Source organism: Phragmitibacter flavus (genome assembly GCF_005780165.1).
Lineage (GTDB): Bacteria > Verrucomicrobiota > Verrucomicrobiia > Verrucomicrobiales > Verrucomicrobiaceae > Phragmitibacter > Phragmitibacter flavus.
The window spans coordinates 115,344-173,014 of sequence record NZ_VAUV01000003.1; the positions used below are offsets into that span (position 1 = coordinate 115,344).

Below are 57,671 nucleotides of genomic sequence, written 5' to 3' on the forward strand. Positions count from 1 at the left end.
GGGTTTTACCACCGACCTTTTCCCCCAGCTTCATATCGCCTTTGAAGACTTCCTCAAGCAACACGGTGAAGACCCCAAATCCGAGAGCTACATTCCCAAAGTGGTCGACGCACTGATCCAATCCGGTCAAGCCGAAGTCGAAGTGCTTGAAACCACCAGTTCATGGTTTGGTATTACCTATCCCGAAGACAAAAACGTGGTGGTCGAGAGCATCAAACAGCTCACCGACAACGGCGAATATCCAAGTCCTCTCTGGGCCTAGTCGTCCATCCATGGATATTTTGAAGGCACGGTGGATATCCGCCGTGCCTTTTTTGTGTTCGCAGGTCGCAGTAACCTCCGACGGCGCTAAGACACTTTCTTCGCCGTCACAAAAGGCGCACTTAAATACACAGGCTCCAGCACCTGCGCCGTCAACCTCCCCTTCTCCCCCTCACCCAACTTCCGCCCCAGCCTCGCCAACGACAAAGCTGACGGTCTCGCCAACTCTACCCCCTCAAGACCGCCGGGCACCTTGCTTTCAAAACTGAACCAAGGCACCTCGCTCAACTCAGCCCGCTTCGCCCGAAACTCAGCCTCCGGCACCGACTCAATTTCGCCCACCATCGCTCCATCCACCACCCTCGCCCAGTAAAAGAGACCCCGCCGCGCATCGCCGCACATCACAAAACTTGCCTTGTCCGAGCCCGACACCGGGGCCAGCAAACTGGAAATCCCCACCACCGGCACCCCGCGCGACCAGGCCAATCCCTGCGCTGCCGCAATGCCAATTCGCACCCCCGTGTAAGAGCCGGGTCCCGTTCCCACCACGATCAACCCCAGATCATCGCCTGCCGCCTCCAACGCTTCTCTCAACGGCGAAAACATCTGCGCGTTGTGCGATCGCTCCGATTCAAAACCTGCCACCAGCAGCGTCTCACCACCGCGCACCACCGCCACTTCGCCACGCGCCGTGGAAGTATCCATCGCTAAAACACAAGATCCCATTCCCATAAAAAGTCCCCCTGCCATACCCCATTAACACTCCGGCGTCATCCCTCTTTCCTTGTGCCGACCACCACTTCGCGACTGCCATCTTCACGGATCGAAAACTCAAACCACTTTGTCCCCTCCGGCAGCAAATCCGCAAACCGGTCCGCCCACTCCACCACCACCACGCCGCCGGCATCCAGATAATCGTCCCAACCAATGCCGATCACCTCGCCTGGCTGATCCAGACGATAAAAATCAAAATGGAACACCGGCAGCCGCCCGTCATCATACTCATGCACCAAGGTAAAAGTCGGACTGCTCACCTGCGCCTTTGATCCCATCCCCGCCACGATCCCCTTCACGGCATGCGTTTTCCCCGCCCCCAAATTTCCCACCAGCGCCACCACCTCCCCCGCCACCAGCGAACCCGCCAGCGACTCGCCCCACGCAACCGTCTCTTCAACCGAACGAAAAATCATGAGCTGAAATGATCCCAACCTCCCGATGATTTCTCAAGCGGCATCTTGTCTGTCCCCTTAAAAAACTTGCCGATACAAGTCAGCTCCAATTCCGGAAACCGTTCCCGCCAGGCCTCCTCAAGCCGCATCTGCCTACGCGGCGACACTGCAAGCAGCAGCTCGTAGTCCTCCCCGTCATTCAATGCTTCGTCCACCGAACACCCTTCGTTCACCGGCAACCGCTCTTCGTCAAGCACACATCCCAATCCGCCCGATACCCGTCCCATCCTCGGCAAATCTTTCGCCAGCCCATCGCTCAAATCCATCATCGCATGCGGTTTGAAGTTCTCCGCCAGCCACCGACCCTGCTCCGCTCTCGGCTCAAAAGTCAAATGATGACCGCGAATCGATCCCCCCAGCCGACCCGTCACATAAATGGCATCCCCCGCCTTCGCTCCATCCCGGCGCACACAAAATCGCGGCCTCACCCGTCCGGTCAGCGCCACCGAAATCATCACTACCGGACCACTCGTCGTCTCGCCACCCACCACACTCACGCCAAAACGCTCCGCGCATCGCTTCAACCCCGCATAAAGCCCCTCGACATAAGCCACCTCGCAAGTCTTCGGCACCATCAGAGTCACCAACGCAAACAACGGTGCCCCTCCCATCGCTCCAATATCACTCACCACCCGCGCCATCGCCTTCCAGCCCACTTTTTCGGAATCCGTCTCCTGCAAAAAATGCACCCCCTCCACCACCGCGTCGGTCTTCAACAAGTTCCACCAATCACTCCCTGACGCCTTCACCACCGCGCAATCATCCCCCGGCCCGATCACCACTCCGTCACCTGTCCACAAACCGTCCGTCACGCGCCCTATCAACGCATCCTCACCAATTTCCATCACCGTCTCACTCGTCATACCTCAATTTCAAATCATAAATCATATATCATAAATCCAAAGCCCCTCATTCCCCTCCCATCATGATCATTCGCACCACATTGAACCCGTTAAAAATCATGTGCATGAAGATCGGCACCAGCAAACTTCCCGTCGCTTCATAAGCCACCGCAAACCCCACTCCCAACAAAAACAGCGGCAGCAAACTGCCCACATGATTGTGCACCGTCGCAAACAACAACGCCGTCAGCAACACCGCAAACCAGCGCTCCGTGAACCGCTTCGTCACCCCGTAAAGAAACCCCCGAAAAATCAATTCCTCCGTCAACGGTGCCACCAGAACTGCTGCAATCACCACCAACCCGCGCATCATCCAGCCGTCCATTTTGCGGAACATTTCCACCACCTCCTGCGGACTCTCATCCGGCAGCTGTCCCCCCAGTGCCACTGCATACACCGCCGCCACGATCAACGCCATCACCACCACCACGCCTACTATCCAAACCGCCGCCAGACCAAACGCCGACTTCACCGAAATCGACCGCAGCCCAAACATCTCCGTCGGATTCATCCCCCGCAACACCGACATGTAAGCCACCAGCATCAGCCCCAGCAGCAGGAAAAACATCGACCCCACAAACATCCCTATCGCAAACGATTCCATCTCCATCGTCTCTTCCGGCCCCCTCGCCGAAGCCGAAACCATCCAGCCAAACAACGCCACCAATCCCAGCGCCACCGCCGCATCCGGAATCCCATAAGGCCTCGCCAGCACATTGCCATCCCCGATCCAACTGATACCCGTGCGCACCCCGACCCACGTGTAGATCACCAGCGCCATCGACAGTGCCAGCGCCGCGATCAGCAGCACATCCAACAAAACAGCCTGGGTCAGTTCCGGCGACATAAGTCAGTCAACCCAGCAGTCTGGGACAATAAATTCAACTCAAACAGACAACACCACTCTCCACATTAAGGAGCCATGTGCGAAGGCAGCAGATACATCCGTCCTGCCTCCAACCTCGGCAACAGCCGTTCGCTCACATCCAGGGTGATGGTATTAGATTGTCCCCGCGCCTGCGCCGATCCCAACCCACCGAAAATCTGCAGGAACGACGGCGAACTCTCATACCTCACCACCATTGCATCAGGAGCCTGCCCCAGTTCCTTCGCCACCCGATACGCGTCCTCAATGTATCCCAGTTCATCCACCAGCTTGCTCTCCAGCGCCTCCTTGCCCGTCACCACCCGACCGTCCGCCACCGTGCTCTTCAATACATTCACATCCACCTTGCGCGCCTCCGCCACGATCCCCACAAACTTGTCATACATCTGCATCACCAGATTCTGCACATAGGCTTTTTCGTCATCGCGCATCGGCCTCGATCCACTCAGCGAATCCTTAAAATTGCCACTCACAAAAGTCAGACTCTCCAGCCCCACTTTTCCAAACGCCTGACTGTAGTTCAACGTCTGAATAATGACGCCAATGCTCCCCGTCAACGTCGTCTCATTCGCCACCACCCGCGTCGCTCCGCAGCTAAGGTAGTAACCGCCCGACGTCGCCATCGAATCCATATACACCACCACCGGCTTCACCTTTGCCGCCTCCTTCACCGCATGATAAATCGTATCGGAAGCCGTCACCTCACCCCCGGGCGTATTCACCTTCAACACGATCGCCTTCACCGAGACATCCGCCACCGCCTGATCCAGCGCCCGTCGCACCGCCCCTGGCGTCAATCCCGCGCTGCCAAACATCCCGTCCTCGCTGGAGCTGGTGATGATCCCATCCAGATCAAGCTGCACAATCTTGTCCTTGGTATTGAACTCCCCCTCCTTCTCCAACTTTTCGCTGAACTTCTCTTTTGGCATGACAAACCCAGGAGTCGATCCCCCCAATCCAGCCGCCGAAGCAAACTGCAAAAAGTTCACGCCCATACTCACCAGTAAAATAAATACCAGCAGCACCACCAGACATCCGAGGCCCTTGTTTTTCATGTTGGAACAAACCTTAAGCTGCACGCCTGAGAAACGCAATGGCAGTTCGTTCTACAACCACTTGCCCACCTTCTCCCTTTTGCCGCCACCCTCTCCCATCAATTCCTCCAACAAATCCACCGCCTCCACCGCCGTCGCCGCGACATTCATCAACGCCCGATGCTCCGGCAATAAAAGTCCGCCCTCCACCATCCGGTCCAGCATCACCAGCATCGGATCATAATAACCCTCCACATTCAAAAGGCACACCGGCTTCGTGTGAAACCCCAACTGCAGCCACGCCACCACCTCAAACAACTCCTCCAGCGTGCCATACCCGCCCGGCAACACCAAAAACCCATCCGCATGATCCATCATCAACCGCTTGCGCTCATGCATCGTCTCCACCTCGATCAGCTTCGTCAATCCACGATGCTCCTTCTCCAGTTCCACCAATTTGTGCGGAATCACTCCGATCACTTCCCCGTTACCTGCCAGCGTCGCATCCGCCACCGTCCCCATCAATCCCACACTGCCCCCTCCGTAAACCAGTCCCAGCCCACGACCCGCCAGCAAACCGCCCACCTCTTCCGCCACCTCACGAAACACCGGCTTCGATCCAAAATTTGACCCGCAATAAACACAGACTCGCATCGGCACCCCTATCCCAACCATCCCGCCGCCTCAACCCTCAGATTCAGAATCCCTGCGTCGAAAAAATTTCAAAGAAAGTCACAGCACGCGCGTCGTCCACATGATACGGTCAAGCAACGTCACGATTCCCACCAAAATCGTCCTTAAATCAACGTCGCGAGACATCCCGTCCGTCATGAAAGCGTCCCACCTCCTCATTGTCCCCTTGTGCCTCCTCTTCTTGGCGAGCCCCGCGCCCGCCGCCGAACTGATTCTCTCCACCGAAGAACTGCTGCCCACCAGCACCCTCGAACTGCGCTTCGACGAACCCATGATCCCCGAAGATCAGGTCGGTGAAACCGCCAAAACCTCCCCCCTCGCCATCGAGCCACCCGTCCCCGGCGAATTCAAATGGACCAGCACCCGCGGCGGTCAGTTCCATTTCACCAAAACCCCTGACATCGGCCTCATCTACCAATTCGCCCTCGCCCCCAAACTCAAGGACGCCACCGGCAAACCCGTCCCGGCCCTGGACCTCGGCGAACACGCCACCACCCCCTTCAAAATCGCCGACATCGAGCGCGACTACCCCTTCGTCTACGGCAACTCCGCCCGCCGCGATCCCTACTACCTCATCCAGTTCAACGACCCCGTCGACCCCACCAACCTCGCGAAATACTTCTACTTCGCCGACAAAACCGAAACCCAACGCGTCCCCGCCACCGTCCGCCCTGCCACCTTCAAGGACTTCCAAAAACACTACAATCCCACCCTCGTTCCCACCTGGGCCGAACTCGCCGCCGGAACCACCCCCGTCATCAACAAAGATAAGGCCAAGGACGCCCCTCAGCGTGACAACGCCATCGTCGTCACCGCCGCTGAACCTCTCCCCATCGGCGATACCTGGACTCTCCACATCGTTCCCGCGATCGCCAACGTCGACGGCAACGCCTCCATCACCCCTCACGACCCCCAACCCTGGGGCACCGTCCTTCCCCTCGCCATCAAGGAAATCACCACCGAGAACCACTTCGACAGCCCCCACGAAGTCATCGTCACCTTCACCAAAGCGCTCAACCGCAGCGACCTTACCACCGACGAAAACAGCGCCCGCCTTGCCAGCTTCGTCAACATCACGCCCGCCGTCGCCAACATGAGCGTCCGCGCCAATTACTCCCGTCTCGTCATCGCCGGCGACTTCCAACTCAACACCCCCTACGACGTCACCATCACCGAAGGCCTCCCCGGCTCCGATGACCTCACCCTCGAAGCGCCCACCAAGGAAACCGTCACCTTCAGCGCGAGCCCCGTTTTCCTCTCCACCACCGCCGAATCCAGCGCCCAGCAGGCCCACGGCAACGGCATTCTCGACATCTACGCCGCCAACTACCAGAACCTCAACATCCGCGTCAAAAAGCTCTCTCAAGGCGAACTCATCCAGGCCCGCGCCCTTTACAACGAAGCCTACAAACCCCACGCCAAACCCGAAGTCGCCACCGCCAGCATCAACGACACGCCGTTTGAAGAATTTCCCGGCACCACTGTCTACCAATCCGACCTCCCCAACCCCCAACCCCTCGAAAAAGCCACTCTCCATCACCTCAAATGGAGCGACATCCTCGGCGAAACCCCCGCCGCGCCCGTTTTCATCGAAATGACCGCCACCCCCCAGGATGGCGCTCCCGCAGGCACCATCGTCAGCCGTGCCATCGTCGAATTCACCGACATCGGCCTGCTTCTCAAAGACAACCACAAGGAAACCCTCGTCTACGCCTTCTCCTACAAAACCGGCCAGCCACTCCCCAATGTCCAGCTCACCTTCATGGACAGCGACCGCGCCTTCCTCAACCACATTTCCACCGACGCCAGCGGCATCGCCATCAGCCCCGGCAAAAACGCCGGCTGGGTGCTCGCTCGCAACGGCGATGACGCCACCGCGATCAACATCGATAACTACGAAACCCGCATCGGCCTCTGGGGTCATGGCATCAACGTTGGCTGGAACAATCCCTGGACCCCCACCCAGCAAACCGTGCTCTTTTCCGACCGACCCGTCTACAAACCCGGCGACACCGCCCACCTCAAGGCCATCACTCGTCAGCGCAGCGGCGACACGCTTTCCCTGAGCAAAAAACCGCTTACCGCCACCCTCGTCATCAACGATCCCCGCAACCGCGAGATCGTCCATCAACCCATCACCTTCAGCCCCAATGGCACCTGGTCCCACACCCTCACGCTGCCAGAATCCTCCGTCGGCTGGTATTCCGCCCGCATCGTCTTCCCCAAAGCTGAAGGAAGCGAAGACGAACCTTACTCCGCTTACCTCGACCTCCGCGTCGACGAATACAAACCCAACAGCTTCGAAGTCCTCGTCGACGGTGCCAATCACCAAGTTGAGCCCGACCGCATCACCATTCCCCTGAGCGCCAATTATTACATGGGCAAACCGCTCAGCAAAGCCACCGTCAACTGGAGCGCCAGCCTCGACAGCCACTACTCCCCTCCCGCCGCCTGGTCCGCCTACCACTTTGGCGACGTCGCCGAATTCTGGAATTACGGACAGGACACCGACGACGAAACTGCCACCGAAGAAGACAGCGAGAACTCCGAAGATCCCGAAAACTGGAGTGCTTACGGCGAAATCGTCATCAGCGACGAAGGCAAAGCCGACATCAACCTGCCCACCGTCCCCGACCACCGCGCCTCCCTTCCCCAAACCGTCAGCCTCTACGCCGAAGTCGTGGATGTGAACCAGCAGACCATCACCAAGGAAACCCAGTTCCAGCTTCCTGGTGCCGACTTCATCATCGGCTCCCGCACCTCCAGCTGGTATGCCACCGCCAACAAACCGTTTCAGTTCGACTTCGTCGCCATCACCCCCCAAGGCACCCCCTTTACTAACGCGGTGCCCGTCGAAATCAAAATCGAACGCCAGCAATGGAACACCGTCCGCGTCGAAGCCGCCGGCGGTGCCGTCACCACCAAAAACCAAAGCACCCTGATCGAGGAACACCAATCCACCATCACCCTCAACAGCGTCAATCAACAACCCGCCACCGCCGTCCTCGACTTCACCCCCAAATCCGGCGGCACCTACTTCCTCACCGCCACCGCCGTCGACCCCAAAGGCAAAACCGTGCTTAGCCGCATCGCCTTCTACACCCTCGGCGGCGACAGCTACCCATGGTCATGGGACGAAGGCACCCGCATCACCCTTCAGCCCGACAAAACCTCCGTCAAACCCGGCGAAGACATCACCATCGTCGTAAAAACTCCCCTCAGCGGCAAAGCCCTCGTCAGCGTTGAACGCAACCGCGTGCACCGCCACTTCCTCGCCGACATCTCACCGGCCAACCCCGTCATCACCATCAAAGCCGAAGAAATCGACGCCCCCAACGCCTTCGTTTCCGTCATCCTCATTCGCGGCGCCAACGCCAGTCCGCAAACCGATCCCATGCCCGAATACAAGGTCGGCTACTGCGAAATCAAGGTCGAATCCGTCCAGAAAAAACTCGTCATCGACCTCCAACCCTCCCAAAACCCCATCCTTCCCGCCGGCGAACTCACCATCGCCGCCACCATTAAAGACGCCGCGCAAAAACCCGTTTCCAATGCCGAAGTCACCCTCTACGCCGTCGATGAAGGCGTCCTCAGCCTGATGGGCTACACCACTCCCGATCCCTTCGCCGAATTCAATCCCGAAGTCCCCCTCGCGATCTCCAACCACACCACCATCGACGCCCTCATTCCCGAGTCCCTCAAATCCCGCTACCGTGGCAACAAGGGCATCATCATTGGCGGCGGCGGCGATGAAACCAGCGCCGACGACTTCCTTCGCAAAAACTTTGTCGCCACCGCCCTCTGGCAGGCCAATCTCATCACCGACGCCGAAGGCAAACTCACCCACACCTTCAAAGTCCCCGACAACCTCACCCGCTACCGCATCATGGCCGTCGCCGTGCATGGTGCCGACCGCTTTGGCTCCGCCGAATCCTCTTTCACCATCAACAAACCCCTCATGGTCGAACCCGCTGTTCCGCGCTTCGCCCATCGCGACGACGAACTCCTCGTCAAAGCCATCGTCCACAACACCACCCCGCATCGCGGTCAGGTCGAAGTTGAACTCAAGCTCAACGACACCACCGAACTCATCACTGAAGGCCGCCCCTTCATCCTGATCAGCCAGAAAACCGACCGTCAAATCGCCGCCGACCATCGCAGCGAACGTCGCCTCATCACCCTCGAACCCAACCAGACCACCGCCGTCTCCTTCCCCGTCCGCTTCACCAAAACCGGCACCGCCAGCTGGCAATGGTCCGCCAAAACCACCGAATGGAACGGCGACAAACCCCTTGCCGACTCGATGATGTCCACCTTCGAAGTCACTCATCCCGCTCCCGCCCTGCGTGAAGTCCACTACGTCACCCTCACCAGCAAAAACGGCGGCGACCTCACCAAAAAAATCAATCCCCAACTCCTCGAAGCCGAAGGCAAACTGCGCCTCAACCTCAGTCAGTCGCGCATCACCGAAGCCCGCGACGCCCTCGAATACGTGCTTCAATATCCTTACGGTTGCGTCGAGCAAACCACCAGCCGCGTCCTTCCCTGGCTGGCCCTCAGCAAATACGAACCCCTCTTCCCTGAGTTGCTGCAAAAAGACAAAGCCCGCACCGCCATCCAACGCGGCGTCGAACGTCTCCTGACCATGCAGACCGAAACCGGTGGCCTCGCCTACTGGCCCGGCGGTGAAACCCCCGAACTCTGGGCCAGCGCCTACGGTGGCTTCGCCCTCATCAAAGCCAAAGAATATGGCATCGTCATCCCCCAACAGAGCATCGACCAGCTCACCACCTGGCTGAGCGACCAGTTGCGCGACCTCGACCTCGCCAACACCCCCGAAGCCCAGCCTCTCAACGACGCCGCCCTCGCCCTCTACACATTGGCAAAAGCCGGCAAACCCCAGCCTGCCTATCAAACCACCCTCTACACCCGTCGCAACAAACTCCCCGACACCTCGCGTGCCTTCCTGGCCCTCGCCATGTGTCTGACCGATGCCCCCGCCGCACAAATCAGCGAACTCCTCAAACCCGCACCCAAACCGAAAAATCCCTGGGAACGCTATTGGCTCGGCGACCAAACCGTCAAAGGTCTGCAACTCATCGCCAGCGCCCACCTCGGCCTCACCAAACAAGCCGAACTCCTCACCGAGGACCTCTACAAATCCCGCAAAACCAATGGCCACTGGGGCACCACCTTCAGCAACGCCTGGATTCTCCTCGGCCTCTCCACCAACGAGCGCGTCCCCAAAGTCGACGAACCCCTCACCCTCGCCCTCACCTACAACGGCGAAAAGGCCGACCACACCCTGCCCGGCTACCTCAGCACCTTCAACCTTGATCGCGACCTGAGCAAAAAATCCCCCGCCCTCACCATCGCCATTCCCGAAGGCAAAACCCTTCGCGGCCGACTTGAAATCCAGTCCTGGCCCGAACCCAAAACCTTCCAGCCCGTCAGCAAAGGTTTCACCATCAGACGCAGCTATCAACGCCTCACCACCAGCGGCATCCTCGAACCTGCCGAGAACCTGCGCGTCGGCGACATGGTCGTCACCACCCTCGAAATCGACGTCCATCGTGCCAACCGTTACCTCGCCATCGAAGACAATCTCCCCAGCGTTTTCGAACCCATCAACCCCGAGTTTGAAACCCAAAACGCCAAAGGCGACGCCGAAGAAGTCGACAACGAATGGTATACGGACCACCGCGAACTGCGTCACGACAAAGCCCTGTTCTTCACCAACGACTGGAGCACCCTCGGCAAGTTCCAGCTCAAATACCTGGCCCGCGTGATTGCCGAAGGCGACGTCATCGCCCCTCCTGCCAAGATCGAAGCCATGTATGAGCCCGACCACTACGCCCTCAGCGCCATCAATCTCATCAGCACCCTCCCCTCCACCAAGGAAAACGTCGTCAAAAAGTAGTTTTCAGTGGGGAGCACACGCATCCTGCGTGTCGTTCTCGGCATCTTGCCGAGAACCTCAGTGACCATCGTCACCAACTCGCCCAATCTCATGCCCTCCCGCCCCGTCATCCCTAAACTGACACGCGCGAGGGCACTTTTCTTTATTGCCCTCCTCCTCCCCCTCGCCGCATGGTATCTCCTCCCCCTCGCCATCCCCCTCCCTAAAACCCTCCTTGCCCCCCAACCCCTCTCCCCCACCTACTTCGCCAGCGACGGCAAACCCCTCCGTCAACTGCTCGCCGCTGACGGACAGCGCATCACCACGCCCGTCACCTACACCGATCTCCCCGAGCCCCTCATTCACGCGCTCCTCGCCGCTGAAGATCAACGTTTCTTCTCCCACGGCGGCATCGACCTCCTCGCCATCCTTCGCGCCGCCAAAGACAACCTCTCCCAAAACCGCATCACCTCCGGTGCCTCCACGCTCACCCAGCAACTCATCAAAACCACCAGTCCCAAAGCCCCCCGCACCTACCTCCAAAAAATCCGCGAAGCCCTCCAGGCCCGTCATCTTGAACTCACCTGGAGCAAACAGGACATCCTCACCGCTTACTTCAACCGCGTCTCCTTCGGCAATCTCCTCACCGGCATCCATTCCGCCGCCGAAAGCTACCTCAACAAACCCCTGCGCGACCTCACCCCCGCCGAGTGCGCCTTCCTCGCCGCCCTCCCGCAATCGCCCACGCGACTCAATCCCCATCGCAACCTCCCCGCCGTCCAAGCCCGGCAGAAGCGCATCCTCTGCCTCATGCATCAACACGGTTGGCTCACCGAGGAAGCCCTGCACCTCGCCCAAAACGAACCTCTCACCCTCCATCGCCACAGCGCCCACTTCTCCGCCCCCCACGCCACCTCATTAATTTCAAATCTGAAATCTGAAATCTCCAATTCCATCCCCACCACCATCGACCGCTCCCTCCAGCAAAAAGTCGAAACCACCCTCACCCAACACCTCAACCGCCTCACCCACAAAAACGTCACCCAGGCCGCCGCCGTTATCATCGAAAACCAGACCGGCCATGTCCTCGCCCTCGCCGGTTCCCGCGACTTCTTCAATAGTCCCGACGGCCAGATCAACGGTGCCTGGTCCCCTCACTCGCCCGGCTCTGCCCTCAAACCTTTCACCTACCTCCTCGCCCTCGAAAACGGATTCACCCCCGCCACCATCATTCCCGATCTCCCGATTGAATACGCCACCGAAACCGGCCTCTACCGACCCGAAAACTACGACCGCAAGAACCACGGCCCCGTCACCCTCCGTCACGCCCTCGGCAATTCCCTCAACATCCCCGCCGTGCGCCTTCTTCAGCAAATCGGCGGCGAATCCATTCTATACACCACCCTCCAAAACCTCGGCCTCACCACCCTCACCGAAAAACCCAGCCACTACGGACTCGGCCTCACCATCGGCAATGCCCCCGTCCGGCTCCTCGAACTCACCAACGCCTACGCCACCCTCGCCCGCCTCGGCCAACACCAACCCTGGACCCTCACTCCAAACCCCAACTCAAATCTTAAATCTCAAATTTCGCTTCGCGGCTCCGCAGCAAATCCCGAAGCTTGTTTCTTGATCGCCGACATCCTCGCCGACAACAACGCCCGCCAGCAAACTTTCGGCCCTCGCTCCGTCATCCGCCTCCCCTTTCCCTGCGCCGTCAAAACCGGCACCAGCACCGACTACCGCGACAACTGGACCCTCGGCTTCACCCCCGAATACACCGTCGGAGTCTGGGCCGGCAACTTCGACAACACCCCCATGAACCAAGTCAGCGGCGTCACCGGAGCCGGCCCCATTTTCCGCGATCTCTTCCTTCACCTCCATCGCACCCGCGGCACCACCTGGTTCACCACACCATCCGAGCTCCTCACCCACACCATCGACCCCCGCAACGGCAAAATCATCCCCTCAAACCTCACTCCTAGCCTGACCCAACAAGAACTTTTCCTCCCCAAAACCCTCCCTCCCACCGCCACCGCAGCCGACTACGAATCCACCACCAACCGCGCCTACCTCTCCCCCGAATACACCGCTTGGCTCCAAACCACCGACACCTGGCAACGCGATCTCCTCGCCATCCGTCCCAATCTCAATCCCCCACCCCGCATCCTCACCCCCACCAACGGCAGCACCTTTGTCCTCGATCCCGACCTCCCCGACCAAGGCCGCCAGCTCCTGCTCCGTTCCAACCAACAAACCCCCACCTGGACCTCACCCACCCTGAAAATCACCCAAACCCCCAACGGCCTCACCCACGCCCATCTCGAACCCGGCACCCACACCCTCACGCTCCACCTGCCCGACTCCGACCTCACCGCCACCACCCAAATCCACGTCCGCCCCGCTCAACAAAAACGCACACCCTAACCGGCTCACCAAACCCAAAAAACCTTGCCTGACCCAAAACTTCACGCAACACTGTCCGCGATGAAACTCCACGTCCTGCTCACCCTTGCCATCCTCGGCATCAGCGGACTTCTCGACCTCCACGCCGCCGGTGCCATCGTGCGCATTGACACCATCAATCCCGGCGACCTCACCCTCATCCTCAAAGATTTCAACACCACGGATCAGCCTCACAGCTCCACCACCAGCAACAGCCCAACTCCAGTTCCCAGTTGGGCACCCACTACCGACGGCTACCACAGCTACACCGTCCCCACCACCACCTCCGACGGAAAAGTCTACTTCAACACTGCTCCCTACAACGTCCAGTATTACACCAACGTCCGAGTCCGGGTCCGCTCCAACGCCAGTGGCTCCTCTGACATCTGGCCCCGCGTCGAACATGGTGACACCACCGTCAACCTCGGCAGCACCACCACCGCCTTCACCGAGCACCGCCAAGCCTGGCGCAACCCCCAGCACCCCAACATCAACACCGCCACCAATGGCGGCGTCCGATGGGACCCCAACACCAACACCGGCACCGAAGCCACCTACGATATCGACTACATCATGGTCGATCTCGGTCGCGTCGTCGGCTTTGAATTCGACGTCAACGAAACCGGACTCACCACCTACCAAACCTGGTTCAACGCCAACACCCGCAGCAGCAACTACCGCGTCGAAGGCAGTTCCCTCAAAGGCACCACCACCCACGTCGATACCTACATTCAGACCGCGGCGTCCCTGAACCTCGACACCAGCATCTACAAATTCGTCGAGATCCGCCTTAAGACCGAGCCAAACACTGGACTCCAGTTCTTCTGGGGCACCAGCATCACCCCCTCCTACAACGAAACCAACAGCATCCGAGTCACCGCCACCGACGACCAGTGGCACATTTATCTTGTCGACATGTCCGCCGAAACCAACTGGACCGGCACCCTTCAAAACTTCCGCATCGACATCGGGAGCGCCGCCGACATTGACTACGAAATCGACTACATCCGCTTCCGCGAATTCGGTGCCGTCCCCGAACCCACCCGAGCCCTGCTCCTTATTCTCGCCATCGGTTCCATCGCCCTCACCCGCCATCGTCAGCGCCCCCAGTGAAGGGACCGCGAAGTTTTACTTCGCCTCATCCATTATCGGCCCCCCAGCTCTTTGCGTATCCAGGATGGCGACCTCCTCAGATCCAACACTGCATACACTCTTACCTCATCACCCGTTTCCTTCGTAATAGCCACCAAACGGAAACTTGCTCACCAGCATTCGATGGAATCCGAATTGTTCCAGGTGAATCCCATGCAGTTGCTCGAGGCTTTCAATCTGGGCCAAAACGGAACTCAAAAAATACTCCCCTACTCCGGTTTCTTGGGCGTCATAAAAATCCCTCGCCATCTCCAAGTCAGCCGCCGCCGACTCCAAAATCACTACACGAATCATGAGCCGAGCCGCCCCAGTCGCTGCCTCAATTCGTCCATTGACAGGAACTTTGCATTTCCTGCTTCCACTTCAGCACGCCTCGCTTGAAGAACTCCCCCCATGCCAAGCTGGCGAGCCTGCTTCATTGACCGATGGCACCAGCGAATCCCAAAGAAGCTCCATCGCCTCCAGGCGCTCACCGACACTCATGTGTTTCACTTCCGCAGCATCGATCATGATAACGAAACACCAAGCCCCTCTCAGAAAATTTCAACCTCCCAACCTTCCCAGCCACGCCCTCCAGTAAGGCAGCAGGCCAAGCACCAGCGCCAAAATCCACAGCGTCCCCACGCAGCAAGCCAGTCCCAGACTGGCGATCCCCGCATTCCCCGCGAATACCAGGCTGCCAAAGCCAATCACCGTCGTCATCCCAGAGAAAAACACCGCCTTCCCCGTCGTTGATTGCACCTTTCTCACATCGTCCTTCTCATGCGCCATCGACAGCATGATGTGAATCCCATAATCAATCCCCGTGCCCATCAGCAACGGCAACGCCGCCAGACTCGCCAGATTCCACGACACGCCCATCAACGCCATCGTGGCCATCAACCCGGCAATCCCCAATCCCAAAACCGCCACCGACAACACCATGTCGCGCCAGTTGCGAAACGTGATCCAAAGCATTACCGCCAGCAGTGCCGCCAGCGGCAGCGTCATGCGCAGGAAATCCCGCTTTACCAACCCCGCCAGCGCCGTTCCCAGACTTTCCCATCCTGTCAGATGCACAAACCCTTTCGCCTTCAGCCGCTCTGACACCTCCGCCAGACGCCGCATGTCCGGTTTCCCCGGTTCTCCCTCCACCGTCACCGACCCCAACATCACCACCCCATCCTCCGTCGGCGCGATCACCTTGCCCACCACTTCCGCCGCCGCTCCGACCGCCATCCTCTGCGGCCACACCCCCTTCAAATCCCTCTCCCATCCTGCGGTCACCTGATCAAACAGCGCCAACGACTCTTCCGTAAATCCCGCCTCCAACACCGACGCCTTCAGCCGCTCCCGCTCACCCACCAGCCATTCAATGGCCGACCGGTTCCCTTCCTGCGCCTGCAAGTCCGGCAACAAAACTGACGGCACCCCATGCCCCACCAAAACCCCCTCCCCTTTCAACCCGTCCAGCAACGCCACCGTCTCCTCCGCCCTCGAACGAATCGATTCCACCGTCCCCGAAACCAGCAATGGCACGCTCGCCCGATCCTCCTTGCCCAGTCGTTGCTGGACCACCTCCCAGCCCGACATCGCATCGCTCTGCGTTGGCCGAAGCGCCTCCGCTCCGGTCGCATAACCCGGAATCCCCTTCCACATCAGCACCCCCGTCACCCCCGTCACCAACAGGCAAGTGACAATTCCCGCCATCCCATGGCGCACCTTCTGCGAACCAAAATCCTTCACGCCCCTCCCCTTTTCCCGACCCGCCACCAGCTCAGGCATCACCAGCACCATCACCAACAGTCCCGTCACCACTCCCAAAGCCACCATGATCCCCAGTTCTCCGAGCCCAGGCAACCCGCTGAACAGCAAGGACAAAAACACCACCGAAGTCGTCCCCGCCCCCGCCACAATGCCCGGTGCCGCCAATCTTCGCAAATCCCTTGCGCCCATCTCGGGGTGATCGCGCGATTTCTGCAAAATCAGCACCGCATAATCGACTACAATCCCCAAAACAATCGCCGCAAACCCCAAACTCATCACCGACAAGCGCCCCAACACCAAACTCGCCAGACTCAACGTCAGCAACATCACCACCACCAGCAGCAGCTGAATCCACAACAACGGCACCAATCTCCTGAACATGACCCAAAACAACAACGTGATCAGCACCTCCGTTGCCCCAATCGTCCCGCGCATGTCTTTCTCAATGCCCGATCCCGTTTCCGCCATGAACGCCGGTTCGCCCGTGTAAAACACCTCTGCCTCCACCCCTTCCCTCTTCAACCACTCCGCCACCTCGACCTTGATCCCCTCCAGCCACGCTCCCGCTTCCTTGTATCCGGTCACACCCCCCTCTGCAGCGACAAACATTACCCGAAACGCCCCATCCGCCGACGCCAACACAAATCCACTGTCCTCCATCGACGCCATCTCCTCCATCTTCAATCCCTCCAGCAGCCCCAGTGGATCATACGACCAACGCTGCACCTCCGCCGGATCAGGCGAACCCGCCAGCCGCTCCAGCACCTCCTGCAAATACAGCCCGACCTTCTCCCCTTCGATTCGTTCCCTCACCGCGCCCAACCGCTCCACACTGCCATTTTGCAGCGACCACGCCAGCAACGCACCCGCCTGCTCCGGATTCTCAAACGTCCCCGCCGAGCGCACCCGCTCCACCCCCTTCATTGTCTGCAAATGCAGCCCCAATCTCCCCATCGACTCCTCCGCCAAACCTGCATCCGCAAACTCCAGTCCAATCACCAAATCATCGCCCCCGTCAAACGCATCGCGCAGCAGCTTCAATCCCCCAACCTCCGGCAGCTCCGCCGGCAAGGTCGCAAGAATGTCCGTCTCCAGCCGCAAGCGCGACAACCCTGCCCCTACCACCACCGCCAGCAACAGGCCCGCGAGCAACAACTTCTTCCATAACGCCATGACCAGAGAATAAACAGCCGCCCCCCGCCGTCCAATCCAATCCGCCCTTCAAAAATTTGACATCACCCAACCCATTGCCATATCAAACCATGCCCGCCCTCACCAAGGACGATCCTTTTCTCCTCATTCAGTTTGATGCCCCCTCCCCCGGACTCCTCCGTGAGGGCAACACCTGCATCCTCAATCTCCCCATCCCCCTCCTCGCAGGACGCCAAAACGCCGAGAGCTGCCCGATGCCCGGCGCCCGCATTGTCGAGAACGAAACCCTCATGCTGCTTGAAACCGACGAGGAACTGGTCGGCACCATCATCGTCCCCGCTCACGGCCGCCTCGAAGAACCCACCCGCCAGGCCTATCATCAGCTCCTGAGCACCTGCGCCGACCGCAAAATGCACCTCCATCGGGTCTGGAACTACGTGCCCGACATCAATGCCGTCAAACAAGGCCTCGAGAACTACCGTCAGTTCAACATCGGACGCTGGATGGCTTTCGAGCAACTCTTTGGTCGCGACCTCCGTGCCTTCATGCCCGCCGCCTCCGCCGTCGGCATCTCCAGCCCCGCCATCATCCTCATCTTCATCGCCGGAAAAACCCAGCCCGTTTACCTCGAAAACCCCTCACAAATCCCCGCCTACCACTACCCCAGCGACTACGGCCCCCGCCCGCCCAGCTTCGCCCGCGCCGTCCTTGTTCCGGATCAAAAAGGCGAAATTCAAGGCTACCTTAGCGGCACCGCCAGCATCGAAGGCCACCTCAGCGTCGGCGAAGGCGACTGGCACCAGCAGTTCCGCACCACCATGCGCAACATCCACATCATGCTCGAACGCATGGGCATGACCGCCATCCTCCAAAGCGAAAAAGCCGCACAAAAAGCCCAACTCACCCTGCAAGACCTCCGTTGCTACCTCCGCCACCCCGAAATGCTCCCCCTCATCCAGGACTGGTTCAAGGAAGAAGCCCCCTGGCTGGCCGATCAAATCACCTACCAGCAGGCCGACATCTGCCGCGCCGACCTTGACTTGGAGATTGAAGCCATCCTCAGCAAACGTATTTAACGCTGCGCAGGAATGACCAAATCCCAGTGACCAATGACCAAGACAAGACCTCATCTCATCATTCCCACCAAACCACGCCGCAGAGACATTCATTCGTGCTTGCTCATTTCCTTGGTCATTGGGATTTGCTCATTGGTCATTCTCCCCCTCGCCTCCCAAGAACCGCCGACTACCCGTGAAAGCCTCCCGCAACTGAAACAAAAACTGCGCCACGCCCTCTTCACCGCCCTCCTCCCGGAAAAACAGGCACAGCGCGAAGCTCTCTACTCCCTCGAAAAACAGCTCGCCTCTGGCGGCGACTACCGCGAAGCCATCCACGCTCGCGACCAGCGAATCCTGCTCGAACAGGAAATTGCCCAAACCCAGCAACATCTGCTCAACCCACCCGTCATCGCCCACGCTGCCGTCGACCTCCCCCAATCCATTCCCCTGGAGAACAGCGTCGCCCAGCTCAACCAGCTCACCCTCGATCCCGCCAACAACAACCGCCTCAGCGGTTGGACCACGACCGAATCCAGCGCCACCTGGACCCTTCCCAACCTCCCACCCGGCGGCTACGAAATCCTGCTTCGTTACTCCCTCAATCCCAGCAGCACTCCCCCCGTCATCCAGCTCAAAGAAACCCTCTACCATCTCCCTGTGGCCCTGGAATCCACCGACAACCAACCCACCAGCAAGAAAGTGGGCACCTTGCGCATCAGCAATGGCAGCGGCCCCCTCATTCTCTCTCCCCTTTCCATTTCGGCCGACCAGCAACTCCACATCATCAGCCTCACCCTGCAACCCAGCGCCCTTTGAACTTTTGCGGCATCCATTCAATCCGTTGCCCCTGTTCCTCCAATCTGGTATAAACCTCCTCAAGGTGACTTTCCTGCGTCCGATTTTCCTCTCCTTTCTGTTCGCAACTCTGGCCTACAGCCAGGACGCCGCACCCACGCCCCCGCCCCCCCCCGAGCCCAGCGAACTCCGACTGCTCCGTCAGCAGGTCCAGCAACAAACCCTCACCGCCTCCACGACCCTCACCGAGCAATACATCAAGGCCCTCGCTGCCATCGAGCAGGAAGCCGCCGCCAGTGGCGACTACGAACAAGCCCACAACGCCCAGCAGCGCCGCACCGCCCTCGCGCAAGTTCAGTCGCTCGCCTCGCTCACCAATACCATCGTCCTCAAACCCTCGCAGGCCCGCCTCGTCGGAGCCGTCAACTACGACACCGCCAGCGACTCCCTCGGCCCCTGGCGTGCCGCCGGCAACAGCGCCACCTGGGACGTCACCAAAATCACCCCCGGCAGCTACGACATCATTGTCACCTACGGTGTCGCCTCCACGGGCGATCCACCCGCCCGCTACATTCCCACTTACAATCCTCGAACCGGTGGCGAATTTGAATTTTTCGAAGCCAGCAATCTCGCCGGAGCCGCCCTAAACCGCCGCACCGCCATCGTCGCCGACACGGGCGCCTGGACCACTCACAACACCTTGCAGCTCTCCCCCCCGTTTCAACTCACCCGCACCACCGCCAGCTTTTCCGTGCGCATCACCCGCGCCAATGGCGACGGCGGCGTCATGCAACTCAAGGAAATCCGCCTGACCCCCTCCGCTCCCAGCAACACCACTACCCTCGCGCTGGACACCCCATCCGACCCCGTCAACACGCTCCGCAGCGTTTACCAGCAAAAATACAAAACCATCGCCACCCCCATCATCACCAGTTATCTCCAGGCCCTCCAAACGCGCCTTGCTGAAGCCACCTCCCTTCAGCAAATTGACTCCATCGCCGAACTCCAGGCCGAACTCGACCGCACCACCAAGTGGCTTGAACGCCCCCTCGCCCCAGCGCGCACCCGCGCCGCCATCAGCCTTTTCGAAGATGCTGAAGAAGAATGGACCGACGTCACCTTTGTCAACCACGCCTCCAACACCGGCGACCGCTTCCTCATCCAACACCAGGGCAAACAAATTCCCGTCCGACTCAAAACCGTCACCTGTCCCCCGCCCACCGACGAAGCCGCTGGCGAACTCCAGCACTATGCCGCTTACTTCCACATCAATCCCGAAAACGCCCTCGCCATCGGCAAACAGGCCCGTGAATTCACCGCTACCGCCCTCGCCAACAAACCCCTGCGTCTCCTCACCAACGGCCAGAAAGACCGCGATGGCACCCTCCGCGTCACCATCTATGTCCCTCATCTCGGCGATTATGCCGGCATCTTGGTCGACAACGGCCTTGCCGCCATCACCCCGCTTCCAAAACCCCGCCGCGACAGCCGCCTCGTCATTCCAGACCCCTGCCATGGCGCCTTAAAAGAACGCGAATCCACCGCCCGCGCCCGCCCCACCCCGCCAGGGGCCTGGGCCTTCAGCGATCCGCCCACCGCCCTCCCATGAAACCCTCCTTTTTCCGTTTCATGACCATCTCCCATTTCCCCGCGTTCACCCTGGTCATCCTCCTCTTTGCCAGTCTCCCCGCCCGTGCCCAGCAAACGGAAGACATCAGCTCGCGACTCCAGCAAGCCGAAGCCACCTACCAGCTCAAACTCCGCGAAATCCACACCCCTATTCTGAAGGATTACCTCCGCAAACTTGAGACCCTCCAATCGCGACTGCCAAACCCCGACCATCTCGCCCAGGTCACCCGGGAAGCCCAAAAAATCCGCCAACTCATTGCCACCACCGGCATCCTGCCCACCGACGTTCCACGCAAAATCGACCCCCCCGCACTCCCTGGCACCGACCGCGACCGCGACCGCGCCAGACCCACCCTCTCCCTCCAGGCCTCCGAAGCCATCTCCCCCGTCGCCGTCACTCCTGAAGCCCGCAACGCCCTGCCCCTTGGCAGCATCGCCTGGAACGTCACCAAACTTCCTCCCGGAAAATACGATGTTCTGCTCGTCTTCGCCGCTGAAGCTCTCACCGCCGATGAACCCATCATGTTGACCGTCGGCACTTACCAACTCATCAGCCACCTCAAACCCGACCTCGTGACTGGAGGAGACGACGTCTTCCGCATCTTCAAACTTGGCAATCTCGTCATCGACTCCCCGATCGCCGACCAAACCCTGACCCTGCAAAACGGCAACCCCACCGTCCCGCGCCTGCGAATCCGCAACGTGCTCTTCGTGCGCTCCTCGCAACCTTGAGTCAGAGCGCCAAATGGTGTCAGCGCCCCAAGGACACGAGCCGCTGCATGTGCTTCGCCAGCATATCGAACTCCAAATTCACCATGCCGCCCTCCGAAAGCGCCGCCAGATTCGTCACCGCAAAGGTGTGCGGCGTGATCCAAAACGTCATCCGATCTTCCTCCAACTGGGCAATCGTCAAACTCATCCCATCGACACAGATCGACCCCTTGTGCACCACCAGCGCCGCCCACGCCTGCGGCAACTCCACTGTGAACTGGTGATCCTCCCTCACCTTTTCCAGCACTAGCACCTCCGCCGTGGTGTCGACATGACCCTGCACAAAATGTCCGCTCAACCGGTCTCCAATCCGCAACGACCTCTCCAGATTCACCAAACTCCCCTCCTTCAACTCCCCCAAACTCGTCACCCGCAACGTCTCAATCAACAAATCAAACGCCGCCGTCCCCGCCGCCCCATCAAAATCCGTCACCGTCAGACAACACCCATTGCAGGCCACACTTTCCCCCAGGCTCAACTCCCCCGCCATCGGCCCCACCTTCAACACCAGCCGCGCCCCACCCTCGCGAAACATCAGGCTCTCCACCCTGCCAGTCACTTCAACAATTCCGGTAAACATCCGTTCAACCTTTCACGGATTCCCTTCTCCCTCAACCGCGAACATTCCCCAAACATCCCCCCACTCCCATCAAGCGTAATCCATCATTACCCACACCACCAAACCACCGGACAAACCAACTTGCTGCATCCCGCACTTGCAACCCGCCGCATCCGCAGCCACTACAAAGTCACCCATACCCCCACCAATTTCACCCACCCTTTATGGAAAACGTCCTCATCATCGGCACCGGCTGCGCCGGCTACACCGCCGCCATCTACACCGCCCGCGCCAACCTCAGCCCCCTCCTTCTTTCCGGCACCCAACCCGGCGGCCAGCTGACCACCACCACCGAAGTCGAAAACTTCCCCGGCTTTCCCGAAGGCATCATGGGCCCTGAACTCATGATGAAAATGCAGTCACAGTCCGAAAAATTCGGCGCGCGCATCGAATACGCCCAGGTCGAAGCCGTCACCAAAACCGACGCCGGACATTTCGACATCACTCTTGAAGGCGGCAAAGTCATCCAGTCGAAAACCGTCATCGTCGCCACCGGTGCCTCTCCGCGTCACCTCGGACTCCCCAACGAAAAATCCCTCATCGGACGCGGCCTCACCAGTTGCGCCACTTGTGACGGAGCCTTCTACCGCAACGTCCCCGTCGCCGTCATTGGCGGTGGCGACTCCGCCGCCGAAGAAGCCACCTTCCTCACCCGCTTCGCCAGCACCGTGTATCTGATCCACCGTCGCGACGAACTGCGCGCCAGCAAGATCATGGCCGACCGCGCCCTCGCCAATCCCAAGATCAAACCGATCTGGAACAGCACCGTCACCGAATACCTCACGGATGAAAAAGGCGAAGTCCGCGCCGCCAAAATTCAAAACCTCGTCACCGGAGAAGAAAGCGAACTCGAATTAAAATGCGTATTCGTCGCCATCGGCCACGTCCCCAACACCAAATTCCTCAACGGCCAGGTCACCCTGGATGAGAACGGTTACATCCTGCAAACCAAAGGCACCCAGACCAACATCCCCGGCCTCTTCGCCGCTGGTGACGTCGCCGACCACGTTTACCGCCAGGCCATCACGGCTGCCGGTCAAGGCTGCGCCGCTGCCTTGGAAGCCGAGCGTTACCTGGCTCATTAAATTTTAAAGAGAAGCGCGGACGCTCATGCCCGCTTCACCGTCGAACGCGCGTGTCAATCTACCGCTCGTTCTTCACCACCTCATCGCTCTCGACGACTTCATCGGACAACTCCACCCGCTTGAACAACAGTGAAACCACGCGACGGGCTTCCACCCCCGTCGTCGTCACCTCATACTGACCAATCATCAAGGTCTCACCTAGCTCAGGGAAGTGCCCCAGCACATGGGTCACGTAACCACCAATCGTGGTCACCTCATCGCTCTCCAGTTCAAGATCGCAAAGCTCGTTCAGCTCATAAAGATTCAGCGAACCCTCCACCTCAAACTCGCTTTCGCTCAACCGGTTAAACTTCGGTTTCTCCACGATGTCGAACTCATCATTGATATCGCCCACGATCTCTTCGACCACGTTGTCCAGCGTCACAATCCCCACCCCGCTACCATACTCATCCACCGCCAGCGCCATGTGCGCATGCTTCTGCTGGAAATAGCGCAGTAACTTGTCGATCGACATCATCTCAGGCACCAGCAGCAGTTCACGTTTGATCTGACGCAAGTCCGCCGTGCTCTTGCCACCCTGATGAACCAGCTTCAAGAGGTCCTTGATGTGGATCAACCCAATGCTCTTGTCGAGATGCCCTTCAACTAACGGAAACCGTGTGTGCTGTGAATCCAAGGCCAGCTTCAAGTTCACCTCAAACGGCTCATCCACATCCAGCGAAATCACATTCCGCCGCGGTGTCATCAAATCCCGCACGTAACGGTCATTTAGTGACAGCGCATTCAACACGATGCTCTTCTCCGTCTCCGTCACCTCTTCCGAACGCTGACTCTCTGAAACCAGGTGCCGCAATTCCTCCTCCGAATGCACCCGCTCCCCCTCGCTCACCGGGTCCAGCCGGAACACCGCCCGCAACAGCCAGTTCGCCGTGCCGTTCAATACAAAAATTGCCGGTTTCAGCACCACCAAAAACACATGCAAAGGCGCACACACCCACATCGTCGTGGCAAACGCCTTCCGAATCGCCAGCGACTTCGGCGTCAGTTCCCCCAGCACCACATGCAGAAAGGTAATGATCGTAAACGCCACGCCAAATGCGGTTCCCTGCACGGCGGCGTCACTGGTCATGCCCACCGAAAACAACCAAGGCTGGATCATCTGTGCCAACAATGGCTCCGCCGCCATCCCCAAACCGATGCTTGCCAGCGTGATGCCCAGCTGCGTCGCCGATAAATAAGCATCCATGTGCTTCGTCACCGTCTGTGCAAACTTTGCCCGCACATTCCCCTCCTCAGCCGCCTCATGCAACTGACTCTCACGCACCTTCACAATGGCGAACTCTGCCGCCACGAAAAATCCGTTCAGCAAAACCAAAAACGTCACCAATCCCACCCGCCAGAGCACGTCATTGGTCGAAAAATTCCATTCGCGCACCAAAGTGGTGTCCATGGCCGCCAACATCGCTGGCAGCACTGAATGGGTAACTAAAGGGAGGTCGATCATGGGGGGCTGGGAAAAAACGACCTCGGTGAGCCTTGCTTAAAGTCTTTCATAAGAGCCATCACATCGCTTTTCCAGCACCGTAAAACCGGCGCTCTTGGCGTCTGAGATGGAAGTGGGTTTAGTGACTCGGGGAGTATTTACTTGGGAAATGAGTTTTTTGACCGGTGCCTTGCACAAAGGACACACCGTCAGCGGCGGACGACTGATCGGACGGCGCAGATCAAAACCCCGCTTGCAGCGAAGGCAGCCCTTCTCTGGATCTTCAGCGATGTATTGATAAGTCGGCATGATCGCTCAGCGAGCAACACTCAAACGGAACAGACAGAAGAAGCAGTCAGGAAACGCTCACAAACAAAAAGAAGGTGCCGCATGGCAGCACCTTCGCAAAGCCAAAAAATCGTTGCAACGCGGGAAGGCGATGCCGCTCGTCAGCGAATTACCAGCTCGACTTCGTAACCCCTGGAATCAGCCCTTGGGAGGCCATTTCGCGGAAGGTGAGACGTGACATCTCGAAGCGGCGGATGAAAGCGCGGCGGCGACCGGAAACACGGCAACGGTTTACCAAGCGGGTAGGGCTGGCGTCACGTGGCAACAGGGTCAAACCCATGTAATCACCTTTAGCCTTAAGCTCGGCACGGAGCTTGGCATATTTGTCGACAGTTTTTTGCTTGCGCTTGTTACGTTCAATCCAGCAGGTCTTAGCCATAGAGCCGCCAAGTCTGCCACACCCTTCAAACCTTGCAACCAATTTTTTATCCCAATCAAAAGTAGCAGCCGACGTAAGGAGACCCACTTCCCTCCCCCGTCACGCTCGCCACCCACCGCCTCCGAATCCGGCCGATCTCCCAAATCACGCTGCCCGAAAGGAAACCTCATCCTTATCCACGGGCTTCTACCCATGGTTTTCCCATCGTCACCGCAGCACTGTCGGACCATGGAAACACCTCGTGACTCAGCGCCGCATTAGGCAACCATTTCGTGGTTGATGACGCCCCCTCACCTGACCGGCGCTTCAAACCAACTTCCGACTTCCGACTTCCGACTTCCGACTTCCGACTTCCGACTTCCGACTTCCGACTTCCGACTTCCGACTTCCGACTTCCCCCCCTCACTCCAGCATCAACTGCTTCTCCACCCGCAGCGCCCGCGCCATTTCAATCGGATGCTCATGCCGCATCAGCGTTTCCCCTACCAACAGCGCATCCGCCCCACATGCCGCCAGACGCACCGCATCCGCCACCGACTTGATTCCGCTCTCACTCACCAGCACCACATCCTCCGGAACCTCCTCCGCCAGTTCCTCCGTCGTTGCCAGATCCACCGTAAAAGCCTTCAAGTTCCGGTTGTTGATCCCCAAAATCCTCACGTCCGTGTCCAACGCCCGCTCCAACTCCTCCAAATTGTGCACCTCCACCAGCACATCCATCTGGAATGTGTAAGCAACATCCATCAAATGCACCAGCGTCGCCTGGTCCAGCGCCGCCACGATCAGCAGAATCGCATCCGCCCCCGCCACCACCGCTTCATAAATCTGCGCCTCATGCACCATGAAGTCCTTGCGCAGCACCGGAATCGACACCTCACGACGAATCGTCGTCATGTAATCCAGCCGACCCTGAAAATATTTCTCATCGGTCAACACCGACAGCGCCGTCGCCCCGCCCTTTTCGTAGCTGCGCGCAATCGTCAGGTAATCAAAATCCGCCTGAATCACCCCCGCCGATGGCGACGCCTTCTTCACCTCGGCAATCAACCCCAGCCTCGTCTCATCCGCCCGCAGCGCATCATAGAGCGAGCGGTGATCATTTCGGAGCGCCGCCGCAGCGCGCAATTTTTCCATTCTCGGCAGCAGACGCTGCACCTCGGTGTGTTTGTAGGCGATGATTTCTTCGAGCTTGTTCATGCGTGAAAAAGCAGCCTAGCAAAGATTTTCCTATTTTCGACTTGAATCGTTCACATAATGCGGCAGAATCCTCACCCGCAAGCAAACCATTTGCAGTGCGGGTGTAGCTCAGTGGTAGAGCACTTCCTTGCCAAGGAAGATGTCGCGCGTTCGAATCGCGTCACCCGCTCCAATTCTCTGCCATCCGGCAGGGTTTTTTTATGTCTCTGTCGATCATCAGCGGCCCGCGATGGAGATTTTGATTGAACACTGGACCTTCGCACAGCGATCGACTTCAATTTCCCCGGAGACACCCTGCAGATCATGAGCGAACTCAGGGCCTATAATTTTTGGATATTCGATTGGGTCGACAATCCAATCCATTCACCTTATCAACCACCGAATGCAGAGCCGACAACCCGCAAAAGACTCCTTCCACATATGGAGCCTGTCACTCATCCAATACTGTCAATTAGGTGCATCCAGATGTCACTTTCCCAAAAGTTTATCAAGATGATCAAGAATTTGGGCCGCAGGAAATCAGCTCGGCATAATCACGTTGCTGCCTCCATAAACGCGATGAAAGCGAGCCTTTTTGTCTGCTCCATAGCGGTTCGAAATGTGCACTGTAATTGTAGTCGCCCACATCCAGTGGCCATCAAATATCTCCAACAACGACTGTAATAAATCCCGCCTGATTAGAATAGAGTCCCCGGCTCGATTGATGCCGTTATCAAAGTCAACCCATTCCTCAATTCCTGCGGTCCAATCTGACCACTTAGCTATCACACGGCCATTCAAAATCGTATGCATTTCATTGCCCTCTGCGCGAACTTCGCACGATTTTGGACTAAACCAATTAAGCATGGTCCTAGGAAGGGTGAATTTACGCCAAGCTTGCCAAGTTTGAATCGCACTTGGCTCAAGCCATGTTGTAACGGGCAAAATTGCCCAGCCGTCCACTTTGGCTGCGCACTCTTTAATGTGAAATTTTGCGGTGCTTCCTCGGCTCTGTATTGCGCTATCGCAACAGTGCAGACTTTGACACCATATACCCTGAAGATCACCAGAAGCAGCTTTCACAACTAATTCATCATCGGGGATTATGCCAGTGATCCGCTGCTGCAATGCAGGATATACGTTTATTCCAAATCTCATTGATCCTGCATCGACACATCCTTTCAACCCGCCAATGACCCATTCAGTTTGCGAGTTTAACGGATTGTTGTGATTGAACCACTCGTCGACCAAATTCCAAAGCACTTGGGGAACCTCAGCTAGCCCATCTTCTTTAATAGGTTCAACACTTGGCCACCATGTTGGCATAGGTTGAGGTTGGATTTTCCACAGTTCAACATCCACGGGAATGTTTCTTCGACACCATCGAATAGCTTGATCGCTCGTCATGAAGTCCGAAGCGACCGCCCAAGCTACTGCTCTATCAAAACCCGAACGGCAAGCCTCAGTAATGCGCGGTTCAGCCCCGATATGACCTCTCTCCCTGGAATCGAGGCTGCGCCAAGTGCGCAAGCCTTCATCGACACGTCTATCTGGTTCTTCGCCCCAAATATTAGCAAACTCTTGTCGCCAACAATCGGCAAAGAGAGGGCCGATTGGCTCAGGAAGTTTTTGCACGTGATCACGAAATGCAAATGGAACATAATAGCTACATTCTCCCAGGAATGCGGTTCCACGAACTATATCAAGTGGGGTTTCGGGTGAGCCCACTACAGCCCATTCCATCATTTTTCCAGCAACATCTCGATTCAGAAAGTTGGCGATTATCCAAGCCCCAATTGATCGCGCCTTCACCTGATCGAAAAAGTTTCTTAATTCAAACGGTGTCCACATGCGCCCCAGCTCCTGAGCTTTTATAAGTGGGAGCATCGCTTGCATTGCAAGAGTCGGAACACTCTGCTTTTCAAGCCAATGCTTTAGCGCCAACTCAACATCCTCATTTCGATCTGACAATTCAACCCCTATCATTGTAGCGGCGCGTTCGCGGCAAATTAGATTGGGCGAAGAAAGTCTATTGATTGCGAAAATCCATGGGTCACCATAATCAACTCCATCTTGACCCTCCCATACTACTTCAGGCAACGTTTGAACTTCGCACAGTTCTTTTGCGCTCTTTACAATTTGATCCACAATCCTTTCTGCTTGCGCTATGTTTTCGGTTTTTAGAAACAATTCTACTATCCGATACCAACTGAAAATCCCCACCGCTAGGCGTCTTTGCGTTTGACTAGCGTCGTTAACTAAAGATTTCAAGATGAACTCGTGGACGCGGTCTGGAGCAACGGTTGCAATATGAATCATAATTTCTTCTGCTTCACGCTTATCATACCAATAGCGGCTCCATCCTGATGCATCACGCATCCATTCGATGAGGGCATCGAACCGATCAACTACATCTGGAGCACTATCAGCGATCTGCCACATCGTGCGCCCCATTCTCAATTCAGGATTGTGTGCTTTCACTCTTCTCACTGCATCGAAAACCTCAATGGCATCAACGACTTGCAGCCAGTGTTTACACCATTGTGCCATTTGATCGACACGATTAGTGCTGTATTCATCTTCCGATCGATCCTCTATGATGGTTAGCAGCTCAGATGGAAGCCATATTGAATAGTCCGGAAGAGTGTTATCCACCTTCCTTCCGCCGTGCTCTACAGTTTCCTTAGTGGGCGATTCTACGGATGGTGCAATCGGGCTGAATCCAAATACTGATTCAATCGAGTTTAGCGCTTCTTCAGCACGCTTATCTTTATCATCTATCCTTTGCCTGAGAATGGTTCTTTCTTCGTCTGATGAAATTGTCGTTGCGACTGTGAAATTTGCTGAACTAGACAAATCCGCATTTTGAAGGAACGCAAGTAATGCTTGGTCAGCCCGATAATATTCCTGATTCGATAATAGCCAAGCATGATAACGACGCAACCATATGAGAGTGGGGTCAGCAAGAGAGAGTGCTGCAACGAAAGATGATGAGATAACACGCGTCTCTTTGCCATCCGTGTATTTGAGAACAGTGGACGCCGGAGTGGCAAGCTTCAATATTCGTTTCAAGTCTTGTTCTTCTGGCGCTTCTCGCTTTGAAGTTAATAAGGTAGCACAATCCAACGCCTCAATAAGGGGCATGTCTTTGTGATCACCATGAGCAATGGTGTTTTGCGCCCACTCATGGAGCCAAAAATGGGCGTGCTCCATGGAGTTGTTGCGGGCCATAATGACCGAAGTCGTCCCCGATCGAGTCGCGCGAGAGCTATAATAATCAACATAACTCATGCTCTGGATTACAAAAGAGTGAACCTGATCGCAGGCTTCGGGTGATAACCAGTGATCCTGTATCTCACTGAAAGCGGCAAGTGTAGTATCTAGCCACATAGAAGGTAAATCGAATAGCCAACATATTTGGTTGGTCTTCGCCTTAAAATTTGCCGTTTTGGATTGTGCAATACAGCATATTTCATGAACGATATTTACCAATGCTCGCCTGCCGCCTCGACTCTGGAAGTAGTCGTCGTCAGGCGCATCCACCTCAGGAAATTCAATCATTCGAATCTGGTCGCGAAGGATTTCTAAAGCTGCCTCTGGATCATGCGGTAACACAGGGGCCAACTGCCTCGTTGAATCGACTAATGACCGCATTAATGTGCTCAACCACGGACTAAGCTTCACCTGAATTAGAGCTTCTTTGACCGTTTCAATACCGCCATACCGGCGGGCCCCAACCGCCCACCAGAAGAAATCAACAACTATCTCTGCCATGTTCGATTGACGCTCAGCAAGTGAGTTGCGGCGGTTTAGCTCCCCTATTTTGGGGCGTAAGCAATTGAAGCGAGTAACATGCCTTGGGCCCTTGCTATCAGCGTGAATCAACGCACCCAGAGGGTCCATTGCAATTTCGCTGTCATAAAGATTGATGACAGAATTTTTTTCATTGAGGGATATGCGAGTGGCCCATCGTGCCAGAGCATGGAACATCTGTTCCTTTAGTGTGGGATTTGCTTCGCGCGCTGTCGATAACAGCAAACGAAAGTGTCCCAATGCACTGGCCGACCTGCAACCTGCCGCAATTTTCGGCACCACACTCAAGATCTCTTGGCTATCCGTCGCCTGCACAAGACGAACAAGATAATCAGCAAGAACATCTTGATTCAAATATGAAACTAATCGGTGCCCAATCTCTTCAAAGTCAAGGTTTCGCCCGCCCATCATCCCGGGTGTGTCCCTAGAGTTTGCTGTGCGTGTGTGAAGGGTCTCTAACAGTATATCCCCCTCATGGTTTAGGTCCGCCTTTTTGACGAAGCGAGCCAAAATCGGCAGAAAGCTCGAAGGCAGGCTATCGATCCGATCCAATAATTGGAGCAACGCGAATTTGTCAGGATTAAGGCGCAAACGAGCTTCAAAGGCATCCGCCCATGATTCGTCCCCATTATTACCCAATCGCTCCGAATATTCCAGCCAGATGCCCACTTCGACCACTCGGTCCCAGCAACGAAGTTCGGCGGCTTCCCACCCCGCCCGTTCGAGCATCCGGATGCGGTCGCTAGGGGGTCTAAATTCCATTATCGACTTAACCGTCCATTCACGCGAAGGCCCTTCAATTAGAGGTTTAACATTTCCTAGAACCGCACACAGCTCCCATTGATTAGCCCATCGCCAATATTCGGGCGCGCTAGAAGTCAACCAAACGGAAGCGGCGCTCCGAAGGCTTGCGCTATATTGCTCAGTCTCAGGTCGTTCACGAATCGACACTGCCAAGCTTTGATGGTAGGGCTCAACACCAAGGCGAGAAGACTTCAAAAGGTGTCTAATGTCTTCGAATCCTCGTTGAGCATCCGATGGAGCTTCCCCAGCAGCTCGTAGCGCCTCCACCATGCCTCCAGTAGGCCAAGGCCACTCACACAGGACAAGTAGCATTAAACTTATTCTCCCAGAAGGTGACAAGCATTGCCAAAGTTCTTGATAATACTGCCGAATGTCTCCATCTGGACACCTGGGCAGCTTGTCAACTTCCTGGGCGGAGATTGGAATCCGGTGTTGAACGAGGTAATTCCAGCTGTAGCGTAAATGTAGTGGTTGCCCATCGCAGCGAGCTAAAAGCGCCCAAGCAAGTTGCTCTCTTTGATATTTTTTGTTTCCATTTCGATAGCTAGATGGAAGATAATCCTCATAAATATCTAGCCATTGATTGATTTGATTCAATCCAAAACTCGGCATTAATATCCATTCTTCCCGTGGTGCGCATTGCCTCACCCGCTGTGGGAGTTGATCATCACCTACTGGTTGCGATACCATTAGCACACTAACACCCGGTGGTGGTGGCAATAGAATGTCCATCAATCGACGTAACTCGTCTAGTGACCCATGCTCTCTCCAAACATGATCCAAGCCATCAATGATCAAGATTAATGTGCGATTCTCAGCAAGGTAGTTTGCGCCAACCACCTCTAAGCATTCAGCTAAGCTTTCTGCTCTCGGGTTCTTCGCATAGTGCTCTCCTAATGCCCGACGATGCCGTTGACGTAAGTCTGCGAGCAGTGATTCAGCAGCCACTTCATGATCAAGTCTCCCTTTAGATCGATCCCCAATGGACAAAAAATAATGATGTCGAATTACCGGCACACCGTCTTCTTCAAATTGATTGAATAACCAGCTAACAAATGTGCTTTTGCCTGACGCTGGGAAGCCTGCCAAAAAATGACAACGCGCAGTTAAATCGGACACCTCCTCCTTGAGAGATTTCACAAAATCAGGGTCAGGCTCTAAAAAGTCATTGGGCACTTCAAATCTTTGACTGAGCGACTTCGGTATTGCCCATTTAGCAGCTTCGAGAATGTGGTCGAGGTAAATGTGTCCACCCGCGCTCGGCTTGTTCCGCTCAATTGCCCATTGGCCAACAGTTTGTTTCAAGCTGAGCCATCCCAATTCGTTGCCTTTGAGTCGCAAAAATCGCTGCTTCTCGATCTGCTCGTATCTTTCGAGACCATCCCTTCCAAGCATGAAGACACATGCCTCGAAAAATGCCCGTGCATCCTCTTCGCCCACTTGCTCACGCAGCAAAGCTTTAGCTTCACTAGCAATTTCTTCCCAGCAAACATAATCATCCTGAAGACAATCATTGAGATCGCCACCCGCCCGGCGATTCGACAATATTCGGACTGACACATTCGAGTGGCTAGCTCTGACCAATTTCCACGATTCAATCCAACGTTTAAGAAGTGATGGCAACCTTTCACCTTGTCTTCTAGAGGGACGATCCTGCAACAGAGAACGCCACTCCCATGGATCGTCATCGGCATGGGGCGAAGTCGAAAACTTAACTTGCACCAGCTCAATCTTGCCATCCGCGCGATGAACACGAATATCATCCAGACAGCCTGAATCCTCTGCCTCCACTTGCATACATTCATATTCATCTGGGAACTCCATCCAATCCAACAGCATGCCCACCGCTACTATGTCCTGGTAGTCATTACCCGCCCTTATTGGCCCGGGTCGGGTGAAGATATTTTCCAGCTGATCTGACGATGCTTTTGATGCTTGGGGGAGCGGTGAAATTGGCATTGTAAATATCGCAGTGATTTTTTCGTCGGTCTGATTGGGATTGTTGAAAGAGACAAAATAATATGTTTTTCGATTTATGAAAGATAATCGACGTTTATCCAGTTCAGGAGTTTCCCGGATGTTTACGGCAAGGCATACCATGTCCCCTTTCCAGTGCCATGCTTGACTAGGTGGCCTTGCTCAAGCACACGACGGAAATGCTCTTTGAGTGTGTTCCTGCTTGCGCCGGTCGTCTTGATGATGTCGCCCATGGTTACGCGGCCATGTTGTCTGGCAAAGTCGATGATTTGCACGGCCAGTTCTGGCAAGGCTGCCATGACGAGTTTTTCCCTTTCTACCTTCAAGGCTAATCGTCGTTCTTGTTGCTGCAAGGCACGCAAAAAAAATAGAAGCCAAGGCTGCCAGTTGGGGGCGGGGGTGCGTATGCTGCCTTGAGTCTGACGAAGGGCCAGATAATAACCCTCTTTGCTGTTCTCAATGACGCTCTCCAGGGAACTGTATGGCACGTAGGCGTAGCCAGCCTGTAGCAGCAGCAGGGTGGTCAGAACTCGGCTCAATCGGCCATTGCCGTCTTGGAAAGGATGGATCTCCAGGAACACCACCACAAACACCGCAACGACCAGCAAGGGGTGAAGGCGACGCAGGTCGCGTGCTTCGTTCAGCCATGCCACCAACTCGGTCATGAGGCGCGGCGTGTCGAACGGTGTAGCCGTCTCGAATACAATGCCGGTTTGCCCGCCGTCCTCGTCGAAAGCGGCGACGCTATTGGAAAGCGCCTTGTATTCGCCGCGATGCCCTTCGTCCTTTTCGCTATAACGCAGGAGGTCACGGTGAAGTTGTTTGATGTGGTTTTCGGTGATTGGAATGTCCTGCCACGCGTTAAAAACCAGTTTCATTACCTCCGCGTATCCAGCAACCTCCTGCTCATCACGAGTGTCGAACTTCTTAATCTCCAGATTGGCAAGCAGACGCTCTACCTCGCGATCCGTTAATTTGCTCCCCTCGATTCGAGTCGAGGAACCAATACTCTCGATGGTAGCCACATGGCGAAGTGCTTTTAAACGCTCAGGTGCGAGTGTGCCCAGCGCACGCCAAGCACCTTTAAACTCGTCGATTTCAGCCACCAACGTCAGCAATTCAGGCGTGATTTGAATGTTGTCAGTGCTCAGCATACAACCTCTCTAACCATATATACACCCATAAACACCCATAAGTCTACTCAAAACCTCACCCACAATCACCCATATCGCGTTTATACGAAGTGTGTTGCTTGCAAGGGAGATTTCTGCACAATGCCGCAGAGTCCCACGCTAAAGGCTAAGCTGTGAAACGAAGGCAGGACGTGCAAGCCCCGACGTGCAAGCCCCGACGTGCAAGCCCCGACGTGCAGCCCCACTAGGGCATAGTGAAATTTTGCAAATGCCATCGTCAAGCCTATGCCGCCCCAAGCCAGCTGGAAAAATTTGAGCTTCAGAAATCAATCCGCAGCAAATCCTTTGCAAAATCCCCAGTTTTCAATCGCAAAAGTGCGCTCCGCTTCCTTCCTCTCAAGCAATCGAACCGCCCCGCCCGTCACGATGGCTTTTACGACGTCAGCAGCAACAGGGTGCCCCATTGAGTCTCCAGGAATTCACCGAGCCCGATTAAGGTTGGGACACTGTATTCGCCGAACCAGTGCCAGGTGAACTGTGGACCGAACCCGCTCCACATCATCGACATCATCATGTCACTCAAAACAGCTGCCTCTCCCAAAATGATGGAAGGAAGTTGATAGGCATACAGGGTCCCGATCTCGAGATCGTCGAAGGACATCAGCTTGATGAAGTAGCGGCCTGAGGCAGCCAACTCGAAACGTTCTGCGGCACCATCGGTGAGCGAGAGACCGAAGAGATTCAGCAAGTTGATGGTCTGACCAATGATCAGGCCCGTGGTTTCAGCAGGACCACCAATGATGATGTCTTCCGGAAAGCCCCCAACCCAGATGTCGAAGAGATCGACATACAGCGTGTCGCGACCAGGACCGCCATCCAGGAAGTCCGCACCAGGACCGCCCACCAGGATGTCGTTGCCACCCTGACCGAGCAGGCGGTCATTGCCATAACCACCGAAGAGCGAGTCATGACCCGAACCCCCTTCGAGGATGTCATCGCCAGCCTGACCATACAGAAGATCCTGACCGCTGCCGCCGTAGATGCGATCATCACCACCAAAGGCGTTGTTCGATTCTACCAGCAAGGTCACCCCGCCGGAATTGCGGCTGCCGCGTTGATAGGCACCCTGGTCGCCCAACAACACATCGTTGCCGGATTCTCCATCAATGAAGTCGCCACCGCGTCCACCAAAGACCACGTCATCTCCGCCACCGGCACGAATTGTGTCGGAGCCGCCCGAACCAAAGTCGGTGCTCGTGAAGGAGTCGACCACCAAATGACGGTTGTCACCTCCCGCCAACGTGGCGCGTCCGTTGTCACCCATGATGAAGTCTCTGCCATTGCCGCCACGGATGTTGTCGCCGCCCGCCCCACCGAACAGCACATCATCACCATGACCACCCACGATGGTGTCACTGTTGCCGGTATTGGGATTGTTGGTGCGCACCGAATCAAGTCGACCACCCGAATCATAATTGGCCTCGCCATTGTCGCCGAGGATCACCGAAGAATAAGGATTGTTCACCGTGTCGAGGTAATCGGCCCCTGCACCACCCATGATCAGATAGGCACCTGCGCCGCCGAAGATGCGGTCACTGCCACCGACACCCGGCGCCAGAGTAACCACCGAATTCAGGATCGAATACCCCGCAAAAGTCGTCCAGCTAACCCGGCCATTGTCGCCCAGCAGCACCCCGTTGCCGAAGCCGCTGACAATGTAGTCATCGCCCACTCCACCGATGGCAGTGTTGTTGCCGTCGCCCAGGAAGATCGCATCGTTGCCGCCGACCAACGGATTGAGGCTTTCCGCCCAATAGATGTTGCCATTTTCAAAGTAGGCATGGCCTTCATCGCCCATGACCACATCATTGCCGGAGCCGCTGGTGATCTGATCATTGCCCGCACCGCCCATGGCGAAGTTGTTGCCATTGCCGAGATCGATGAGGTCACCGGTGCCGACGCCGCTGTTCAAGGTGGTCACACTTACTGCCATTCCATTCTCAAACACCGCACGACCCTCGTCACCAAGGACGATATCGGCACCATTGCCGGTGGTGATGACATCCGCGCCAACCCCACCGATCACCACATTGCGACCGTTGCCCGCATCAATCACATCATCGTCGCCCACCCCACTGAACAGCGTCTCCGCCATGGTGATCACGCCGTTCACAAAAGTCGCCTGGCCTTCATCGCCGAGGATCATATCATCACCTTCACCGGCCAGAACCGTGTCCGAACCTGCACCGCCAATGACGGTGTTGTTGCCGTTGCCCGTCTTGATGAGATCATCATCGCCAATGCCTGAGTCGGTCGTGATCACATGCACCAACAGACCGGTGACCGGATCAAACGTCGCTTCGCCATTGTCGCCAAGGATGACATCATTGCCCTCGCCAGAGCTGATGTCGTCGGAGCCGGAGCCGCCCAAAACCGTGTTGTTGCCGTCGCCCACTTCAATGAGGTCGTCGCCCCCGCAGAAGACGTCGGAAGTCGTAATGAAGATCAGTTCGCCGGCATCATTGAAGGTCGCGTTGCCATGATCGCCAATCACCACATCACGATCCGCACCACCGGTCACCTGATCGCCTCCCGCCCCGCCCAGCACGATGTTGTCGCCATTGCCGACCAGGATGACATCGCCGCTTCCGATGCAAGGATCTGATGTCGTGATGAAAGTCAGAATGCCCAAGGCGTTGAAGGTCGCATTGCCATTGTCGCCCACCACCACATCACGGTCATCGCCGCCAACAATTCGGTCCGCACCATATCCGCCAAGGACGATGTTGTCGCCATTCGCGGATTCAATCACATCATCGCCACCAATTGTCGGCTCTGAAGTGGTGATGAACAAGAGGATGCCCGTGCTGCCAAAGGTCGCGTTGCCGTTGTCGCCAACCACCACATCGCGGTCGCTGCCACCGGTGATCTCGTCCGCACCCACACCACCCAAAACAATGTTGTCGCCATCGCCGGAGTTGATCACGTCGTTGCCTCCGATGGTTGGATCCGAAGTGGTGATGTAGATCAAAATGCCTGCATCGTTGAAGGTGGCGTTGCCGTTGTCGCCCACCACCACATCGCGGTCATCTCCGCCGTTGATTTGATCGGCACCCACTCCACCCAACACCGTATTGTCCCCGTCACCCGAGAAGATCTCATCATCACCACCAATGGTCGGCGCGGTGGTGGTGATGTAGACAAGAACGCCACTCGCATTGAAAAGCGCCTGCCCGTTGTCGCCCACAATCACATCACGATCAGCACCGCCGGTTACCTGATCCGCGCCCGCTCCAGCGATCACCGTGTTGTTGCCATCGCCCACCACGATGATGTCATCATCACCAATCGCGTGATCGGTGCTTTCAATGCGGCGCAGGATGCTCATGCCGTTGACGCTGTCGAATTCTGCAAATCCATTGTCGCCGAGCACCACATCATCCGCGTCATCTCCACCCGCCTGGATGTTGTCTTTGCCGTTGCCGCCAAGCACTGTGTCAGGTCCTTTGCCGGCTTGAATCTGATCATCGTAAGAACCGGCCACCGCCGCATCGGAGGTGCGAATGGTCAGCAACACGCCGGCATCATCAAAGGTGGCGCTGCCGTTGTCGCCCACGATCACATCGCGATCGTCGCCACCGGTGATGAAGTCGCCACCCTGACCGCCAAAGATGGTGTTGTCGCCGTTGCCCACCTTGATGGTATCCACGTCGCCAATTTCCGGTGTGATGGTCGTGATGCTCACCAGGACGCCTGCCGAGTTGAAGATCGCCAGGCCGTTGTCGCCGATCACCACATCGCGATCATTGCCACCAGTAACGTCGTCTTTGCCAAACCCACCAATCACGGTGTTGCTGCCATCGCCCACGAAAATGAGGTCATCGGCGCCGATCAACGGATCAAGAGTTTCAATGCGACGCAGAATGCTGATGCCGCCAACGCTGTCGAACTCCGCAAAGCCATTGTCGCCGAGCACCACATCCGAATCATCGCCGCCCGTGATCTGATCAGCCCCGATGCCACCCAGGACGGTGTTGTCGCCATTGCCTGCATCCATGAGGTCATCGCCGCCGATGGTGTGATCCGAGGTGGTGATCTTCGTCAACACACCCGTTGCATCGAAGGTGGCATTGCCATGGTCGCCCACCATCACATCGCGATCATTGCCACCCGTAATCACATCGGCACCGCCGCCGCCGAGAACCGTGTTGCTGCCGTTCCCGGCGAAGATGTAATCAGCCGCGCCCTTGGTAGGATCGGTCGTGGTGATGTAGGTCAACACTCCGGTGACCGGATTGAACTCGGCGCGACCATGATCGCCAAGCACCACATCATCGCCATCCGCCGTGCCCAAAGGCTGGCGCGTGACCGCGTCCACATTGATCAGATCGGAACCTGCGCCACCGAACACGATGTTGTCGCCACCACCCACATCAATGAAGTCATCTCCACCGATGTCTGGTGCAAGTGTGGTGATCGCGGTGACGATACCAGCGGCGTTGCGCGAAATGTAGCCGTTGTCACCGAGAATGACATCATCGCCCGTGCCACCGCGAATCACATCCGCACCTGCACCACCGATGATGATGTTTCCAAGTCCATCCGCACCGCCGGTGATGATGTCCACTCCGCCCAGGTCGTAGTCGGTGCTGTAAACGTCACCCACATCGCCCACGATCCTCGCATCCGCAGCCAGATTGACCACTCCGCTGTCGCCGAGAATGATCTTGCCGCCCAATGGTGCGTTGATGATGTCGCCTTTTGCACCACCCATGATGATGTCGGCACCGGAACCGCCTGCAATCGTGTCCACGCCGCCGATGGTCGGCGCGATGGTGTAAACGCGGGTGATAATCGACAGATGATTGCGTTCCACCACGCCGTTGTCACCGAGGATGATGTCGTCGCCCGTGCCACCAGTAATGTTGTCGTTGCCAGCACCACCAAGGATGATGTTGCCCACGCCATCCGCACCACCAATGATGATGTCGTCATCGCCAAGATCAGGATCAGTGGAGAACACATCATTCGTCGCACCGACCGCCGTTCCACCAAGGTTGGCTTCACCGTGATCGCCGAGAATGATCTTGCCGCCCACCTGAGCGGTGATGGTGTCTTTGCCCGCGCCACCGAAGATCACATCGCGACCCGCATCGCCATCGATCCGGTCGTCGCCACCAATCATGGGCAGTCGGGTGGCCGCGCGCCGGACTTGATTTAATCCGCCATCGGTCTGCAAGAATGGCACATACAAACGGCTCAGTGAATCGGTGCTGCGCTCAAGCAGGCCAATGCCGAGGCGGGTGACCAGTTCCCCACTCGTGTTGAAGTATTCGACCACGCCATGATCACCAAAAAGCATGTCGTCACCTCGACCACCTTCGATCGTGTCTTTGCCAGCACCGCCGAAGACGATCAGCGAGCGTGTTGAAGTATCGCCATAGAAGAAGTCATCCCCATCACCGAGGTTCACGGCGACATCGCCGTTAGTGTCGGCATCAAGATTGACGGTCACCGTGTCGTTCCCGCGGCCCGTGTTCAGAATGGTGATGTTGCGGAAGTCCGGGCGATGCGCCGTGCCATCAATGGTGAAGGTATCGTTGTTATTGCCCAGGTTGATCTCCGTGACCTCAACGTTGTGATAAGTGATGCCACCCTCGAAATAACGGGAATCAGGCAACCCGGGAACTCCATAGTCCAGCGTCAGTCCGCCGCCCATGTTCAGGCCGGAGAGATTTTTGAATTCGTTGATACGGGCCAGAATGTCGGCCACCACAACTCCATACTCTGCCGCGATGCCGGACGCGTTGACCGGATTGCCCAAGCGACCGCTGTCAGCCGACTGACTGCCGTGATTAAAAACATGAATGGTATCCACCACCACACCGGACTCGATAACGTTGATGGTTGGCAACGGCACATCCACCTCAGTCGGCAGCCTGACACCTGGACGAAGCGTGCGATCCTGGCCCGGCATCACATCGCCTTCAATCAGCAACGGCCCCTGAATTCGCGACGTGGTGTTGGGTTGTGGCGGGAAGGCATGAATCGACTGGGTGCCCACCACGGCAGGCGCGTTGGGATTCACACTGAGCTTCACCATGAACGGATCATTCCAGTTGGTCGCATCAAAGGTCACCGTGGAGACGGTGGCATTCTGATTGAGCTGACCACTGGTGATGGTTCCGCCCGCCGCGCCGACGCCTGCCAGTTTCAGTTTGCTTGCCGACTGCGCTCCGGCGGCGTCTTCCACCTTGAACTGCGCGGCCCCGCTGGTGTGGTCGATCACCGAAAGCAGATGCGTATTGACGTCGAAGGTCATCGTCACCTTGCCCGCATTGCCGGTGGCGGTGTTTACCCGCTCGAGCACATCTCCCAGCGTCACCACACCATCGAGATTCACGCCAAAGCTCGAACCATCGCGGGTGAAGAAACTCAAATCGGCCGCCGCCGTGCCATTGGTGGAGAGCAGGAAGTCATCCGAGCCCACCCCAAGGCGGGTGCTCAAGGAAATGCCCAAAGGCACGTTGGTGGCGAAGCGTGGGTCAGCCGGATCAAATGCGGAAACCAGCGTGTTGCCATCGGTGCGGATCACCACCGTGACCGTTGAGGTCGGCGCTTTGGTCAGTTCAATCGTGTAATAATCTGGTGTGGTTTCGGTGACATTGGTGCCGCCATCAGGATTGCCCGAAGCATCCACTGGCGTCACGATGATGCCGCCGGTGTTTTTGTCAGTGATCTCCACCGTGATGCGTGCCTCATCCACGGCACCGACATAAGCGCCGTTGCCTGCCGAAGACGAGATGGTGTGGACGATACGACCAACCAGGAAGCGGTTTTGCCCATCGTCCGTGGCACTCACTCTTACCACAAAAGGATCATTCCAGTTGGATTCATTGAAGGTGACGGTGTTGCCGGAAATACGACCAGCCTGATTCAACAACGCCGCAGCAAAAGTCAGATAACCATCGGGATTGTTCAGAATCACCGTGACGGTTTCGCCCACATTCGGTTTGCCGGTCAGTGAGATCTGATAAGTCGTTCCGGCGCTTCCTTCGACAATCTCCAAGGTCGTTGAAGGTTTGGTCACCACCAGACCTGGCTTGTCATTGTCGATCAAACGAACTTCCACCGGCGCGATGTCTTTGCGATCAAAGGCCGCGTTGTTGCTGGAGATGGAATGCAGGATCGAGATGGTCTGCTCGCCTTCGATCACCGTGTCATCCACTGCCTTCACATAGATGGTCTGCGTGCGGCTCCAGGCATCCGCGTCCATGCCTGCTTTGGTGGAGTCAAATACCAGCACCAGTTCGGAGTAGAAGTTCACACCATCCAGGGAGACCAGCACCGAACCGCCATTGGGCAGGAACTTCGAACTCGCCAGTGCCGCTGCCACGGTGAGATATACCACGGTGGGTTGTGCCGGTGCATTGGCCGACATGTGCAGCGTGTAGGAATCGGCATCAGAGATCCCTGACCCCGGCTCGCCCACGATCGTGCCATTGCCGCTTGGGGTGACCACCACCACACCGGTCGATCCGTTCGACACCGTGGCCGGGATGCCGGAAGCAAACACGCCGTCGAATGCCGGATCATTGCTGAACAAGCTGTGGTTGATGACACTGGCGCGGCCTTCGGTCGAAGCCGCGACTACGGGCGAAGTCACATCACCCGCCACATAGAAGGTATCGCTGCCCGCGCCACCAATCAGTGTGGTGATCAGATCGGAATGCGTGCTGAGCACATAAAAATGGTCATCGCCCTCCATGCCATCGACTTGCAACTTCTGAACCGACTTGAAGCTGACGTTCAGTCCGGCACCGATCACGCCGTCCTTGGTAATCACAAACACATCCGCCGCTTCGGTGCCGATCACCACCAACGTGTTGGTGCCTGCGCCACCGTCGATGCCAACCGGAGCATTCATGTTGTATTCGACCAGGTCATCGCCATCGCCACCGCTCACCTGTGTGTCGCTGGAGGAAATGTGGTTGGTGCCTTTGAGGCGGAAAGCGCGAACCACAAAGTGATCATTGCCGTCTTCACCATAGAGCTTCAGGGTCGCCTTGTTGCTGAACACGTTGAAGGTGTCATCATCGTCTCCTCCAAGAGCCACGGTGGCAAAACTGATCCCGCGACTGATGAAGCCAAGCGTGGTTTCGATGGTGGCGATCTCATCTCCCGGAGCGACCATGTCAGGCGCTTCGCGTTCCGCTCCAAACACCTGACCAAACAGGAAGAAATCTTTGCCATTGCCGCCGTCCAACGTGGTGATCGCGCTGTTGTCATCGACATAGAATCGATCATCTCCATTGGCTCCGTTGATGCGCAGCACGTTGATGGAATCATCATAGTTGATGCGCTCATATTCCGCTCCGAACAATGTCGTGGTTCCAGCCGGTGGAGCCAGCACAAACAGCGCACCCGTCGTCGAGGCGATGTCCGGCAACACGGTGCCTGAGGTGAACGCCAGACTGATCCAGGCGCTGCCATTCCATTCATAAACACCTGCGGCGAAGGAAGGCGATTGATTGACCGTCAATCGGAACACCGCGCCCACCCCGGCACCGGTTCCGGGAAGCGCGGTGCCTGTTGCCGACTCCTGCACCACCCAGCGCGAGCCGTCCCAGCGATAAACATTGTTCCAGGCCTGCATTGCTGCGACGAATCCGGCGCGCACCAGGAACACGTCGCTCGCGGAAGTGCCGTTGATGGTCAGCACATCGGCACCATCGTTCTCCGCACCGCTGTCATGGATGCTGATGAGAATGTCTTCAGCGGCAGAGGTGTTGATCACATAATGATCGGCTCCACCCTGACCATCGACATCGACCCGGTTGCGAACTTGTGGATTTTCGTGGCCATTCGCCAAGGAGGCAGCACCCGTCACACCCGGCAGGAATTTGTGCGCCATATCCAGCGAAGGCAGTCGATCCAGGGTTATGAGATCTTCACCGGCTCCACCCCAGATGCGGAAGTGACCGACTATTGCTTCCGGACGCATGGTGATGACATCCGCCGCAGCACCACCATAGATGTCCGTCGTCACGGCGGCCAGCGAACCTTCAAGCAAGATCTCCACCGAAGTGCCCGAACCTGCGGCTCTTATTTCCATCGTGGTGCCCGCAATCAACTGACTGCCAGCGGACAGGAAGAAATTGTTTCCAGAACGCAAGGTCATCGAAGTGCCCGCTTCCAATCGCGACCCGCCGATGACACGGATATCGCCACTGGCGAGTGCGGTCATACTGGTGCCCGCGCTGAGTTTCGCCTTATCCACCGTGATGGAGGCAGGTGCAGTTCCCTGAGGCTCGGCTTTGTTAAAGTCGGCTTCGAGGTGAATCGCGGAGGTGGCGTCCAGTTCCACGTTTTGCTCCAGCACCAAGGCATCGCCTGCCAGCAAGGTGATGGAACCTTCCACCGTGTAGATCACCACATCGCCATCCATCAATCCCGTGGCGGTGCCAATGGTGATGGTGTTGTTGGCTGCGTTGATCTGGGAACCATCGAACTTCGCGTATTTCGGATCGGTTCCATGCTCCGTGGAAAGCGTAATGAAGTGCAGCAGCGCCGCGTTGGCCGGGGCGTTGAGGTCGATCACATTGCCGTTGGCACCGAGCAATTGAATCACACCAGCACTGACCACCTTCGCGGTGTAGGTGTGGCCTGAAGCAAGGTTCGACAACGGTGTGCCGACCGCACCCGTGGTGATCAGTTTGATGCCGTCCAGCACCCGCAGGAAGTCCGCGGTTGGATCGAGGCCGTCTTTCGAAATGATGAGGATCTGATCTTTCGCCAGGATGTTCTGGCTGACGGTGACCGGGCTTTGCGCGGTGAAGATGACCGAACCACCGGCTTCAAATCCAGCCGGTGCATTGCCCGCCGCGCCACCAGCCACACCGCCAATGGTGACCGCTCCGGTGTTTTGAATAAACAGGCTGCCCGTGGTGGCCTTGCCTTTGATGTTGCCCGTGCGGGTGGTGATCGGATTGCTCTGGCTGCCGATGTTGTCGCGTGCAAACAACCACAAGCTGCCGGAGATGGCATTGTCACCGCCGGGGTTGCCATTGTAAATGCTGCCCACTGCATTGGTGATGAACGCCGTCGAACCGGCACCAGCCGTCACCACGTTGAGCCAGAGATCACCGGAGGTCTCCATCAGGTAGGTATGATCCGCACTGGTCGATGTCAGCAGTCCCAGCACGTTGGCATTGCTATGGTCGCTGTTGATGTCGAGGTCGTTGTTGAGTGCGCCGATGGAGCCGAGCAGGGCGGTCAGCGTGATGTGATTGCCCACCACATTGGCACCCAAACGTGGACCGGTGGTGATGTCGCCCGCTGCGTTCGGATTGGCAGGATTGTAGAAGACTGGCGCGGTTGGATTGACCACATCGACGGCATCCAGGATGGAAAGCTGGGCCTTCAAATCGACATCGCCGGTTTTGGAAAGGACGATGCGCAGATTCATGTTACCTGCAGTTTCAGCAATCCAAATGCTGCCTTCAGCAACGGCGGTCAGCGTGCCGGAATCATCCACGTCCACTTCCAGATAATCCGGCTGACCGCCGCCGGTTCCGCCTTCACCAATGTTGCCGCCCGCCTTCAGTTCGACCAACATGCCTTTGATTTTCGTGAACCCATTATTAAGGGCATCAATGATCGAACCGTCGGCTTCCAGGTGGACCGTGCCGGTTCTTGAATAGACACTTTCGATCTCCATGTTCCCGGCGGTGTTCCCGGTGACATGTTCGGAAACATAAATGTCGCCCATGGCCCGCGCGGTCAAAGTGCCACCGGCATAGAGGTTGGTCAGGAACGGCGTGGTGTGGGATCCAATCGAACCAAGCGCTGACTCCAGGATGGTGTTGCCGCCGATGATGTTGGCCACTCCGGCAGGGCCAATGTTGATGATGCTCAACGCACTCTTGATGCGCACGCTGCCAGGATTGGACTGGGTTCCTGCGGTGACTTGTCCGACTCTCAGATCACTGTCCAAACCATTCTGCGCGGCCGAACCAAGGAACACATGGCTGCTGGCGTTGACGTTGATAACGCCGGTGGCGTTGATGTTCACGTCATCGTTCTGCTCGATCACGATCGCCGTGAGGGTTGGGCTGACACCACGGGTGAAGCTGAGCGTGGTGGCGGTGGTTTCAGTGATGACCTTGTCGCGGGTGGACAGCGTCAGCACGGAGGCAGTAACGTCAGCGACCGTGAAGTATTCGTCATCCGAAGCATTGGCGGAGCTGCCCGCGATGCGCACCAGCGATCCAACCACATAACCATCCGCGAGCCAGCTTCCGGCCGTGCGGGTGATGGTGTCGGCTTTGCGGGTGCCGTCGTTGTTGTAGCCGTTGTAGTTGAAGGTGACCGCGACCTGTTTGGCGTCGCCCTGCGCGGCGAACAGCGGATCCAGCACGATCGGCAGAATCGTCACCGCGCGACCGGCTTCAGCGACCAGCACATCGCCGGACACCAGAGTGATGGTGTCGCCGGTGACATCGAAGATCGTGTAATAAGCCAGCCCCTGCGTGGCGTTGCCGGTGGCACCGTTGACCTTGATGGTCATGCCCGCCATCAGACCGCTCCAGGCACTGCCGTTGGCGGTGCGGATGGTGGCTTTGTTGTTGCCGTTGGCGGCGTTGAAATGAACCGTGGTATTGATCGGAGCACCACCGAGGAAGGAAACATCCGCGCGTTCCGCAGCGGCCATGGCAATGATTTCCGCATCGGTAAACACGTGTCCATCAAGCAGGATGGTCAACGGAGCGGTGGTGTTGCCAGCCTGACCGTTGGCGATGATGAGTGTCACATCCGTGGCGACGATGTTGGCCGACTCGGCATCCACGCGGGTGCTGGTGACGGATTTCAGTAAACCTGCGCCGACAAGGCGGGTCAGTTCATCTTCGGTCCACACCTTGATGCTGGCCCGGATTTCCTGTTTCTTCGTGGTGGAAGCCTGATACTGGAAGGAGGCGTCGTAAGTGGAGGGCAGGCTGCCACCGAAATAATTGGTGAACTCATCCTTCAGCACCTTGTATTGAACCGTGCGGGCATTTTCAATCGTCGTGATGGCATTCGCGATCTCGGTCACCGACAGGCCCTGTCCGGCATAGAAGGTCTCGTAATATTCACGCTCTACGGTAGTAAGTCCCACCTTGTCCGCCACGGAATCATAACTGGTGTGGAACTGCCAGAAGGTGCGGTATTCCTGGGTCTTGCCCGCTTCGTAAGCGCTGATGATGGAGAGAATTTTGTTCTCCGCCGCACCGGTGTAGACGAGGTTGCCATTGGCATCCCTGGTGTAGTTGGTGAGCGAGAGTGAACCCCACACGCCTTCTTTGAGTTCGTTGTAGGAACGCTCGTCACGAACGCGGGCGCTGTTGGCATCGATCAATGATCCGCTGTCCACCCGAATCCAAACCGTGCCGGTGGTGATGATCTGGTTGACCAGCAGGTTGCCGGTGCTTTCGCGGATGAAGATGTTGCCCTTGGCATTGATGGTGACATCCAAAACGTTGGTCGTCAAAGCACCCGATGGAAGCACGCCTGAATTGATCACCAGCGGACGGGAGGTGTCATTGCCCACCCCGCCGGCCAGAGCAGTGAGGTTGATCTTGCCACCGGTGACCGTGCCGCCATACCAGGTGCTGCTGTTTTGCTGGGCGACCTTGATTGCGCCATCCGCCTTCAGCACCACCGTGCCGCCGTTGGTGGCTTCGATGTTGTCCACAAGGAGGTCGCCCGCCGTTTCGGTGAGATAGATGCCGCCGTTGGTGGAAACCGCTTTCAGGCTTGGACGGGTGGTAACTTCGGACCACTTGGAAGTGTCAGTATAAGTGGCGGAACTAAGATCCACCGAAGCTGGTCCACCAAGATAACGGTAGTATTTGTCGTTGTGTTTCACCACGTCCTGGGTGGTGGCGAGCACTTCAGACCACTGCGATTTGTCGAAGTAGTTGGCCGAGGCGAGATTGAGGGTCGCGGCGTTGCCAACATAACGATAGACGCTGCCGCGTTTGCCAAGATTGACGCCATGAGAATCGGCAACCCGCACAGTGGCATACTTGATGAGGGCCGTGCTGCCGGCGTTCGAAGCAAAGTCATGCTGCGGCGTGTTGAGGAAGACATTGCCCGCCGTGCTCAGGAACTGATGCGCCATGTCGGTGACATTGGTTTTCAGCGGATTGGTGGCGGAACCGATGTCGCCGCCTGCTTTCAAATCGATGCGGCGTCCGCTGATCGAAGCATCGCCACCCACGGCGGTGATGGAACCGTTGGTGTGAATGGTGGTGATGCCGGTGGGGTTGGCGATCGCACCATTGATCTGCACACCGCCACCGTTTTCGGACTTGATCGTGATCGCGCCTTCCTGTGCGCCGATGAAGTTAATGTTGATGGTTTTCGCCGCAGCGACGGAATGGGTGTGCATCACCGACTGACCAACGACCTGTTGATAATCGCTGATGTAAACGTGGCTACCATACCAGGTCCAGTAATCCGTGTGATACACCAGCTGCACACCCGAGTCACTGTTGTTCACCGTGGTCTGTTTGTAATTGTAAGGATCGGTGCCGCTGGTGGCTCCGCTGGCATCGGCGGCGGTCGAAACATATTTGTAGTAATAAGGACCGCTGCCGGCATAACGTGGGGTGCCCTGCACCTCAATGGAATCCCAAGCGATGTTTTCGGTCTGGAACACGTCAGGAATAAAGCCGCCCCATGAACCGGATTTGAAACGCTTTTTCTTGATGAGGTTTTGCTGAACCTCTGTGGTCCAGCCATAACGCCAGCCGGTGGCTGGATTGTAAACGTGGCTGTAACCGTTCAACAAGGTGGTGGTTCCGCTGTGGCTGGCACTGCTGGAGCCATTGGTGGAAAGGGTAACTCCGGTCGGCGTCCACTGGTAGATGGAGGTGTAAGGGACGTTGGTGTTGACCGGATCTTTGGTTCCTGTAGAGGGCGAACCACCTGCCTTGTCATAAATCACCAGGGTGCCTGCTCCACGTTGCGAAGCATCCAGGCGGTTCACCATCAAATTCTTCGCGGTGTTGTTGGTGATGTTGATGGTGGCATAACCACCCAGGATGCGGAGCTCGCCCGTGCCGGTGTTGACGACATTGCCGAAGAGTTCCACATGTCCGCCGCTGGCACGAAGCTCATCGATTTCGAAACGGTTCTCGATGGTGTTAAAGTAGACGGAGAAACCAGGATAGGCTTTCGACACACGGCTCAGGTAGAGGCGACCCGCCTGACCGGCATTGATCATCGATTGAGCTTCGGCAAGGGCCAGACCGTTGTCGAGCACCAGCGTGTAAGTGTCGCGACCGCTTTGCACCACGCCATTGATGTTGATGAACTCGGCCTCAATGTGGATGCGATCGCCGTAGAGATTGTAGTTGGCGACGTTGTTGAAGGCCACGCCATAAGCGTCACGGATGAGAAGATGGTTGGCGCGGATCAGGTTGACGCCGGTGGTGTTGGCCACGGCGTAAGTGCGCACATCCTGGGCGAGGGTGATGCCGTTGAACAACCAGCCGGCCGCCAGGAGTGGCGTTCCAAAGTTATACAAGCCGTAGCCAAGCACGATGTCATTGAGGGCATCCACCAAAGCGGACTCGCGCTGGAACAGGCTGGCGGTGCGATCCTGAAGAAGCTCTTTGGTATCGGCGTCGATGCGGCTCCAGATATGTTGCGAAAGACGATCTGAACCGGCCACCAAGCGGGAAATGATCGCATCGAAGTCTCTGATGTCAGTGATGCTGAAAAGAATACCAACCGTGGAACCCATCGCGAGATTCCAGGCGGTGGAACCTTCGGTAGCAGGAGTAACCCCCGGAGCGGTGGCCGTGCCCGCACCATAGGTGCCGGTGGTGGCAGGTCCAAGCAGGCTGGCAGGTTCACCACCGACGGCATAACTGGTCAGGCCGCTGACGTAAACATCGCCACCGGCAATCACCGTAAGGTTTTTCGCGCGCACGGCGCCGAGAATGTTGATGCTGGCGGTGCCGCTGGTGTGGGTTTCGAGGAGCACATTGCCAAGATCGTTGTAAAGACCGAGACCGCCTTGATCAGGTCCCAGCACGGTGATGTTCGGCCATGGATAATTGCCGCCGCTGGAAGGCGTCACGGTATTGACGTTGAGGGTGTTTTTGACGCTGATCTGCGGCGTGTTCGAACCGGTGGCCAGAGCGGGAACGGTGAACAAGGCGGTGCGTGCCATCATGAGGTTGTCCACGCCGTCGTAGTTGTTGGCGTTGTCCGCGTTGGCCTGCATCACGTTGATGCCGTTGACGTCGGCCCGACTGCTTATCAGGTTGCCGTTGAAGAACAGTCCCATCACCACGGAAGGAATGGTGATGCCTTTCAGTTCGATGAAGAACGGCGTGTTGTTGATGATCTCCACCGTGATGTCGCTTGGCGCGATGAACTCACCAGTGCCAGACAACTGATCGGCATTCACTTCAATCCGACCGCCCTGTGCCCAGATCGGATCAATCGTCACCACCAGCACCTCGCGGGTGGCGAAGAACTCATCATAACTGGTGCCGTTCCACACCAGGGTGCGCTGGCCATTGGCGGTCAATTCGGCTTCGAGACGCGCAATCTCAGTTTCGTAGAAGGACTTCAGCGTCGCGTTTTTGTTGCCGAATTGGGCCAGCACAACGCGCGCCTGCCGAAGCTGCTGAACCTGATTGCTTTCAAGCTGCTTGATGCTGGTGGTGAAGGTGATGCCCGGGCTGGCGGTGTATCCCGTGATCTGGCCGGTCACATCATTCCAACTGCTCAACACCAATGATTGTTCACGCGCGATGCCGGTTTCCACCGTGCCGTTCATTTCGACAAATCCCTGCACTTCCGCCAGCACGCGACCCGCATAAGCTTCCGCATTGTTGCCGCCGAGCGCATCGCCGATGGCACTCACCCAGCTGACCGTTTTCGCTTTGCCGACCATGGAGCCGATGGCGTCCTTGCCAGCGAAAAGCGAAGCCTGACGCGCGGTTTGCAGCAAAGCGTGATCGCCAATGGTGATGAAGTTTTGCGCAAACAGGTAGGCGTTGGCATTCACGTCGGAAATCGGAATCACCGATCCTGCAAAGCCGTCCCAGCGGGCTTCGATTTTGTATTGGTCTGCGGCCACCACCAGATCGGCTTCCGGTCCGCGACCCGCGCTCAGATTGAGATCTCCAAAAGCACGCAACTGCGTGGCCGTGGCCAACGAAGTGCCGGTTTCAATCAGGATGGAATTGACCGGAGTGATGCGAACTTCGGCCTCACCCAGAGCGACCGTCGCGGCACCAAAAGTTTCGGCAGAAACCGTGACCTTCACATCGGTTTGGGAACGGGCCGACAGATCAAGTGCTCCGGGACTGAGCAACTTCGCGCCTGCGCCGATGCGAACGATGGCTTCCATCAGGTCGGTGACGAACAGGGCATCGGCTCCAGCACCCGCGAGCGCGCCGGCGGTCAGGAAGGCCAGGGTATCCACCGCGTTGATGATGTTCAGCGCCTTGAGTTTGAAGACCCGATCATTGGAAACGATGCCAATCACCTCAAGCTTCGCACCTGCCCCGATCGAAATCTCGGTGGAAAGCCTCACGCGGGTTTCACTGTTGGCACCCGCCGCGCTGACAAGTCCGCCAGTGGTTCCGTAAACGTTGTCGAGCCCGCCATCCAAGGCAGGTTTGTCGATTCGATTGGTAGCCGTGATGTCAATGCCGCGCGCCTTGATGTCTGCCCCGATCCCGACGCTCACGTCGACACTGGAATCCACACGATTGTCAATTTCAGCACCCGACCCGGAAAGGAACCCATAGGCATCGGTTCCAACACGCGTGTTAAAAATGTTCTGGTGGGTGGCGGTCAATACCAGCTGACCAGTGCCACGGGTGGTGAGATCGATGTTCCTGGTCGACGAACCGGAACCAATCCCGGCGAGCGTGGCGCTGTTGCCGCTGGTCGTGGGCCGAGCCGCAGCGACTCCCACCACGCCACCGGCACCCGCACGAGTTTCGGCGTAGTTGTTGTCGACGCCGGAAGCGGTGATGCTCAGGGTTGATCCGGTGAGCTTCACGCGATTGCCGAAATAACTCTTCGTGCTGCTGTTGGAATTGGCGGTGGCATTGGTAGCCCCCACTGCGACCAAACCGCCGACGGCCACGCTACTGGAATTGGCGGACTGCCGGGTGTTGTTCGAAGCGGAAATCAACGTCGCGCCCTGGATGGTCAGCGTGCTGTCGTCGAGCACATAACTTCTCACCACGCTGGTGTTGGTGGAGGTGGTGACGGTTGCATCGATTCCGATCAGCAATCCACCTGTGGATCCGGTGGCGGTGGCATGGGCCGAAATGCCGGAGGTCGGCAGCGATTGAAGCGCAATGACCGTCAGGCTGTTGGCGTTGATCGTGCCACCAATGTAAGCGGCCACCGTCGAAATATCGGTGCCTGCTTGCGGACCGATGTTGGCGTTTGATTTGGAAACTCCAATGGCGAGGCCGGTGCTGACGTTGAGGCTGGCGGCAATGGCTTCGGCTTTCGGTTTTGCCTCGGCGGTGATCATGATGCTGCGCGCGCCAATCGTTCCGGAGGTCGTGGCGAAAGCTTCTACGCGAGGATAAACCGCAGCGTTGGCCACCGATCCACCTGCCGCGATGGCAATGACGCCCACCGCCACCGAGGTGGACTGCACCTCCGATTTCGCGCTGGATTCATTGCTGGCCGAGATGTTCAGGTCGCCATCAATGGTGAGGGTGCTGCCCGTGACAAAAGCGCGGGTGGTGCTGATGATCGTGCTGTTGGCCTCCGCACCGCCACCGGCTAGGGTCAGCCCGGAGATGCTGAAGTTGACGGAAACGGCGGCCGCCTGCGAAGTGGTGGTGACGGTAGCCGACTCGATCGCGGTGATGGTCAAATCTCCGGCCGTGGTCGTCAGGGTGGAATTTTGGACATAAGCCTCAACCACGTTTTTGACACTGCTGCTCGACACCGCGACGCCAATTGAAATCGAGTTGGCTGAAATCCCCACTGCGGCAGCGACGGAAGCGGCCCCGCCTTTGGAAGTGCTGATCGAAGTGTCTTTAGCGAGCAGGCTGATTCCACCCGCCAGCGAAGTGATGCCCGTGCCGCGACTTTGATCAATGAAGGCACTGACGTTCGTGGCGATTTTGTTGTGAACGCCCACACCAGCGCCGGAAGCCGCAAGTCCGCCGCCGCCAAGTGCCACTGCCACCGCGGTGCTCTCGACCTCGGCTTCGATCTTGGCATCCTCGATCGCCGAGAGAACGATGGAACCTTTCGCCAGCGCCTGCACATTGGTCATGCTGGCCGTCACGGTGGTCGCTTGTTCCGTCCCGTTCGCGAGATAACCGATGTTGTTGGTGGCGGTGGAACCACCGATCGCAATGCCCGCCGCCACCGCGCCCACACCGAGAGCTGCAGCGATCGATTCCACTTTGGCGGTGATCGTCGTTTCGTCCGTGGCGGTAAGAGTGATGTTCCGAGCGCTGGAGATGATGGCGTCTTGAATCCGGGCGCTGGTTTTGGTGAGGATGATGTTGGTGGCATCGGCCCCGGCGCCGCTCACGCCCACTCCACCCGTGCCGCCGCCAACCGCCACACTGGCCGCGACCGCTTTGGCATCAATGGTGGCTTTCTCGGTGGAGGTCAGAGTGATGTCGCCTGGTTGAACTTTGGTCCACAGCGCCGTGTCGGTATAATCTTCACGACGCAGATCACGGCTGCCCGCAGCACCGATGTATTGATAAGTCGCGCCCGCTTCACCACCGATTTTCTTCCAGTTGGCGGTGTTGCCATATTCCTGACGTGAGAGATCGAGCGAACCATTGGCCCCGACATACACATAAGTCGCGCCCGCATCGCCGCTGACTTTGGCCCAGCGGGCTGTGTTGGTGTAATCCTGGGCGTTGATGTCGAACGTTTCGGAGACCGTGGCCGAAACAATGAAACGATAGATCGATCCGCCATTGACCTGCACAAAGGTGCCATAAGAAACCGTCCTTGAATTGACACCGGTTGTGGTCGCCTGAAGTGCGGCAATTGCGTAGTCGGAGCCCAGCTTCACGGTTTGGCCCTGGGCGATCGTCACGATTTTCTTGCCCGTGCCGTCCACCGTTGAAGTGAAATCGCCAGCCGCGTAGTTTGCATCCAACCGAACGCGATCACCGACGCGGAGCAAGGTCGAACCATCCAAGGAAGATTTGCCGGGTTCCGTGCTGACACCGAGCAATACACCCGATGCCGGAGCGTTTTTGATGTAGGTCTCGACTTCGTTGCTAACCGTGTTCTCCGCAAGTCCGACTCCAATCGAGACCGCAACGCCCGCTTTGCCGAAAGCTGCCGCGATGGAGACCGCACCGACTCTCGCCGTAATGAAGGATTCATCCGAAGCGGTCAGGGAAACCGAGGCTGCACGAATGCCTGTTGTGCCCACTCCGTCAATGTAAGCCCGGACCAATGCCGCGCTTTTGTTGATGGCCGAAGCACCGGCTCCGCTCACGCCCACTCCGACCGTGGCACCAGCAGCGATGGCCACTGACCCGGAACCCACCAGGGAATCAATCGTCAAAGTGGAAGTGGCGGTCTGCGTAAGGTTGCCACGGGCATCAATGCTAGAATTTAGCACATAAGCCTGAACCTCCACCGGAACCCGGTTGCCGCTGAGGTCGTAACCCAGATGGTTGCGCGCCAGCGAAGCGCCGATAGAAGCGCCCACCCCACCGGCTGCACCGATACCCACGCCGACGGAAGCCGCCATCACGATGGCATCAATGTCGGAATCATTGGTGGCTTCAAGCGTCACATGACGGGCGGCAACGATGGTGCTGCTTTCAATGAACGCGTTGGTTTTGGTAAGAATGACGTTGGTCGATTCCGCACCTGCGCCGGAGATGCCCGCAGAGTTGGTTCCAAAAGAGGCGGCCAGCGAAGCAGCGAAGGCGGTGGTGGTGATGGTGTTGTCACTCTTCGCGTGGATCCAGATATCGCCATCGGTCGTGCTGGTGGTGGTCACGCCATTACCACCGGCATTTTTGATGTAGGCGAGCGCCTCGCTGCTGATGGTGTTGCGTGCAAGGCCAACGCCGATCGAAATCGAAACATCGATTCCTTTGTTGCCCAACGCCGCCGCAATTGAAACCGCTCCGGCTTCTGCCGTGATCGTCGTCGTATCTTCCGCCTGGTATTCAATGCGGGAGGCCGTGATGCCGTTGACAAACGCATTCGAAGTTTGCGAGACCCCATCGGCAAACGCATGAGCGAGCAGGGCCACCCGGTTTTCGGCATGCACACCTGATCCGCTCAAGGCCAGACCGCTGCCGCCCACCGTAATGCCAAGCGAACCGGCACCGACCCGCGCGTCAATTGTTGCATCCGCCACCGCCGAAACCTTGAGGGCACCGCCCGCCGTGATAGTGGAGTTCAGGCTATAAGCGCGCACCTGATTGCCAATCCGGTCGCCATCGCTGTTGTAGCCGATGTAGTTGTCCGAAATGGCTGCACCGATGGACAACGCACCGCCGGACACCGCCACTACCACTGCCGTGATGTCGGAAATATCGGAGGAGGACAACGTCACACTGCCGCCGGCGTTCACGCGGCTGTTGTCGAGATAAGCATTGGTATTGCCGAGCAGCACGTTGGTCGATTCTGCGCCCGCACCACTAAGAGCGACCGCGACTTGCGAACCTGCGGCAACAGCCACCGAAGCGGCAACCGACAGCGCCGTCACGGAGCGTTCGACCTCAGCCGTGACCGAAGTGCTCGTTGCCGAACTCACATCCGCGCTGAGCACATTGGCGGTGACGTTGCTGGTGATGTAGTTGCGGGCCAGGGAAACTCCGATGGCCACGCTGCCTGAGGCCGGACTGCCGGTGGCAACCGCAATGGCAGCTCCAACGGAACGTGCGATGATTTCCGAGGTGTCGCTGGCGCTAACCTCTATGGAACCAGACGTGCTGCGAATCGGTGCCAGATCATTCGCAGCGCCACGGCGACGATTTTTGATGGAAGCACTGGTGTTGCTGTTGATGGTGTTCAGCGTGCTTGCACCTGTGGCCGCCACATTGACCGCACCGCCACCCGTCGGACTGGACACCGCCACCGCCGCACCCAATGAAAGTGCCCAGATGCTTGATCCGGTGTTGTTGGCCACCACGCGAATATCACCACCAGCCACCACGCTCATGCCATCGATGTAAGCGGACGTGGTGGCATTGATGCTGTTCTCGGAGACCGAAACGCCGAAGGCGGCACCGACCGGTTTTTTCAAATTGATGGCGAGTCCGAAGCCACCGGAGAAAGCACGGATGGCCGCCCCGTTCACTGCCGACACCAACACCGCCGGATTGGACGTGCTGCTCGCGGTCAACGATCCAGTGCCGCTGATGTAAGCTTCCACCGTGTTGCGGATGCGGTTGATGGCAACGGAAGCACCCAACGCAAAATTGCCAGCCGCCGAACCTGCCACACTGACATTGAGGATGCTGGAGGTGCTCGTGGCGCTGACTTCAACCTGACCCACATTGATCGTGCCGCTGATGTTCTCGATGGCGGCCCGCACGATGTTGCCCAAGGTGGAGGTGTCGTTGTAAGGATCGTTGCCAATATAGGTGTAGGAAATCGAAGCGCCGATGGCACCCGATGCGCCCTTGGCTCCGATACCCGCGACAGAGATGGCGCCGGTGATCGTGTTGATGGTGGAAGAGTCGCTGGCCAGAACGCTCAACTTGTTGCCCGCATAAATCTCCGCGCCGTTGTAGCGCGAGGCATCGGTGTTGAGGTTGCCGATGTTGGCGATGCGCGCTTCGACCAGATTGTGGATCCAGTTGAGCGAAACAGAACCTGCGCCTGCAATGTCCGCTGCTCCGCCACCGCTCACGGCCATCGCGGCAATCTGCGCATCCAACCCGGGAGGAAGAGCGACAGGCCGCGCAAACTTGGCTTCCACCGTGAGATCGGTTCCTGCAAACACGACTGAGTTGTCGATGGAAGCGCGGATGGTGCTGCCGATGTCATTCACGGCGAAGGCGAGTCCAACGCCCGCTTTGCCACCGACACTGGCGGAGATGAAACCGGCGAGCGTGGCAATGGAGCTGGTGTCAAATGCCCCTACCGAAACGCTGGTTGCTGCCTCGACATCCGAAGAGGATCTGATGTAAGCGTCGACCTGGTTTTTGATGATGTTCACCGCGATGGAACCACCGGCAGCGATGCCGCTGGCACCACTCGCTCCCGCACCGCCGATCACCACATTGATGATGCGCGAAGTTTCGGAGGCTTTGACGGTGACGGCACCGGTCAGCGATTGAACTTTCGCATTCTCGATACCGGCCTGAATCACATTGCGAACGTCTGCCAATCCGACCGATGCGCCAATCGCGATGGCCCCTGGTCCGCTGAGTCCGATGGCGATGGCGCCGGTGCCCATGTTCACATGCGACGTGTCTTCGGCCAGCACGCTGATGCCGCCGCCGGCAACGATGGCATTGGAACCGGTGATGTTGGCGATGTGTGCATCCACACTCATGCGGATGAAGCTCAGACTCACTGCTCCAGCGCCTGCGATTTTCGTTCCGCCAGCTCCGGCGGCGGTGACCGCGACGATTTGTGCACCAATGGCAACGGGCAACGGCAGAAGGGTGCCGCCTGCCGAGATGACGCTTGGTTTGACGATGAAACGATGATTGGAACCCGCACCGGCTGACAACAGCTCGATGTATTTTGGCGTGTCCAACAGCGCATCGTCACTGCTGGCGGCTAGACGGATGCGATCAGAACCGACCACAATGACAAAGTAGGTTTGACCGTCGACCAGTCCGCCAAGGTTGGTGCCGCCACCGTTTTTGTAGATGACCGCGTCCCCGGTGTTGAGGCCGTGACCGGAACCGAGGTTGATGCTACTGGCGTTGTTGTTGTGAATGGTGACCGCACTGGACGATGGATCAAAACTCAATCCGCTGCTCACAAGTGCGGTGAGGCTGTGATCGACACCAACGCCGCCCGAAACGGTGATGAAGGTGGAAGTCGCGGTTGGATCGGAGAGCCGGATGGTGTTGCCATCGACCACCGTCACATAATAGACTTTGCCGTCGATGAGGTTGGCCAAACGATCCGCCGCGTTGATGCCGCTGTGATAAACCACGAACTGACCGGTGGCGAACTTGTGTTCTTTACCGAGGTTGATCT

At 57.5% G+C, this 57,671-nt stretch carries 26 protein-coding genes and 1 tRNA gene (2 of these 27 cut by a window edge); 10 read left to right on the forward strand and 17 right to left on the reverse strand.

The genetic code is table 11. The features are described 5' to 3' along the window. Positions 1 to 262 carry the 3' portion of a nucleotidyltransferase family protein gene (locus FEM03_RS04095; RefSeq protein ID WP_138084918.1) on the forward strand. Its footprint begins 650 nt before the window's first position, so the window shows 262 of its 912 coding nt (coding positions 651–912); the start codon falls outside the window, past its left edge; it ends in the stop codon at positions 260 to 262. A gap of 86 nt (positions 263 to 348) precedes the next feature. Here the strand turns inward: FEM03_RS04095 and tsaB are convergent, their stop codons facing one another. The 6 genes from tsaB to FEM03_RS04125 form a co-directional block, all read right to left on the reverse strand. After that, positions 349 to 966, reverse strand: a complete 618-nt coding sequence (tsaB, locus tag FEM03_RS04100) for a tRNA (adenosine(37)-N6)-threonylcarbamoyltransferase complex dimerization subunit type 1 TsaB (RefSeq protein ID WP_166442614.1) — start codon at positions 964 to 966, stop codon at positions 349 to 351. Between the two features lie 65 nt (positions 967 to 1,031). Beyond that, positions 1,032 to 1,451 carry a tRNA (adenosine(37)-N6)-threonylcarbamoyltransferase complex ATPase subunit type 1 TsaE gene (gene tsaE / locus FEM03_RS04105; protein ID WP_138084920.1) on the reverse strand — a complete coding sequence of 140 codons (420 nt, stop codon included), beginning with the start codon at positions 1,449 to 1,451 and terminating at the stop codon, positions 1,032 to 1,034. Then, the gene (locus tag FEM03_RS04110; RefSeq protein WP_138084921.1) at positions 1,448 to 2,353 is read right to left on the reverse strand and encodes a thiamine-phosphate kinase; all 906 of its coding nucleotides are present in this window, start codon (positions 2,351 to 2,353) and stop codon (positions 1,448 to 1,450) included. Before FEM03_RS04110 ends, tsaE begins: the two co-directional genes overlap by 4 nt. Before the next feature lie 46 nt (positions 2,354 to 2,399). Then, on the reverse strand, positions 2,400 to 3,239 hold the full coding sequence (locus tag FEM03_RS25515; RefSeq protein ID WP_138084922.1) for a CPBP family intramembrane glutamic endopeptidase: 840 nt from the start codon (positions 3,237 to 3,239) through the stop codon (positions 2,400 to 2,402). A gap of 65 nt (positions 3,240 to 3,304) precedes the next feature. Further along, positions 3,305 to 4,333: a signal peptide peptidase SppA gene (sppA, locus tag FEM03_RS04120; protein ID WP_138084923.1), complete on the reverse strand. Its 1,029-nt coding sequence runs from the start codon at positions 4,331 to 4,333 to the stop codon at positions 3,305 to 3,307. 51 nt (positions 4,334 to 4,384) lie between these two features. After that, positions 4,385 to 4,966 (reverse strand): LOG family protein, encoded by a 582-nt coding sequence (locus tag FEM03_RS04125; protein ID WP_138084924.1) that lies wholly within the window; start codon positions 4,964 to 4,966, stop codon positions 4,385 to 4,387. Positions 4,967 to 5,141: 175 nt separating this feature from the next. Between FEM03_RS04125 and FEM03_RS04130 the strand changes: the two genes are divergently transcribed. The 3 genes from FEM03_RS04130 (at position 5,142) to FEM03_RS04140 (ending at position 14,462) form a co-directional block, all read left to right on the forward strand. Continuing rightward, positions 5,142 to 10,925, forward strand: coding sequence for an alpha-2-macroglobulin family protein (locus tag FEM03_RS04130; RefSeq protein WP_166442615.1), 5,784 nt, complete (start codon positions 5,142 to 5,144; stop codon positions 10,923 to 10,925). A gap of 90 nt (positions 10,926 to 11,015) precedes the next feature. Beyond that, positions 11,016 to 13,331, forward strand: coding sequence for a penicillin-binding protein 1C (gene pbpC / locus FEM03_RS04135; RefSeq protein WP_138084926.1), 2,316 nt, complete (start codon positions 11,016 to 11,018; stop codon positions 13,329 to 13,331). Between the two features lie 60 nt (positions 13,332 to 13,391). Further along, positions 13,392 to 14,462, forward strand: coding sequence for a PEP-CTERM sorting domain-containing protein (locus FEM03_RS04140; protein WP_138084927.1), 1,071 nt, complete (start codon positions 13,392 to 13,394; stop codon positions 14,460 to 14,462). 108 nt (positions 14,463 to 14,570) lie between these two features. On the opposite strand, the gene FEM03_RS04145 is transcribed toward FEM03_RS04140, so the two are convergent. The 3 genes from FEM03_RS04145 to FEM03_RS04155 form a co-directional block, all read right to left on the reverse strand. Next, positions 14,571 to 14,795 (reverse strand): hypothetical protein, encoded by a 225-nt coding sequence (locus tag FEM03_RS04145; RefSeq protein ID WP_206170867.1) that lies wholly within the window; start codon positions 14,793 to 14,795, stop codon positions 14,571 to 14,573. 69 nt (positions 14,796 to 14,864) lie between these two features. Continuing rightward, the gene (locus FEM03_RS25870) at positions 14,865 to 15,011 is read right to left on the reverse strand and encodes an addiction module protein (RefSeq protein ID WP_138084928.1); all 147 of its coding nucleotides are present in this window, start codon (positions 15,009 to 15,011) and stop codon (positions 14,865 to 14,867) included. 33 nt (positions 15,012 to 15,044) lie between these two features. Beyond that, a complete protein-coding gene (locus tag FEM03_RS04155) occupies positions 15,045 to 17,420 on the reverse strand; it encodes an MMPL family transporter (RefSeq protein WP_138084929.1) in 2,376 nt (791 codons plus the stop codon). Between the two features lie 89 nt (positions 17,421 to 17,509). On the opposite strand from FEM03_RS04155, the gene FEM03_RS04160 reads away from it, so the two are divergent. From FEM03_RS04160 to FEM03_RS04175, 4 genes are all read left to right on the forward strand, one after another. Further along, complete coding sequence (locus tag FEM03_RS04160; RefSeq protein WP_138084930.1) at positions 17,510 to 18,475, forward strand: chorismate transformation FkbO/Hyg5 family protein; 966 nt, start codon at positions 17,510 to 17,512, stop codon at positions 18,473 to 18,475. A 99-nt stretch (positions 18,476 to 18,574) separates the two neighbouring features. Next, the gene (locus tag FEM03_RS04165; protein ID WP_138084931.1) at positions 18,575 to 19,273 is read left to right on the forward strand and encodes a hypothetical protein; all 699 of its coding nucleotides are present in this window, start codon (positions 18,575 to 18,577) and stop codon (positions 19,271 to 19,273) included. Positions 19,274 to 19,298: 25 nt separating this feature from the next. After that, positions 19,299 to 20,861 carry a thermonuclease family protein gene (locus FEM03_RS04170; RefSeq protein ID WP_138084932.1) on the forward strand — a complete coding sequence of 521 codons (1,563 nt, stop codon included), beginning with the start codon at positions 19,299 to 19,301 and terminating at the stop codon, positions 20,859 to 20,861. Beyond that, the gene (locus FEM03_RS04175; protein ID WP_138084933.1) at positions 20,858 to 21,613 is read left to right on the forward strand and encodes a hypothetical protein; all 756 of its coding nucleotides are present in this window, start codon (positions 20,858 to 20,860) and stop codon (positions 21,611 to 21,613) included. Before FEM03_RS04170 ends, FEM03_RS04175 begins: the two co-directional genes overlap by 4 nt. Positions 21,614 to 21,632: 19 nt before the next feature. On the opposite strand, the gene FEM03_RS04180 is transcribed toward FEM03_RS04175, so the two are convergent. Further along, positions 21,633 to 22,232 (reverse strand): riboflavin synthase, encoded by a 600-nt coding sequence (locus FEM03_RS04180; RefSeq protein WP_138084934.1) that lies wholly within the window; start codon positions 22,230 to 22,232, stop codon positions 21,633 to 21,635. Positions 22,233 to 22,435: 203 nt separating this feature from the next. On the opposite strand from FEM03_RS04180, the gene trxB reads away from it, so the two are divergent. Continuing rightward, positions 22,436 to 23,356 carry a thioredoxin-disulfide reductase gene (trxB, locus tag FEM03_RS04185; RefSeq protein ID WP_138084935.1) on the forward strand — a complete coding sequence of 307 codons (921 nt, stop codon included), beginning with the start codon at positions 22,436 to 22,438 and terminating at the stop codon, positions 23,354 to 23,356. 58 nt (positions 23,357 to 23,414) lie between these two features. Here the strand turns inward: trxB and FEM03_RS04190 are convergent, their stop codons facing one another. The 4 genes from FEM03_RS04190 to trpC all read right to left on the reverse strand — a co-directional run bounded on the left by FEM03_RS04190 (position 23,415) and on the right by trpC (position 26,763). Continuing rightward, a complete protein-coding gene (locus FEM03_RS04190; protein WP_138084936.1) occupies positions 23,415 to 24,860 on the reverse strand; it encodes a hemolysin family protein in 1,446 nt (481 codons plus the stop codon). A gap of 36 nt (positions 24,861 to 24,896) precedes the next feature. Next, positions 24,897 to 25,148 (reverse strand): FmdB family zinc ribbon protein, encoded by a 252-nt coding sequence (locus FEM03_RS04195; RefSeq protein WP_138084937.1) that lies wholly within the window; start codon positions 25,146 to 25,148, stop codon positions 24,897 to 24,899. 148 nt (positions 25,149 to 25,296) lie between these two features. After that, positions 25,297 to 25,566, reverse strand: coding sequence for a 30S ribosomal protein S14 (rpsN, locus tag FEM03_RS04200; RefSeq protein WP_138084938.1), 270 nt, complete (start codon positions 25,564 to 25,566; stop codon positions 25,297 to 25,299). A 402-nt stretch (positions 25,567 to 25,968) separates the two neighbouring features. Further along, entirely contained in the window at positions 25,969 to 26,763 is a 795-nt protein-coding gene (gene trpC / locus FEM03_RS04210; RefSeq protein ID WP_138084939.1) for an indole-3-glycerol phosphate synthase TrpC, read from the reverse strand. 97 nt (positions 26,764 to 26,860) lie between these two features. Here trpC and FEM03_RS04215 point away from each other — a divergent pair. Beyond that, a tRNA-Gly gene (locus tag FEM03_RS04215) sits at positions 26,861 to 26,935 on the forward strand. Between the two features lie 347 nt (positions 26,936 to 27,282). Here the strand turns inward: FEM03_RS04215 and FEM03_RS04220 are convergent. From FEM03_RS04220 to FEM03_RS04230, 3 genes are all read right to left on the reverse strand, one after another. After that, positions 27,283 to 33,459, reverse strand: a complete 6,177-nt coding sequence (locus FEM03_RS04220) for an AAA family ATPase (RefSeq protein ID WP_138084940.1) — start codon at positions 33,457 to 33,459, stop codon at positions 27,283 to 27,285. After that, entirely contained in the window at positions 33,441 to 34,490 is a 1,050-nt protein-coding gene (locus FEM03_RS04225; RefSeq protein ID WP_138084941.1) for a Fic family protein, read from the reverse strand. The genes FEM03_RS04220 and FEM03_RS04225 overlap by 19 nt, the downstream gene beginning before the upstream one ends. A 412-nt stretch (positions 34,491 to 34,902) precedes the next feature. Beyond that, on the reverse strand, positions 34,903 to 57,671 hold the 3' portion of the coding sequence (locus FEM03_RS04230; protein ID WP_138084942.1) for a calcium-binding protein. 8,917 nt of this gene lie beyond the right edge of the window; 22,769 of the gene's 31,686 nt are visible here — the last part of the coding sequence; its start codon lies beyond the right edge, outside the window — the gene reads right to left on this strand; the stop codon is at positions 34,903 to 34,905.

What these genes read in the sequence shown, in the direction of transcription:
- FEM03_RS04125 (WP_138084924.1), bottom strand. Translation starts at nt 4,966, where the DNA reads ATGCGAGTCTGTGTTTATTGCGGGTCAAATTTTGGATCGAAGCCGGTG.
- tsaE (WP_138084920.1), bottom strand. Translation starts at nt 1,451, where the DNA reads ATGATTTTTCGTTCGGTTGAAGAGACGGTTGCGTGGGGCGAGTCGCTG.
- FEM03_RS04130 (WP_166442615.1), top strand. Translation starts at nt 5,142, where the DNA reads ATGAAAGCGTCCCACCTCCTCATTGTCCCCTTGTGCCTCCTCTTCTTG.
- FEM03_RS04190 (WP_138084936.1), bottom strand. Translation starts at nt 24,860, where the DNA reads ATGATCGACCTCCCTTTAGTTACCCATTCAGTGCTGCCAGCGATGTTG.
- FEM03_RS04160 (WP_138084930.1), top strand. Translation starts at nt 17,510, where the DNA reads ATGCCCGCCCTCACCAAGGACGATCCTTTTCTCCTCATTCAGTTTGAT.
- FEM03_RS04110 (WP_138084921.1), bottom strand. Translation starts at nt 2,353, where the DNA reads ATGACGAGTGAGACGGTGATGGAAATTGGTGAGGATGCGTTGATAGGG.
- FEM03_RS04220 (WP_138084940.1), bottom strand. Translation starts at nt 33,459, where the DNA reads ATGGTATGCCTTGCCGTAAACATCCGGGAAACTCCTGAACTGGATAAA.
- FEM03_RS25515 (WP_138084922.1), bottom strand. Translation starts at nt 3,239, where the DNA reads ATGTCGCCGGAACTGACCCAGGCTGTTTTGTTGGATGTGCTGCTGATC.
- FEM03_RS04140 (WP_138084927.1), top strand. Translation starts at nt 13,392, where the DNA reads ATGAAACTCCACGTCCTGCTCACCCTTGCCATCCTCGGCATCAGCGGA.
- pbpC (WP_138084926.1), top strand. Translation starts at nt 11,016, where the DNA reads ATGCCCTCCCGCCCCGTCATCCCTAAACTGACACGCGCGAGGGCACTT.
- FEM03_RS25870 (WP_138084928.1), bottom strand. Translation starts at nt 15,011, where the DNA reads ATGATCGATGCTGCGGAAGTGAAACACATGAGTGTCGGTGAGCGCCTG.
- FEM03_RS04155 (WP_138084929.1), bottom strand. Translation starts at nt 17,420, where the DNA reads ATGGCGTTATGGAAGAAGTTGTTGCTCGCGGGCCTGTTGCTGGCGGTG.
- FEM03_RS04180 (WP_138084934.1), bottom strand. Translation starts at nt 22,232, where the DNA reads ATGTTTACCGGAATTGTTGAAGTGACTGGCAGGGTGGAGAGCCTGATG.
- rpsN (WP_138084938.1), bottom strand. Translation starts at nt 25,566, where the DNA reads ATGGCTAAGACCTGCTGGATTGAACGTAACAAGCGCAAGCAAAAAACT.
- FEM03_RS04195 (WP_138084937.1), bottom strand. Translation starts at nt 25,148, where the DNA reads ATGCCGACTTATCAATACATCGCTGAAGATCCAGAGAAGGGCTGCCTT.
- tsaB (WP_166442614.1), bottom strand. Translation starts at nt 966, where the DNA reads ATGGATACTTCCACGGCGCGTGGCGAAGTGGCGGTGGTGCGCGGTGGT.
- trpC (WP_138084939.1), bottom strand. Translation starts at nt 26,763, where the DNA reads ATGAACAAGCTCGAAGAAATCATCGCCTACAAACACACCGAGGTGCAG.
- FEM03_RS04225 (WP_138084941.1), bottom strand. Translation starts at nt 34,490, where the DNA reads ATGCTGAGCACTGACAACATTCAAATCACGCCTGAATTGCTGACGTTG.
- trxB (WP_138084935.1), top strand. Translation starts at nt 22,436, where the DNA reads ATGGAAAACGTCCTCATCATCGGCACCGGCTGCGCCGGCTACACCGCC.
- FEM03_RS04175 (WP_138084933.1), top strand. Translation starts at nt 20,858, where the DNA reads ATGAAACCCTCCTTTTTCCGTTTCATGACCATCTCCCATTTCCCCGCG.
- FEM03_RS04145 (WP_206170867.1), bottom strand. Translation starts at nt 14,795, where the DNA reads ATGATTCGTGTAGTGATTTTGGAGTCGGCGGCGGCTGACTTGGAGATG.
- sppA (WP_138084923.1), bottom strand. Translation starts at nt 4,333, where the DNA reads ATGAAAAACAAGGGCCTCGGATGTCTGGTGGTGCTGCTGGTATTTATT.